This window comes from Acidovorax sp. FG60, assembly GCF_057808995.1.
The window spans coordinates 1-56,085 of the sequence record NZ_JBMDJC010000027.1 but is presented as its reverse complement, the minus strand read 5'-3'; the positions used below and the strand labels follow the sequence as shown (position 1 = coordinate 56,085).

The 56,085-nt window shown below is 61.5% G+C and carries 58 protein-coding genes and 3 pseudogenes (1 of these 61 only partly in view); 41 read left to right on the top strand and 20 right to left on the bottom strand.

What is annotated here, in order from left to right; all coding sequences use genetic code 11:
• Positions 1–128 carry the 3' portion of a DUF305 domain-containing protein gene (locus tag ACODS0_RS25475; RefSeq protein ID WP_015012977.1) on the top strand. It extends 286 nt beyond the left edge of the window, so 128 of the gene's 414 nt are visible here — the last part of the coding sequence; the start codon falls outside the window, past its left edge; it ends in the stop codon at positions 126–128.
• Between the two features lie 201 nt (positions 129–329).
• Positions 330–1,304 (top strand): annotated as a pseudogene (locus ACODS0_RS25470) (IS5 family transposase).
• Positions 1,305–1,564: 260 nt separating this feature from the next.
• On the opposite strand, the gene ACODS0_RS25465 reads toward ACODS0_RS25470, so the two are convergent.
• Positions 1,565–1,987: a MerR family transcriptional regulator gene (locus ACODS0_RS25465; protein WP_003090234.1), complete on the bottom strand. Its 423-nt coding sequence runs from the start codon at positions 1,985–1,987 to the stop codon at positions 1,565–1,567.
• A gap of 143 nt (positions 1,988–2,130) precedes the next feature.
• On the opposite strand from ACODS0_RS25465, the gene ACODS0_RS25460 reads away from it, so the two are divergent.
• The 21 genes from ACODS0_RS25460 (at position 2,131) to ACODS0_RS25360 (ending at position 21,633) form a co-directional block, all read left to right on the top strand.
• Positions 2,131–2,565 (top strand): hypothetical protein, encoded by a 435-nt coding sequence (locus ACODS0_RS25460; protein WP_079279895.1) that lies wholly within the window; start codon positions 2,131–2,133, stop codon positions 2,563–2,565.
• Positions 2,566–2,719: 154 nt separating this feature from the next.
• Positions 2,720–3,121, top strand: a complete 402-nt coding sequence (locus ACODS0_RS25455) for a hypothetical protein (protein ID WP_003090236.1) — start codon at positions 2,720–2,722, stop codon at positions 3,119–3,121.
• An 11-nt stretch (positions 3,122–3,132) separates the two neighbouring features.
• Positions 3,133–3,372 (top strand): DUF2933 domain-containing protein, encoded by a 240-nt coding sequence (locus ACODS0_RS25450; RefSeq protein ID WP_009516014.1) that lies wholly within the window; start codon positions 3,133–3,135, stop codon positions 3,370–3,372.
• Complete coding sequence (locus ACODS0_RS25445; protein ID WP_003090238.1) at positions 3,369–4,019, top strand: methyltransferase family protein; 651 nt, start codon at positions 3,369–3,371, stop codon at positions 4,017–4,019. The genes ACODS0_RS25450 and ACODS0_RS25445 overlap by 4 nt, the downstream gene beginning before the upstream one ends.
• Before the next feature lies 1 nt (position 4,020).
• Positions 4,021–4,179 (top strand): hypothetical protein, encoded by a 159-nt coding sequence (locus tag ACODS0_RS25440; RefSeq protein WP_009516017.1) that lies wholly within the window; start codon positions 4,021–4,023, stop codon positions 4,177–4,179.
• A gap of 10 nt (positions 4,180–4,189) precedes the next feature.
• The gene (ppk2, locus tag ACODS0_RS25435) at positions 4,190–5,053 is read left to right on the top strand and encodes a polyphosphate kinase 2 (RefSeq protein ID WP_003090242.1); all 864 of its coding nucleotides are present in this window, start codon (positions 4,190–4,192) and stop codon (positions 5,051–5,053) included.
• A 32-nt stretch (positions 5,054–5,085) separates the two neighbouring features.
• Positions 5,086–7,551 carry a heavy metal translocating P-type ATPase gene (locus tag ACODS0_RS25430; protein ID WP_006226038.1) on the top strand — a complete coding sequence of 822 codons (2,466 nt, stop codon included), beginning with the start codon at positions 5,086–5,088 and terminating at the stop codon, positions 7,549–7,551.
• Positions 7,552–7,564: 13 nt separating this feature from the next.
• Positions 7,565–8,890 (top strand): MFS transporter, encoded by a 1,326-nt coding sequence (locus tag ACODS0_RS25425; RefSeq protein ID WP_009516022.1) that lies wholly within the window; start codon positions 7,565–7,567, stop codon positions 8,888–8,890.
• A complete protein-coding gene (locus ACODS0_RS25420) occupies positions 8,887–9,498 on the top strand; it encodes a LemA family protein (RefSeq protein ID WP_009516025.1) in 612 nt (203 codons plus the stop codon). The genes ACODS0_RS25425 and ACODS0_RS25420 overlap by 4 nt, the downstream gene beginning before the upstream one ends.
• Position 9,499: 1 nt before the next feature.
• The gene (locus ACODS0_RS25415) at positions 9,500–10,384 is read left to right on the top strand and encodes a TPM domain-containing protein (protein WP_009516027.1); all 885 of its coding nucleotides are present in this window, start codon (positions 9,500–9,502) and stop codon (positions 10,382–10,384) included.
• 1 nt (position 10,385) lies between these two features.
• Positions 10,386–10,883: a TPM domain-containing protein gene (locus ACODS0_RS25410; RefSeq protein ID WP_003121538.1), complete on the top strand. Its 498-nt coding sequence runs from the start codon at positions 10,386–10,388 to the stop codon at positions 10,881–10,883.
• 25 nt (positions 10,884–10,908) lie between these two features.
• A complete protein-coding gene (locus tag ACODS0_RS25405) occupies positions 10,909–12,270 on the top strand; it encodes an MBL fold metallo-hydrolase (RefSeq protein WP_003090261.1) in 1,362 nt (453 codons plus the stop codon).
• Entirely contained in the window at positions 12,267–13,820 is a 1,554-nt protein-coding gene (locus tag ACODS0_RS25400; RefSeq protein WP_113639718.1) for a thymidine phosphorylase family protein, read from the top strand. Before ACODS0_RS25405 ends, ACODS0_RS25400 begins: the two co-directional genes overlap by 4 nt.
• Positions 13,817–14,716: a ribose-phosphate pyrophosphokinase gene (locus ACODS0_RS25395; RefSeq protein ID WP_015012972.1), complete on the top strand. Its 900-nt coding sequence runs from the start codon at positions 13,817–13,819 to the stop codon at positions 14,714–14,716. Before ACODS0_RS25400 ends, ACODS0_RS25395 begins: the two co-directional genes overlap by 4 nt.
• Before the next feature lie 53 nt (positions 14,717–14,769).
• Positions 14,770–15,414 carry a DUF6629 family protein gene (locus ACODS0_RS25390; protein WP_003121541.1) on the top strand — a complete coding sequence of 215 codons (645 nt, stop codon included), beginning with the start codon at positions 14,770–14,772 and terminating at the stop codon, positions 15,412–15,414.
• Positions 15,411–15,665 (top strand): hypothetical protein, encoded by a 255-nt coding sequence (locus ACODS0_RS25385; protein WP_009516033.1) that lies wholly within the window; start codon positions 15,411–15,413, stop codon positions 15,663–15,665. The genes ACODS0_RS25390 and ACODS0_RS25385 overlap by 4 nt, the downstream gene beginning before the upstream one ends.
• Positions 15,662–16,693, top strand: a complete 1,032-nt coding sequence (locus tag ACODS0_RS25380) for a hydroxyacid dehydrogenase (RefSeq protein ID WP_003121543.1) — start codon at positions 15,662–15,664, stop codon at positions 16,691–16,693. The genes ACODS0_RS25385 and ACODS0_RS25380 overlap by 4 nt, the downstream gene beginning before the upstream one ends.
• Positions 16,694–16,779: 86 nt before the next feature.
• On the top strand, positions 16,780–18,312 hold the full coding sequence (locus tag ACODS0_RS25375) for an ABC1 kinase family protein (RefSeq protein WP_170962203.1): 1,533 nt from the start codon (positions 16,780–16,782) through the stop codon (positions 18,310–18,312).
• A gap of 27 nt (positions 18,313–18,339) precedes the next feature.
• Positions 18,340–19,395: a type II glyceraldehyde-3-phosphate dehydrogenase gene (locus ACODS0_RS25370; protein ID WP_003121545.1), complete on the top strand. Its 1,056-nt coding sequence runs from the start codon at positions 18,340–18,342 to the stop codon at positions 19,393–19,395.
• The gene (locus tag ACODS0_RS25365; RefSeq protein WP_003121546.1) at positions 19,392–20,654 is read left to right on the top strand and encodes an MgtC/SapB family protein; all 1,263 of its coding nucleotides are present in this window, start codon (positions 19,392–19,394) and stop codon (positions 20,652–20,654) included. The genes ACODS0_RS25370 and ACODS0_RS25365 overlap by 4 nt, the downstream gene beginning before the upstream one ends.
• Positions 20,655–20,919: 265 nt before the next feature.
• On the top strand, positions 20,920–21,633 hold the full coding sequence (locus ACODS0_RS25360; RefSeq protein WP_158603293.1) for a DUF4158 domain-containing protein: 714 nt from the start codon (positions 20,920–20,922) through the stop codon (positions 21,631–21,633).
• Positions 21,634–21,764: 131 nt separating this feature from the next.
• On the opposite strand, the gene ACODS0_RS25355 is transcribed toward ACODS0_RS25360, so the two are convergent.
• A complete protein-coding gene (locus tag ACODS0_RS25355; RefSeq protein WP_121508966.1) occupies positions 21,765–24,173 on the bottom strand; it encodes a heavy metal translocating P-type ATPase in 2,409 nt (802 codons plus the stop codon).
• Positions 24,174–24,355: 182 nt separating this feature from the next.
• On the opposite strand from ACODS0_RS25355, the gene ACODS0_RS25350 reads away from it, so the two are divergent.
• Both ACODS0_RS25350 and cueR read left to right on the top strand, forming a co-directional pair.
• Complete coding sequence (locus tag ACODS0_RS25350) at positions 24,356–24,547, top strand: heavy-metal-associated domain-containing protein (protein WP_056419638.1); 192 nt, start codon at positions 24,356–24,358, stop codon at positions 24,545–24,547.
• A 101-nt stretch (positions 24,548–24,648) separates the two neighbouring features.
• Positions 24,649–25,209 (top strand): Cu(I)-responsive transcriptional regulator, encoded by a 561-nt coding sequence (cueR, locus tag ACODS0_RS25345; protein WP_369882074.1) that lies wholly within the window; start codon positions 24,649–24,651, stop codon positions 25,207–25,209.
• Between the two features lie 97 nt (positions 25,210–25,306).
• On the opposite strand, the gene ACODS0_RS25340 is transcribed toward cueR, so the two are convergent.
• The 6 genes from ACODS0_RS25340 to ACODS0_RS25315 all read right to left on the bottom strand — a co-directional run bounded on the left by ACODS0_RS25340 (position 25,307) and on the right by ACODS0_RS25315 (position 29,673).
• Positions 25,307–25,600 carry a hypothetical protein gene (locus tag ACODS0_RS25340; protein WP_015012914.1) on the bottom strand — a complete coding sequence of 98 codons (294 nt, stop codon included), beginning with the start codon at positions 25,598–25,600 and terminating at the stop codon, positions 25,307–25,309.
• 78 nt (positions 25,601–25,678) lie between these two features.
• On the bottom strand, positions 25,679–26,020 hold the full coding sequence (locus tag ACODS0_RS25335; protein ID WP_121508525.1) for a copper-binding protein: 342 nt from the start codon (positions 26,018–26,020) through the stop codon (positions 25,679–25,681).
• A 38-nt stretch (positions 26,021–26,058) separates the two neighbouring features.
• Positions 26,059–26,562: a cupredoxin domain-containing protein gene (locus ACODS0_RS25330; RefSeq protein ID WP_055394787.1), complete on the bottom strand. Its 504-nt coding sequence runs from the start codon at positions 26,560–26,562 to the stop codon at positions 26,059–26,061.
• Positions 26,563–26,600: 38 nt separating this feature from the next.
• A complete protein-coding gene (locus ACODS0_RS25325; protein ID WP_100409526.1) occupies positions 26,601–28,013 on the bottom strand; it encodes a multicopper oxidase family protein in 1,413 nt (470 codons plus the stop codon).
• Positions 28,014–28,033: 20 nt separating this feature from the next.
• A complete protein-coding gene (locus ACODS0_RS25320; protein ID WP_121508526.1) occupies positions 28,034–29,467 on the bottom strand; it encodes a TolC family protein in 1,434 nt (477 codons plus the stop codon).
• Positions 29,464–29,673 carry a hypothetical protein gene (locus ACODS0_RS25315; RefSeq protein WP_233559558.1) on the bottom strand — a complete coding sequence of 70 codons (210 nt, stop codon included), beginning with the start codon at positions 29,671–29,673 and terminating at the stop codon, positions 29,464–29,466. Before ACODS0_RS25315 ends, ACODS0_RS25320 begins: the two co-directional genes overlap by 4 nt.
• Before the next feature lie 253 nt (positions 29,674–29,926).
• On the opposite strand from ACODS0_RS25315, the gene ACODS0_RS25310 reads away from it, so the two are divergent.
• From ACODS0_RS25310 to fliE, 4 genes are all read left to right on the top strand, one after another.
• Positions 29,927–30,613 (top strand): heavy metal response regulator transcription factor, encoded by a 687-nt coding sequence (locus ACODS0_RS25310; RefSeq protein WP_121508527.1) that lies wholly within the window; start codon positions 29,927–29,929, stop codon positions 30,611–30,613.
• Positions 30,610–32,016 carry a heavy metal sensor histidine kinase gene (locus tag ACODS0_RS25305; protein WP_063459332.1) on the top strand — a complete coding sequence of 469 codons (1,407 nt, stop codon included), beginning with the start codon at positions 30,610–30,612 and terminating at the stop codon, positions 32,014–32,016. The genes ACODS0_RS25310 and ACODS0_RS25305 overlap by 4 nt, the downstream gene beginning before the upstream one ends.
• Positions 32,009–33,271 carry a hypothetical protein gene (locus ACODS0_RS25300; RefSeq protein WP_063459333.1) on the top strand — a complete coding sequence of 421 codons (1,263 nt, stop codon included), beginning with the start codon at positions 32,009–32,011 and terminating at the stop codon, positions 33,269–33,271. The genes ACODS0_RS25305 and ACODS0_RS25300 overlap by 8 nt, the downstream gene beginning before the upstream one ends.
• A gap of 240 nt (positions 33,272–33,511) precedes the next feature.
• Positions 33,512–33,820 carry a flagellar hook-basal body complex protein FliE gene (gene fliE, locus ACODS0_RS25295; protein WP_055401387.1) on the top strand — a complete coding sequence of 103 codons (309 nt, stop codon included), beginning with the start codon at positions 33,512–33,514 and terminating at the stop codon, positions 33,818–33,820.
• 132 nt (positions 33,821–33,952) lie between these two features.
• On the opposite strand, the gene ACODS0_RS25290 is transcribed toward fliE, so the two are convergent.
• Entirely contained in the window at positions 33,953–34,480 is a 528-nt protein-coding gene (locus ACODS0_RS25290; RefSeq protein WP_055401389.1) for a DUF4148 domain-containing protein, read from the bottom strand.
• A gap of 90 nt (positions 34,481–34,570) precedes the next feature.
• The gene (locus ACODS0_RS25285) at positions 34,571–34,942 is read right to left on the bottom strand and encodes a hypothetical protein (RefSeq protein ID WP_082836304.1); all 372 of its coding nucleotides are present in this window, start codon (positions 34,940–34,942) and stop codon (positions 34,571–34,573) included.
• A 371-nt stretch (positions 34,943–35,313) separates the two neighbouring features.
• Here ACODS0_RS25285 and ACODS0_RS25280 point away from each other — a divergent pair, with 371 nt between their 5' ends.
• The 11 genes from ACODS0_RS25280 to ACODS0_RS25230 all read left to right on the top strand — a co-directional run bounded on the left by ACODS0_RS25280 (position 35,314) and on the right by ACODS0_RS25230 (position 48,069).
• Positions 35,314–35,586 (top strand): hypothetical protein, encoded by a 273-nt coding sequence (locus ACODS0_RS25280; protein ID WP_131798409.1) that lies wholly within the window; start codon positions 35,314–35,316, stop codon positions 35,584–35,586.
• 342 nt (positions 35,587–35,928) lie between these two features.
• Complete coding sequence (locus ACODS0_RS25275; protein ID WP_055401394.1) at positions 35,929–36,270, top strand: four-helix bundle copper-binding protein; 342 nt, start codon at positions 35,929–35,931, stop codon at positions 36,268–36,270.
• A 20-nt stretch (positions 36,271–36,290) separates the two neighbouring features.
• Entirely contained in the window at positions 36,291–36,707 is a 417-nt protein-coding gene (locus ACODS0_RS25270; RefSeq protein ID WP_063459418.1) for a DUF305 domain-containing protein, read from the top strand.
• 264 nt (positions 36,708–36,971) lie between these two features.
• Complete coding sequence (locus ACODS0_RS25265) at positions 36,972–37,163, top strand: DUF2933 domain-containing protein (protein WP_055402945.1); 192 nt, start codon at positions 36,972–36,974, stop codon at positions 37,161–37,163.
• 34 nt (positions 37,164–37,197) lie between these two features.
• Positions 37,198–39,567: a heavy metal translocating P-type ATPase gene (locus ACODS0_RS25260; RefSeq protein WP_121508528.1), complete on the top strand. Its 2,370-nt coding sequence runs from the start codon at positions 37,198–37,200 to the stop codon at positions 39,565–39,567.
• A 69-nt stretch (positions 39,568–39,636) separates the two neighbouring features.
• The gene (locus ACODS0_RS25255; RefSeq protein ID WP_121508529.1) at positions 39,637–40,092 is read left to right on the top strand and encodes a hypothetical protein; all 456 of its coding nucleotides are present in this window, start codon (positions 39,637–39,639) and stop codon (positions 40,090–40,092) included.
• Positions 40,093–40,167: 75 nt separating this feature from the next.
• Positions 40,168–41,493, top strand: coding sequence for a TolC family protein (locus tag ACODS0_RS25250; protein ID WP_199727069.1), 1,326 nt, complete (start codon positions 40,168–40,170; stop codon positions 41,491–41,493).
• A 12-nt stretch (positions 41,494–41,505) separates the two neighbouring features.
• A complete protein-coding gene (locus tag ACODS0_RS25245; protein ID WP_121508530.1) occupies positions 41,506–43,023 on the top strand; it encodes an efflux RND transporter periplasmic adaptor subunit in 1,518 nt (505 codons plus the stop codon).
• Positions 43,020–46,166: an efflux RND transporter permease subunit gene (locus ACODS0_RS25240; RefSeq protein WP_121508531.1), complete on the top strand. Its 3,147-nt coding sequence runs from the start codon at positions 43,020–43,022 to the stop codon at positions 46,164–46,166. Before ACODS0_RS25245 ends, ACODS0_RS25240 begins: the two co-directional genes overlap by 4 nt.
• Before the next feature lie 139 nt (positions 46,167–46,305).
• Entirely contained in the window at positions 46,306–47,118 is an 813-nt protein-coding gene (locus tag ACODS0_RS25235; RefSeq protein ID WP_055400391.1) for an alpha/beta fold hydrolase, read from the top strand.
• 21 nt (positions 47,119–47,139) lie between these two features.
• Entirely contained in the window at positions 47,140–48,069 is a 930-nt protein-coding gene (locus tag ACODS0_RS25230; RefSeq protein ID WP_121508533.1) for a sensor domain-containing diguanylate cyclase, read from the top strand.
• Between the two features lie 76 nt (positions 48,070–48,145).
• Here ACODS0_RS25230 and ACODS0_RS25225 read toward each other — a convergent pair whose 3' ends face one another.
• From ACODS0_RS25225 to ACODS0_RS25210, 4 genes are all read right to left on the bottom strand, one after another.
• Positions 48,146–48,649, bottom strand: a complete 504-nt coding sequence (locus ACODS0_RS25225) for a hypothetical protein (RefSeq protein ID WP_055400387.1) — start codon at positions 48,647–48,649, stop codon at positions 48,146–48,148.
• Positions 48,650–48,667: 18 nt separating this feature from the next.
• A complete protein-coding gene (locus tag ACODS0_RS25220; RefSeq protein ID WP_082437546.1) occupies positions 48,668–48,991 on the bottom strand; it encodes a heavy-metal-associated domain-containing protein in 324 nt (107 codons plus the stop codon).
• A gap of 240 nt (positions 48,992–49,231) precedes the next feature.
• A complete protein-coding gene (locus ACODS0_RS25215) occupies positions 49,232–49,684 on the bottom strand; it encodes a PaaI family thioesterase (protein ID WP_055400385.1) in 453 nt (150 codons plus the stop codon).
• A 225-nt stretch (positions 49,685–49,909) separates the two neighbouring features.
• Positions 49,910–50,302: an HAD domain-containing protein gene (locus ACODS0_RS25210; protein ID WP_225584681.1), complete on the bottom strand. Its 393-nt coding sequence runs from the start codon at positions 50,300–50,302 to the stop codon at positions 49,910–49,912.
• A 36-nt stretch (positions 50,303–50,338) separates the two neighbouring features.
• On the opposite strand from ACODS0_RS25210, the gene ACODS0_RS25205 reads away from it, so the two are divergent.
• Entirely contained in the window at positions 50,339–50,668 is a 330-nt protein-coding gene (locus ACODS0_RS25205) for an HAD domain-containing protein (RefSeq protein ID WP_233559560.1), read from the top strand.
• On the opposite strand, the gene tnpB is transcribed toward ACODS0_RS25205, so the two are convergent.
• The 6 genes and pseudogenes from tnpB to ACODS0_RS25175 all read right to left on the bottom strand — a co-directional run bounded on the left by tnpB (position 50,653) and on the right by ACODS0_RS25175 (position 56,029).
• A complete protein-coding gene (tnpB, locus tag ACODS0_RS25200; RefSeq protein WP_199727070.1) occupies positions 50,653–50,961 on the bottom strand; it encodes an IS66 family insertion sequence element accessory protein TnpB in 309 nt (102 codons plus the stop codon). The two genes, ACODS0_RS25205 and tnpB, sit on opposite strands and share 16 nt — an antisense overlap.
• Entirely contained in the window at positions 50,949–51,344 is a 396-nt protein-coding gene (gene tnpA, locus ACODS0_RS25195; protein WP_121508535.1) for an IS66-like element accessory protein TnpA, read from the bottom strand. Before tnpA ends, tnpB begins: the two co-directional genes overlap by 13 nt.
• Positions 51,345–51,394: 50 nt before the next feature.
• Positions 51,395–51,739, bottom strand: a pseudogene (locus ACODS0_RS25190) (transposase); the annotation flags it as partial.
• 555 nt (positions 51,740–52,294) lie between these two features.
• The gene (locus ACODS0_RS25185; RefSeq protein ID WP_233559561.1) at positions 52,295–53,584 is read right to left on the bottom strand and encodes a hypothetical protein; all 1,290 of its coding nucleotides are present in this window, start codon (positions 53,582–53,584) and stop codon (positions 52,295–52,297) included.
• Positions 53,585–53,668: 84 nt separating this feature from the next.
• Positions 53,669–54,127: pseudogene (locus tag ACODS0_RS25180) on the bottom strand (TniQ family protein); the annotation flags it as partial.
• A 36-nt stretch (positions 54,128–54,163) separates the two neighbouring features.
• Positions 54,164–56,029 (bottom strand): TnsD family Tn7-like transposition protein, encoded by a 1,866-nt coding sequence (locus tag ACODS0_RS25175; RefSeq protein ID WP_121508537.1) that lies wholly within the window; start codon positions 56,027–56,029, stop codon positions 54,164–54,166.
• Between the last annotated feature and the right edge of the window lie 56 nt (positions 56,030–56,085).

Below are 56,085 nucleotides of genomic sequence, written 5' to 3'. Positions count from 1 at the left end.
GGGATGGCAAGGACCCGAAAATGCTCAAGATGGCCAAGGACATCGTTGCCGCTCAGAAAAAGGAAATCGCTGAACTGGATGCATTTTTGGCCCGCAGTGGCAAGACACCTGCCGCTCCTACCAAATAGTCCTGAGTCCGATGTCGCTGCCCTGGCTCTTGGATCGTCGAAATCCAGGGCAGTGCCGTTTGGGAAGGGATCGGATGCCTGTTGCAGTCCAGGCCCTTGATTGAGGTCAAAGGTGGCGAAGGTTCTTGCTTGACACTCCCACCGTGTTAAGGCAACGCTGATTAAGGTCCACCATTGAGAGGGGTCAAACGTTATCCGCAGATGAAGCAGCAGACCTTGGCAATGGCCGCAGATCAAGACAACGGATTCGAGCATTCGCGCAAACCCACCCGACGCGAAGAGTTCTTGCGGACCATGGAGACAATAGTGCCATGGGCCGCTCTGTGCCAGGTGATAGAGCCGCACTACCCCAAAGCAGGCAACGGCCGCCCGCCCATTGGCCTTGAGCGCATGCTGCGCATCCATTTTCTTCAGCACTGGTTCAACCTGGCCGATCTGGCGTGCGAGGAGGCTCTGTATGACAGTGCCAGTCTGCGCCGCTTTGTGGGGATTGACCTGGGCCGCGAACGCGTGCCCGACGCCACCACGCTGCTGAAGTTTCGCAAACTGCTCAATGAGCAAAAACTGGGTGAAGCCCTGTTTGCCTAGGTAGGCCAGCAATTGCAGGAGCGCGGCTTCAAGGTCAACACCGGCACCATCGTGGATGCCACCATCATCGCCGCGCCCAGTTCTACCAAGAACGCCGACAAGGCGCGCGATCCCGATATGCACCAGACCCGCAAAGGCCAGCAGTGGTATTTCGGCATGAAGCTGCACATTGGCGTGGACAGCCAAAGCGGGCTGGCGCACAGCGCCGTGGTGACGGCGGCCAACGTGCATGACAAACACCCGCTGCCCGATCTGCTGCATGGCAACGAGCAGCGCGTGTACGGCGACTCGGCCTACGCCAGCCAGAAGGCTCTGATCCGGGGCAAGGCGCCCCAAGCCAAAGACTTCACCAACCAGCGCACCCGCCGTGCAGGCGAGGTGGACGAAGTTCAGCGGGCCAAGAACCGCAACAAGTCACGCATCCGCGCTCGGGTAGAGCATGTGTTCGGGGTGGTCAAGCGCCTGTGGGGATTCACCAAGGTGCGCTACCGCGGGCTGCAGAAGAACGCCACACGCGCATTCACGGCCTTGGCGCTGGCCAACATTTTCCTTGCCCGAGGGCGACTGCAGGGACAGGTGCGCCCGTAAGGGTGGAAATCGGGCCTCAAGGCCCTGCGAACGGCCCAAATGGGCGGCGCAAGAGGCCACAAAATCCAAAAAATGGCGTCTTCCGCGTTCGCGCGGGAAATTTCGAGGGCTTGTTCAGCGTAGCCCTAAGTCGGCCGTGAGATTGCTGAAAATTCATTCGGCATTTTTGTGCAGCGAACAGTCCGCACGACCATTACCAACGAAGTGCGACAGGCCTCGTTCGCTTTCCTTGGGTCTCGTCTGTTCCTCACAGCGCGCAATCATTCGGACGTATTCAAAGGCCCCATGAGCGCAGCAATGATAGGGCAAGGAAGCGCCTCTCCCGTGTCTTCGCACCTCTCCAGCATGTCTCTCAGAGCGCCTCGCATGCGCTGAAGGTCGCCAACCTTCTCATCGATCTGGTCAAGGCGCCGCCGTGTCACCGTCTGAATAGCCCGGCGATTCCGCCCATCCTCCAGATCCAAGAGCGACTTCACCTCGTCCAGCGAGAACCCAAGGCTCTGAGCGCGCTTGATGAAGCCGATCCGCTGGATCATCGAAGCGGGGTAGCGCCGGAAGCTGCCGGCGTTCTTCGGGATCGGCAACAGGCCGCGTCCCTGGTAGTAGCGGATTGTCTCCACGCCGACGCCAGCGACCTTCGCCAGCCTGCCAACCGTCATCCAATCACCCAAACCTTCGTTCATCGAGCGATCCACTGTCTATTCACGAGCAACACAGAATAACGCAGTACCGCGTAGTTGACCCTTGCCTCCATTTGATCCAAATCAATTTCCCGCAGCTCAGTTGGGAATAGGATCACAGGTGTCAATGGGTCAATAGGCCGCACATGCGCACACTTCTCAACCACCGCAGGATTCGCGCCATCGCGTGGATGGTGCTCGGGGTATGGCTGTTTGCGCTCGGGGCCGGGGTGGCCAATGCCTGCCTTCTGGAGTCTCCGCAGCAACATCGGCATGCTGTCGGGTATGAGCATGTCCCATCGTCCGGGCATGGAAATCATGAAGGCCTCCATGGTGAGCACGAAGAAGGTTCCCACGACCCGTCGAAGGCCCCGTGCCTGAAGCTCTGCGGCGACGTCAACCAGTCCGCCATTCAGAAAGCACCAACCTTCGCGTTCGACCTCGTCGGTTTGGCGCCTCCCGCCTATGGAGACCAGCTGCTGGCTCCGACGTTGGCTCTGCGAGCCATCCCATCGAGGGGTCACCAGCGACCACCTCCCAAGCGGCCGTCGTGGCTGCTGTTCGAGCGTCTCGCGCTGTAGCGCCTCCTTTGAGTTGCCGTGTCGGTCACACCCGGCGCACAACTCATAAGCCTTGACTCTGTACCCGACTACGGAGTTTTCATAGGGCTTTGTCCGCTTGCGGCGACATCGGTTTCGCCCCAATGGCAGGCACCCGCGGCTAAAGGAGAGAGAAATGAAATTCACGCATTCGATCGCGGCCATCGTGGGCGCCGCACTGGTCACCTTGTCTGCGTTCGCGCAGGACAACCATCAGGCCCATCACCCCGCAGGTGCGAGTCCGACCGCGGCCGAGACGCCAAGGGCGCCGACCACCGAGGGCATGGATGCGCAACTGAAGTCGATGCAGGCCATGCACGAACGGATGGTGGCTGCGAAGACGCCTGCGCAGCGCAAGGCGCTCATGGCCGAACACATGCAGGCCATGCGGGCTGGCATGGCGATGATGGGCGCAATGAAGGATGGAGCCGAGTCGGCGCCGACAGCTGAGCGGCAGCAAATGCTCGAAATGCGCATGGACATGTGCCAGTCCATGATGCAGATGATGATGGACCGGATGCCTGAGCCGGCGAAGTGAGGAGGACGACCATGACAACTTCTCACCGCACCGGTCCAAGGTTTTCGCGCTCGCGATGGTTCCTGGGCTTTCTGGTCTTCCTGGCCGTGAGCATCTACATGCTGCTGACGGAACACCGCGGGCACTACCTGGCCGCGCTGCCACTGGTCCTCCTAGCGACTTGCGTCATCGCTCATGTGCTGATGCATCGCCATGCCGTACCAGGCGACGGTAGCAAGGCGAATCCACCGTGCCCGGGAGAGCGCAAATGAACCACGATGCGCCCGCTTATGGGCTTTGGCTGCTCGTCCTCGTGAACTCGGCGGTCTTCATCATGTTCGCCTTCAGCTTCTTCAAACCGCAGACCTCGCGCGACTGGAGAACCTTCGGGACATTCGCAGCGTTCATTGTTGCCTTGTTCGTCGAGATGTACGGCTTTCCGCTGACGCTGTACGTGCTGTCCGGCTGGCTTCAGACCAAGTATCCCAGTCTGGACTTGCTGTCGCACAACAGCGGCCATCTCTGGTCGACCCTGCTGGGCGAGAGCGGCGACCCTCACTTCAGCCCGCTTCATATCGCAAGCTACATCTTCATCGGGGGCGGCTTCTGGCTTCTGTCGAGCGCCTGGACGGTGCTCTACCACGCGCAACGGCACGCCCAACTTGCCGTGAGCGGCCCATACGCCAGGATTCGGCACCCGCAGTATGTGGCCTTCGTGGCGATCCTTTTCGGCTTTCTGCTGCAGTGGCCGACGCTGTTGACGCTGCTGATGTTCCCCTTCCTCGTCGTGATGTATTCGAGGCTGGCAGTCAACGAGGAGAAGGACATGCGCAAGCAGTTCGGCGCCGAGTTCGACGCCTATGCCGCGCGCACGCCGCGCTTCCTTCCCTCCCTCTCGGACACGCGCCAGCGAGGCTGACATGAAGAAGACCCGCTGGCGTCAGCGCATCAATCGACCGTACCTGGCTGCAGCCTACGGACAAGGCGATGGCTGCGGCTCCAGCTCGGATGCGGACATGAGCGCCGCGCCCCGCCGGGCGTCGACACACGCAATGCTGATCGCCTGCGACCAGACCTAACGGAGAACCCATGGCAAAGAACAAGAAGGGCGCCAAAGGCGCCAAGCACAAGGCCGATGTGGACGGCACCGGCACTGCCCACGGCTCAGCGCGCGACGAGACAGCGACACGCTCGATCGGCCGCGAGGACTACGAAGCACAGTTGCACATGCTGCAGATCGAACTGGTGAAACTGCAGCGGCATTTCATCAAATGCAACGACCGTATCCTGATCCTCTTGGAGGGAAGGGACGGCGCAGGCAAGGACGGCAGCATCAAGCGGCTGGTCGAACACCTGAGTCCTCGGGAAACACGGGTCGTCGCGCTAGGAAAGCCCTCCGACCGGGATCGCACGGGCTGGTACTTCCAGCGCTACGTCCCGCACCTGCCAGTTGGCGAAGAGCTCGTGGTGTTCAACCGCAGTTGGTACAACCGTGCGGGCGTGGAACCGGTGATGGGCTTCTGTACCGCCGAGGAGCACGAGGAATTCATGAACTCAGTGCCCAAGTTCGAGGAGATGCTGGTCAACTCCGGTATCAAGCTGCTGAAGTATTACCTCGACATCGGCAAGAAGGAGCAGAGCCGCCGGCTCGGGGAACGCCGCCGTGATCCCCTCAAACAGTGGAAGTCGAGCCCGGTGGATGCCGTCGCGCTTAAGCACTGGGACGGCTATACACGGGCGCGCGACGAGATGTTCATGCGCACCCATACGGCCGCGGCGCCCTGGTCTGTCGTGCACGCCGACAACAAACGGTTGGCGAGGCTCAACCTGATCAGAGACATCCTCTCCCGGCTGCACTACGCCGGCAAGAAGCACAAGGTCATCGCTCCCGACCGGGAGATCGTCTTCGAGTTCTCGCAGGACTGCCTGGACTCGGGCCGACTCGCTCGTTGAGACCACGAACACAGCGAACAGGAAGAACAGCCATGAAGTCGATCAACGTTGAAGTCGGAGGGCTCGTATCGAGCCTGAGCGCGGAGGGAGTACGCCGCAAGCTGCTGCAGCTTCCCGGCGTCCATCATGCAGATGTCAACTATGTTGCGGGAAGCGCAACGGTCCATCTCGATGAGGGACAACTCAGTGTCGAGGATCTGCGCCAGCGCATCGCCGAATGCGGCTATCACTGCCGTGGCGAGCAGACGCCCAAGCACGTGTGCGCGCCCGCCGCTGGCGTCTCTGCCGACCCCAGCCATGCGGTGCACGGCCATCACGGCGCACCCGCACGTCAGGCGCAAGAGATGGGGCATGAGGGGCACCACGCGCATGCCCCCGCCACGGCCGCACGCGCGAAGGCTGCGGCCACGACGCCCGCCGCCCATGCTGCGCACCAGGCCCACGCAGGCGACCCTGCGATGGACGACATGATGCACGACATGGGCCACGGGTCGGGCTCGATGCAGGACATGGCTCGGGACATGCGCAATCGCTTCTTCGTGGCCCTGGTCTTCGCCATTCCCGTGTTCTTCTATTCCCCGATGGGGAAGATGTTCGGCGACTTCCAGACGCCGTTCGGGCTGGACGACAAGCTCTTTCTTTTCTTCCTCGCAAGTGCCGCGATCATCTATCCAGGTTGGCCTTTCTACGTGGCGGCGTGGCGCGCGCTGCGCAACGGCGTCGCCAACATGGCCACGTTGGTCGTGCTGTCGGTGGGCACCGGCTACCTGTTCAGCATCGGCGCGACCTTCTTCTACGAGGGTGAGGTGTTCTATGAAGCGGCATCGGTGCTGCTGGTCTTCATCCTGCTGGGGCACTGGCTGGAGATGCGCGCGCGCGCGGGCGCATCCGACGCGATTCGCGCGTTGATGGATCTCGCCCCACCCATGGCCACGGTCGTGCGCAACGGGGTGGAGACCAAGGTACCGACCGCCGAGGTTGCAGCCGGGGAACTGGTCGTGATCAAGCCCGGCGACAAGATCCCGGTGGATGGCGAGATCGTCGAGGGCGCGTCGCAAGTGGACGAGTCGATGCTGACGGGCGAGTCCATGCCGGTCAAGAAGGGCGTGGGCAGCACCGTCGTAGGCGCCAGCATCAACAAGAGCGGGAGCTTTCGCTACAAGGCCACGAAGGTCGGCGCGGACACGGCCTTGGCGCAGATTGTCAAGCTGGTCCAGGAGGCCCAGAACTCGAAGGCCCCCGGCCAGCTGCTGGCCGACCACGCATCCCAGTGGCTGGTGCTGGCGGCGATCGTGATTGGCCTGCTGACCTTCAGCGTCTGGTACTGGGTGATGGGACAGACATTACTGTTCGCACTCACCTTGACCATCACCGTGTTCGTGATCGCATGCCCTGATGCGCTGGGGCTGGCCACCCCGATGGCCATCATGGTCGGGACCGGGCTGGGCGCAATGAACGGCATTCTCTTCAAGAATGCGGCCGCATTGGAGAACGCCACCAAGTTGACGGTCGTGGTGTTCGACAAGACCGGCACCTTGACACTGGGGCAGCCCGATGTCGTCGAGATGGTGGCCGCGCCCGGTGTCGAGGAGACGCGGCTTCTGGCGACGGCCGCCGCGGTGGAGAAGTTCTCCGAGCACCCCCTCGCGCTCGCAGTGCTCAAGCGTGCGGGAGACATGCCGACGGAGGTCACCGAGAACTTCACCAACATCGATGGGCAAGGCGCACGGGCCACTATCGGGGGCGAGACGGTGCTCCTGGGCAACCGGCTGCTGATGCAGTCGGAACAGGTGGATCTGGCCCCCCTTGCCAGCGAGGCGGCGCGGCTGCAAGGCGGGGGGCGCACTGTGGTCCACGTCGCGCGCGGTGGCCGGCTGATCGGCCTCATCGCGATCGCCGATGCCGTGCGGCCGACCTCGCGCGAGACGATCGCCAAGCTGCAGGCACGCGGCGTGAAGGTCGCGATGCTGACCGGCGACAACCAGGCGACCGCCGAGCGCATCGGCAAGGAACTGGGTATCGACATCGTGCTTGCGGATGTGTTGCCCGGGCAGAAGGCCTCCAAGATCAAGGAACTGCAGCAGCAGGGTCACAAGGTCGGCATGGTCGGCGACGGCATCAACGACGCTCCGGCGCTGACGCAGGCCGACGTGGGCTTTGCGATTGGCGCGGGGACGGACGTTGCGATGGAAAGCGCCCAGGTGGTGTTGATGAAGAGTGACCCCTACGACGTGGTCGGGGCCATCGAACTGTCCCGGGCGACGCTGCGCAAGATGCACCAGAACCTCTGGTGGGCCGTGGCCTACAACGTGATCGCCTTCCCGCTGGCGGCCGGGGTGCTGTATCCGTTCACCTTGTCGCCCGAGGTCGCTGCATTGTCCATGTCGGGCAGTTCCGCGATCGTCGCGATCAATGCGCTGATGCTCAAGCGCACGCGCCTGCCGGGGATCAAGCGCGTGACGTCGCGTGCCAGTGTCCCAGCGGCCGCGTCAGCCTGAGCGGCGGGCCACCATGGTAGAGAGCCGCGCCATGCGATCACCGCGCGAATCCGGGCCCACCCGCCAGCAAGACCTCGGCGTCGCGCAGCTGGGTTGGCTCGCTGCGGCCGTATTCGTCGTCTCGGCCGGATATGGGGCACTGATGCCCTTGATCCCCGACTGGCTGCGGCCCTTGATGGGCGACGCGGATCCTGCGGCGCTTGCGCGCCATGTCGGCTACCTCAGCGGCATCTACACGGCGGGCATCCTGCTGGGTGCGCCCCTGTGGGGCATGCTGGCGGACAGGCTGGGGCGTGCCCGCGTGTTGCTGGTGGGCCTGATCGGCTACGTGGCCAGCCTGCTCCCGCTGCTGCGCCCCGAGTCCCTGGGCGTGGTCGGCATCTATGCGCTGCGCGGCGCGACGGGCTTTTTTGTGGCCGCGGTCGTGCCGGTGGTGCCGGCGCTCGTCGCGCAGTACACCCCAGAATCGATTCGCGCCAGGCGCTTTGCATGGCTGGGTGCGATGTCGCTGCTCGGGTTCCTGTTCGGCCCCGGCCTGAACGCCGCTGCAGAACGGCTTGTCGGCCTGGGCTTCTTGAGCGTGCTGGTACAGGGCTCATCGACCACGCTCGTAATCGCACTCTCGGCCGCGCTCGGCGCGCTGATGATGCTGGGCCTGGCCGCAACGCTTCCCGCACCTTCCTCCCTTGGAGAGGCGGACGCAGCCGATCACGACGGAGCACCCCGGAGCCGCTCCCTGGCGCTCTGGATTCTCAACGGTGTGGTCATGTTCGTGCTTGCCGGCTTTGAACTCGGCATCGTGCTGCAGGGCCAGCGCCACCCCGATCTCTCCTCCCGAGAGGTGTCGTTGATGTTCGCCGAGTGCAGTCTGGTGATGCTGGGCGTCAACGCGGTGCTGTTCTTCACCGGCCTGCTGGAGCGCGCCGACCCACGCCGCGTACTGGCCTGCGGCATGGTCCTGGGCATCGCCGGGCTCCTGATGCTGGCCCGCCATGGCAGCGAGATGTGGCTGTACGTCGGCGTGAGTTTCACGGCTGCGGGCACGGGTCTCGTGCTCCCCACCCTGGCCTACCTCGCTGCCGGCACCTCGGCGCGGCGGCTCGGTATCGCGATGGGAGGGCTCGCCGCGGCAGCCGGCCTCGGACAAACACTGGGATCGGCCGCCACCGGATGGCTATTCGGCGCTGTGATGCAGAGCACCTTTGCGTGGCTGTCGATTCCACTGGCCGCCACCCTCGCGCTGCTGCTCATTCCGCGGCGTTGGTGGCCAGCCAACCCCGTCCTGGTGAGCGCTTCACCGTCCCGCACTTTTCTCACTTCCACGGAAACCGAACCATGAGACTGATCCTGATGTCCCTGCTCGCAGCGCTTGCCCTGTCGCTGAGCGGATGCGGCTACAACGACTTCCAGCGGCTGGACGAGCAGACCAAGTCCGCCTGGTCCGAGGTGCTGAACCAGTACCAGCGGCGCGCCGACCTGATCCCCAACATCGTCGCGACCGTCAAGGGCGAGACCAACTTCGAGCAGGAGACGCTGACCCGGGTGGTCGAGGCCCGCGCGAAGGCGACCTCGATCCAGGCCACGCCGGAACTCGTCAACAACCCCGAGGCGTTCCAGAAGTTCCAGGCGGCACAGGGCGAACTGTCCGGCGCGCTGAGCCGGCTGCTGGTGGTGAGCGAGAACTACCCGCAACTCAAGGCGAACCAGGCTTTTCAAGACCTGCGTGCCCAACTTGAGGGCACGGAGAACCGCATCACCGTGGCGCGTGGGCGCTACGTGAAGGCGGTGCAGGATTACAACGTGCTCACGCGCAGCTTCCCGACCAACATCACGGCCAAGCTGTTCAGCTACGTCGTCAAGCCCAATTTCTCGGTCGCCGACGAGAAGGCCATGGCGGCGCCGCCACAGGTCGATTTCGGCGCCTCGGCGCCGGCGGCGCGCCCCTGACATGAGAACGCCCAGAACAGCGGTGCTCTCTCCGGCGGCCCCTCTTCGGCTGGCCCACGCTCTGGCCTGGCTGCTGCTGAGCCTGTTCCTTTCGGTCGCGTCCGCGCAGGAGTTGGTCGCCGTTCCCCCGCTGCAGGCGCGCGTCACCGATCTCACGGGAACGCTCGCCGCCGATCGTGTCGCCGCGCTGGATGCGCAGCTTCGGGCCTTCGAGCAACGCAAGGGCGTGCAGATCGCCGTGCTGATGGTCCGCTCGACGCGGCCCGAACCCGTCGAGCAGTACACCCTGCGGGTGGTAGAGCAATGGAAGCTCGGCCGTCGCAAGGTGGACGACGGCGCGTTGCTCCTGGTGGCCAAGGACGACCGCACCGTGCGCATCGAAGTCGGATACGGCATCGAGGGTGCGCTGAGCGACGTGGTATCGCGGCGCATCATCGACGAGGTGATCACGCCGCGCCTGCGCCAGGGCGATTTCGACGGCGGCATCGCCGCAGGCGCCGAACAGATCATGCGGGTGATCGATGGCGAGGCCCTGCCTGCGGCGGACCCACGGCGGCAGGGGCAGACCAACGACATCGGGCAGGCCTGGCCCTTCCTGTTCGTCGCGGCCCTGATGCTGGGCGGAGTGCTGCGCAACGCCCTCGGCCGCCTTCCAGGCTCCCTGGTCACGGCTGGCGTGCTGGGTGCCGCTGCGTGGCTGTTGGTGGGCACCTTCGCGGTGGCCGCGGTGGCTGGACTGGCGGGATTCCTCGTCACGCTGCTGGGCATCGGCATGGGTGGCCACGGCGGCCTGCACGGGCGCCACCGGGGAGGCGGCTGGCCGGGCGGAGGATTCCGCGGCGGCGGCGGCGGCTTCGGTGGCGGCGGCGCGTCAGGACGGTGGTGAGATGAACATGCAACGACTTCTTCGCCACCTTGCGACCACGGATCGCGCAGTCCGCCGCGCCTTCCCCCCGCGTGCCCTGGATGCGATCGAGCAGGCCATCCGCACGGGAGAGTTCCAGCATGGGGGCCAACTGCGCTTCGTGGTCGAGGGTGCGCTGGACGGATCGCCACTGTGGCGCAACCAATCGCCGGGCGAGCGGGCGCTGGACCTGTTCGCACGCCTGGGTGTGTGGGATACGGCGCACAACAGCGGCGTCCTGATCTACGTGCTGCTGGCCGACCGGGCCGTGGAGATCGTGGCCGATCGCGGCATCCATGCCTGTTGCGGTGCCGAAAGGTGGTCGGCTGTGTGCCAGCGCATGGAAGCCCAGTTTGCGCAGGGACGCTTCGAGGCCGGAGCCCTGGAAGGCATCGTGGCCGTCAGCCACCTGCTGGTGCAGCACTTTCCGCGGGGCGCGGACCACGGCAACGAGTTGCCGGATCGGCCGGTCCTTCTTTGAACGACAACATCCTTGGAGACCTACCATGCAACTTCAGTTTCTGGGTGCCACCGGCACCGTGACCGGTTCCAAATACCTGCTGCGCCATGGCGACGCGACCATTCTGGTGGACTGCGGCCTGTTCCAGGGATTCAAGCAGCTGCGCCTGCGCAACTGGGAGCCGCTGCCGGTCGCGCCCAAGACCGTCGACGCGGTCGTGCTCACCCACGCCCACATCGACCACAGCGGCTACCTGCCACTGCTGGCGCGACAAGGCTTTCGCGGCCGGGTTTACTGCACGTCCGCGACGCACGAGCTGTGCAAGATCCTGCTCACCGACAGCGGCCATCTGCAGGAGGAAGAGGCGAAGTTCGCCAACCGGCACGGTTTCTCCAAACACCAGCCCGCGCTGCCGCTGTACACCCGTGAGGACGCCGAGCGCTGCCTGAAGCTGTTCGCGCCACGTCCGTTCTCTCAGGACTTCGAGGCGCTGCCCGGACTCACCGCGCGGTTGACGCCTTCCGGGCACATGCTCGGCTCGGCCTTCGTGCACCTCAACGACGGCCGGCGATCCGTGCTCTTCTCCGGCGACATCGGCCGGCCCAACGACCCGGTGCTGCGCCCGCCGGTGCAGGTCCCCGGCGCCGACTACCTGCTGGTGGAATCCACCTACGGCAACCGCAAGCATGAAGCGTCCGACGCACTGGCGCAGCTGGAGACTGTCATCAACAAGACGGCCGCCCGTGGAGGGGTCGTGGTCATCCCAGCGTTCGCTGTCGGCCGAGCGCAGAGCCTGATGTACGGCATCTACCAGCTCAAGAAGCAAGGGCGCATCCACCAGCACCTGCCCGTGTACCTGGACAGCCCGATGGCCATCGATGCCACACGGCTGTACCACGCCCATCGCGACGAGCACCGGCTCTCGCCCGAGGAATGCGAGGGCATGTGCCATGCCGCGAAGATCGTCAACAAGGTCGAGGAGTCCAAGGCGCTCAGCGCCGGTCGTGGACCGATGGTCATCATCTCCGCCAGTGGCATGGCCACTGGAGGACGCGTGGTGCACCACCTCAAGTCATTCGCGCCCGACCATCGCAACACCATCCTGTTCGCCGGCTACCAGGCGGGCGGCACCCGTGGCGCCGCGATCGTGCACGGCGCGTCCACCGTCCGCATCCATGGCCAGGACGTGCCGATCCGCGCCGAGGTGGCCTCGCTCGACAACCTTTCCGCCCACGCCGATGCCGACGAGATCCTCGCGTGGATGCGCGGCTTCACGCAAACACCGCGCCGAACCTTCGTGACCCACGGCGAGCCGGAGGCGGCCGATGCGCTGCGCGCGCGGATCGACCATGAACTGGGCTGGTCGGTTGCCGTGCCCGAGTACCTGCAGACGGTGGATCTGGTATGACGGCGCACCTGCACGAGACCGGCACCGGCACCGGCACCGGAGAGGATGGCGTGAACACGCTGCAGGCGTGGCGCACCGGCATCGACACCCATCAGGAGCCGGTGGTCTACATGCGGCGCGACTGCCCTGTCTGCCGGTCGGAGGGTTTCACGACCCAGGCGCGCGTGCAGCTGACGGCCGGCCGCCGCAGCATCGTGGCGACGCTCAGCGTCGTCGATGGGGATTGGCTGGCCGAGAACGTCGCTGGCCTGTCCGAATCGGCATGGGCGTCGCTGGGGGCGCAGCCGGGCCAGCTGGTCACGGTGACCCATGCACCGCCGCTGGATTCGCTCAGCCATGTCCGGGCCAAGGTCTACGGCAATGCCCTGGGCGATGCCGAGTTCAGCGCCATCATCTCCGACGTCGCGGCGGGCCATTACTCTGACCTGCATCTGGCCACCTTCATCACCGCCTGCGCCGGCGATCGCCTGGACCTCGCGGAGACCGTCTCGCTCACGAAAGCCATGATTGGCGTCGGTGACCGCATCGATTGGGGGCGCCCGCTGGTGGTGGACAAGCATTGCGTCGGCGGCCTGCCCGGCAACCGCACGACCCTGCTCGTGGTGCCCATCGTGGCCGCCTGCGGCCTCACGATGCCCAAGACCTCCTCGCGCGCCATCACCTCGCCGGCCGGGACGGCCGACACAATGGAGGTGCTGGCGCCGGTGAACCTGGATGTGCGAAGCATGCGGCGCGTGGTCGAACGCACGGGCGGCTGCATCGTCTGGGGCGGCTCGGTACGGCTCAGCCCCGCCGACGACATCCTCATCCGCGTCGAGCGGCCGCTGGACCTGGACAGCGAGGGCCAGCTCGTCGCCTCGGTCCTGTCCAAGAAGGCCGCTGCGGGCTCGACCCATGTGCTGATCGACCTGCCCGTGGGTGCCACCGCCAAAGTGCGCAGCGCGCAGGCCGCGGCGGCGCTCGGTCGGCGCCTGCAGGAGGTGGGCAGCGCCATCGGCCTGCACGTGGCCTTGCGCGTCACCGATGGTGAGCAGCCGGTCGGCCGCGGGATCGGCCCGGCACTGGAGGCCCGCGACGTGCTGGCCGTCCTACAAGGGACGCCCGAGGCCCCGGCCGACCTGCGGGAGCGAGCGTTGCGGCTGGCGGCGGACATCCTCGAAATGGGCGGTGCAGCGCCCGCCGGCGGCGGCCTGACGCTCGCCACGCAGGTGCTGGCCGACGGCCGCGCCTGGGCCACGTTCGAGGCGATCTGCGCTGAGCAGGGCGGCCTGCGCAGCATCCCGGTGGCAACGCATCGGCACACCGTCGCATCGCCGTCCACGGGACGGGTCTCCCGAATCGACAACCGGTTGCTCGCGCGGGCGGCCAAGCTCGCCGGAGCACCGACCGCCGCTGCCGCCGGCATCGACGTGCATGCGCGCCTGGGCGACCAGGTCGAAGCGGGACAGCCGCTCTTCACGCTGCACGCCCAGGCGCCGGGCGAGCTGGCCTATGCGCTGCAGTTCGTCCGCTCGCGCCCACCGATCTTCCAGATTTCGGAGAACCTATGAAACCTCTCGTTTTTCACCTGCCGGGCGACGAAGACTTCGCCGATGGACTGATCCGGGCGTTGGGCGCGCAGCGGGCTGCCCTGCAACTGCACCGGTTCCCGGACGGCGAGTCGCTGGTGCGGCTGGACGCCGACGTCACCGGCCGCACCGTCGTGATCGTGGCCAGCCTGGCACAGCCGGACGCCAAGGCGCTGCCCTTGTTGTTCGCCGCGGACGCAGCGCGCGACCTCGGCGCCACCCGCGTGTTGCTGGCTGCCCCGTACCTGGCGTACCTGCGTCAGGACCGGCGCTTCAACACGGGCGAAGCCATCACGTCCCGCACGTTCGCTGCGCTGGTGTCGACGGTGTTCGACGGTATCGTCACCGTCGATCCCCATCTGCACCGCTACCGCTCGCTCGGCGAGGTCTACCGGGTGCCGACCCGTGTGGTCGAGTCCGCGCCCGCCATCGCGGCCTGGGTCGCAGCCCATGTGGACCGTCCCGTGTTGATCGGACCCGATGCGGAAAGCGAGCAATGGGTCCAGGAAGTCGCGCGCTTGGCTGGCGCGCCGTTCACGGTGTTGCAGAAGATCCGCCGGGGCGACAAGGACGTGGAGGTCAGCCTTCCCGACACCGCGGCCCTGGCAGACCGCCAGCCCGTGCTCATCGATGACATCGTGTCCAGCGCGCGCACGATGATCCAGGCAATCGCCAGTGTGCGCAGCGTGGGATTGCCGCCACCGGTGTGCATCGGGGTGCACGCCCTGTTCGCCGCCGACGCGTACCACGCACTTCTTGCGGCAGGGCCCCAGCGGGTGGTGACCTGCGACACCGTGCCGCATGTCTCTAACGGCATCAGCGTGGTGGCACCGCTGGCGACAGCGGTGCAGGAACTGATGGAAGCCGGCGCGCCATGAGCCGCTGCGCCGCGCTCGCCATGACGCTCACGATCGAGGGGAGATGACTGCCCATGTGCTTTTCCGCACCCGCCAGTTTCACGGCCGCAGCGGTTCTGCTGGGCCTGGGGACCGTCACCATGCGCCGGGCCCGCTCACGGCGCGAACTGCCGTATGCCGCCATCCCGCTGCTGTTCGGGGTCCAGCAACTGCTCGAAGGCATGCTGTGGCTGACGTTCCCCGACCGCGCGCCCTTGCTGAACGTGGCGCTGACGCATCTCTACTCGTTCTTCTCGCACGTCCTGTGGCCGATCTACGTCCCGCTGGCTGCGCTGGCGCTGGAGAGCGTCCGTTGGCGCCGTCGGGTTCTGGTGGCCATTGCAGTCGCGGGCGCGCTCGTCGGTCTGTACCTGCTGGCGATGCTGGTGAAGCTGCCCATCACGGCCCGCGTGGTCGGCCAGCACATCCTCTACGACTCTCCGCACTTCTACGTGATGACCACGATGGCCCTGTATCTGATCGGCACCTGCGCAAGCCTGATGGTTTCTAGCCACCGGCGCGTGGCGGCTTTTGGGGTGGCCGCCTTTGTCTCCGCAATCGCCGCCTACATGTTCTATGCAACCTGGTTCATCTCGGTGTGGTGCTTCTTTGCCGCTGTGCTCAGCTTCATCGTGCTGTGGCAGTTCCGTGAGCCCCGAGCGAGGCTGGCCGTGCCATGACGAATCCTCCGGCCAGATTCAAGCCCGCACTGGCCTACGCGGACTGCGGCCGCACGCAGGGCCCGATGCGCCGCGCGGCGTTCTTCACGGTTCAGTTGCTCGACGGATTCGAGACCATGCGCGATGCGGTCGCCGGCCGGCTGCCGACGGTATTCGCGCAAGCGGAACTCGCGCAAGGCACCAAGACCGGGCACTTCATCGCCGCGTTCTGCATCCTGTCCCTGCACCGGGTAATCGAGGAGGGCTCATGACCGCACAAAACCGTCTGTCCGTTCTGTTCTCCGACATCGCACCGGCGGACCAGGCCGCGCTGCAGCAACGGCTTCCGACCCACTGGCACGCGCACTTCGTCCAGAACGAACGCCTGGTGGTATCCGATGTCGGCGATGAAGACACCGAGGTGCTGTGCGTCTTCGTGCGCACGCGCGTTGACGAATCGGTGCTCCGGTTGCTGCCGCGCGTGCGGCTCGTGGCAACGCGCTCCGCGGGCTTCGATCACATCGACCTGCAGGCTTGCCGCCGACGCGGCATTGCCGTGTGCAACGTGCCGGACTATGGGTCCGCCAGCGTCGCCGAACATGCCTTCGCGCTGCTGCTGGGCGTGGCTCGCCATCTGACACAAGCCCACGAGCGGGCGCGCCAAGGTTCTTTCGCTTACCGCGGCCTCACCGGCTTCGAGCTGGAAGGAAAGACGCTGGGCATCGTCGGGCTGGGCCGGATCGGGCGCCACGTGGCCCGTATCGCCCTGGGCTTCGGCATGGAAGTTCTCGCGTACGACCCGGCCCTCGCCCCATCGCTCGACATCACGGCAGCACCCATCGCCGGCGTCCGCGTGGTGACGTGGGAGCAGATCCTGCAAAGCAGCGATGTTCTGAGCCTTCATGTTCCGGCCACGCAGGCCACGCACCACCTTCTCGATGGCCAGGCCTTCGCGCGCATGAAACCGGGCATGGTACTGATCAACACGGCACGGGGTGCGCTCATCGACGACGCCGCCCTGCTGCACGCACTGGAGGCAGGTACCGTCGCCGCAGCAGGACTGGACGTGCTGGAACAGGAAGGGGATCTGTCTCCCGAAGTGCCCACGGGCTGCGGCGGACTGGGTTGCGATACCGGCTGGTCGGCATCCAGCCCACTGCTGACGCATCCGCGTGTGCTCGTGACACCGCATGTCGGGTTCAATACGTCGGAGGCGATCGCGCGCATCCTCGACGAGACCATCTCGAACATCGCAGCCTGGCATGCGGGCCGCCTGCGCAACAGGTTGGATGAGCCATGACGCGACCGAACCGCCCCGTTTCCACCGTGCGTCTTGCGGGCCGCCCAACGCAACGCTCGGCGCTGCGCCGGGCCACGCAGATCGCTATGGCCCTGAGCGGGTTCCTGCTCTGGGTGGCCTGGCACCGGGGCCTGATGCGCTGCGATACCCACCGGGCGGCCGACCGCTTCGCCGAAGTGCTGCAGCGATTGGGCACGACCTTCGTGAAGCTGGGCCAGCATCTCAGCCTGCGGGCCGACATTCTGGCGCCCGATGCGCAAGAGGCTCTGGCCAGCCTGCAGGCCAATGTGGCGCCGTTTCCTCCCGAGCAGGCGGTCCAGGAGGTCGAGGCGGCGCTCGGCCGCCCATGGCAGCAGCTCTTCGCACGCTTCGACATGCACGCGCTCGCCGCGGCCTCGATCGCCCAGATTCATCGTGCAGCCCTGCCGGACGGGACGGAAGTGGTGGTGAAGATCCGCCGCCCTGGCGCGGCCGAGCAGGCCGAGACCGACATGCGCATCCTGCGCCGCATCGTCCTGGTCATGCAGGGGCTCGTGCCCTCGCTGCGTCGCTGGGGGCTGGCAGCCATCGTGGACGAGGTTGCGGCCAACTTCCGCTACGAGATGGATTTGTCGCGCGAGGCAGCTTCCGTGCGACGTTTCGCCGACGCCTGGCGCGGCTCTGCCGACATCGTGATCCCCGACGTGGTGGACGGCCTGTGCACGCCGACCGTCATGGTCCAGCAGTTCAGCCACGGAGCTCACCTGCACGGTCTGCCTTCGTCCACCGCGGTGGCGGCCGCGGGCAAACTCGTGGACAGCTACGTCGCCCAGATCTTCCGCGATGGCTTCTTCCACGGCGACCCCCATCCCGGCAACGTCTTCGTGATGGACGATGGCCGCATATGCCTGCACGACTTCGGCATCGTGGGCCGGGTCGACGGCAACATGCGGCGGGCGCTGGTGGCGTTCGCCCTGGCCTTCGTCGAGCAGGATGCCGAATGGGTGGTCGATGCCTGGCTCGACCTGGGCCTGCTCGGCGACGGCACCGATCGGGCCGTGTTCGTGCCTGTCGTGCGTGCCCTGGTCGCAGACTGCGCACAGAGGCCGCTGAAGGACTGGTCGCTCTCAGGTGCTCTCGCGCAGCTCGTGGCGGCGGGCCGGACCCAGGAAGTCCGGCTGCCCAGGGACCTCCTCGTGCTCACGCGTACCCTGTTGTTGCTCGAAGGGACGGTGCGCCTGCTGGCACCCGAGTTTTCCATCATCGAAGCCATCTCTCGCCACACGACCACGGGCGTCTTCGACGAGCCCAAGTCTGCGGCATCGCAGCGTCTGCCATATGAACTGGGGAACGCGGCCCACGCCCTGCCCTCCCTGATGGCGCGGCGTCTGCACAGCGTCTTGCGGCAGGGTGACCTGCTGCAACTGTCGATCAAGCCGGATGCCAGGATGCTGAGCGGGATCGACCGCCTCGGCCGTCGCGTCGCGCTGGCGCTCGTGACGCTCGGCCTGTACATCGCATCGAGCTTGTTGATGCAGCACGGCGTGGGCCCGCGCTGGGGCGACATGCCGGTACTCGCGCTGCTGGGCTATGCGCTGGCGATCCGGTTCACGTTTTCCATCGCGCGCAGCCGCGGCTGAGGCGCCTCATCAAGCAAGGAGTCAGGCATGAACAAGGTCAGAGTGGCGGTGAACGGATACGGTGTGATCGGCAAGCGGGTGGCGGATGCGGTCGCACTCCAGGAGGACATGGCGCTAGCCGGCGTCGCGGATGTGGTGCACGACTATCGCCTGCAGGTGGCCGCGCAGCGCGCTTTCCCGATTTACGCGGCGACCGCTGAAGCCGCACAATCGATGCGTGCTGCGGGGCTTCCTGTCGCGGGCGATCTGGCCGACCTGCTCGCCAACGCGGACGTCGTGGTCGATTGCACACCCAAGAAAGTCGCCGCGGTCAACAAGAGGGCGTACGACGCTGCCGGTGTGAAGTCCATCTTCCATGGCGGCGAGTCCCACGCGTTGACCGGTCATTCGTTCGTCGCGCAGGAGAACTACGCAACCGCGATCGGCCGCACCTCCACCCGGGTGGTGTCCTGCAACACGACGTCGATCGTGCGCACCCTGGGGGCGCTTCGGACAGCGGGCCTGCTCAAGCGAGCCCGCGGGACGCTGATCCGCCGGGCTTCCGACCCGTGGGAGGCGCATGCGGAGGGCATCATCAACACGCTCGTGCCGGAGAAGACGATCCCCAGCCATCAGGGACCGGACGCGCGCACTGTGATCCCGGACCTGGACGTCGTCACGATCGCGGTCAAGGCGCCGCACAACAGCAGCCACCTGCACACCTGGTGGGTCGAACTGACGAGGCCGGCCACGCGCGACGAGGTGCTGGCGGCCTTTCGCGCTGCGCCACGGATCGCGTTCGTGCGATCCTCGGATGGTCTCGTGGCCCTCAACAGCACGGTGGAACTGATGGCCGATCTCGGCCGCCCGCGCGGCGACCTGTGGGAGGTCGCGTTGTGGGAGGACGTGCTTTCGGTCGATGGCGATCAGGCGTACTACACCTACCAGGTCTTCAACCAGGCGATCGTAATCCCCGAGACCATCGATGCCATTCGCGCCTTGAGCGGCATCGAGACCGATCCCCAGGTGTCGATGGCGCGCACCGATGCTTCGCTGGGACTGCAGCGTGATTTCATCCGTGACCGCGTCCAGGTTCGACGATGAGTGAATTCGATGATCCCGCGCTGGTCGGGCTCGGGCTGGCACTCGCTTCGGGACTTCTGATCGGCCTGGAACGGGGATGGCAGCAACGCGAGCGGCCCGAGGGACATCGCGTCGCGGGCGTTCGCACCTTTGCGCTGATCGGCCTGCTCGGCGGCCTTGGCGGGCTGCTGGCCCAGCGCTGGGGAGCCGGCATGCTCATCGCGCTGCTCGTACTCGTCGGGGTGTATCTGGTGGTGGGCTACCTGGTGACGGCGCATATGCATGCCGTGATGGGACTGACCACGTCCGTCGCCGCCCTTGCGACTTTCGCCATCGGGGCGCTGGCGACCAGTGGCGCTTGGCGCGTTTCGGCGGTCGCCGCCGTGGTCGTGCTGGCGCTGCTGCGTTTCAAGCAGCTCTTGCACGCCGGCGTCGGCAAGCTGTCCGAGGCGGAGATCAGCAGCGGCACGCAGTTGCTGTTGATCAGCGTGGTCGTACTGCCCGTACTCCCTGATCGTGGCTTTGGCCCCTATGAGGCGTTGAATCCCTATCGCCTTTGGTGGGCCGTTGTCCTGCTGGCAGTGCTGTCGTTCGCTGGGTTCGTCCTGATGCGCTCGCTCGGCAGGAAACGAGGGCTGGTATTCACAGCGCTGCTCGGCGGGATCGTGTCGAGCACCGCCACCACGGCCACGTTGGCGCGCTGGGCCGGGCAGACGCCAGGCTGGCATCCACTGGCAGCGGCGGGGGCGGCGCTCGCCTGCGCAGCCATGTTTGCGCGCATGGCGGCTCTCGTCGCCATCGCAGCCCCCGGCATCGGCTGGGACCCGGTGGTCATCTTCGTGGCCATGGCCGTGGCTGGCGGTGTTCTGGGGACGTTCCTGGCGGCGCGGTCGCCCGCCGACGACTTGCCCGAACTTCAGCTTGGCAACCCATTGCAGCTGCGCTCCGCGCTCCAGTTCGCAGCCTTCCTGGCCGCGGTGATGCTGGCAGGCCGCTTTCTTGCCGATCGCTTCGGGGATGCTGGCGTCATGCTGACCGCCGCTGCCTCGGGTCTGGTGGACGTCGATGCGATCACGCTCTCGATTGGCCGCCTGGTGACCGAGGGCGCCGTCACCGCCGCTTCGGCCACCCTGGCCTTGTTCATCGCCGCATCCGTCAATCAGGTCACCAAACTTGTCCTGTTGATGTCGCTGGGCGGTAGGGCGCTCGCATGGAGAGTGCTCCCGTCGTACGCGGCCATGGCTGCTGCTGGCTTTGCCGTCGCCCTGGGCTTGACCTGAAACAGCGATCAGCTATCGAAGGCCACCGATCGCGCCAGACTCTCCTGCGCTTCAAGGGCAGACAGCCTGCCCTTGAGCGCCGCCTGGATGACGCCGAAGGCGTCACCGCCCAGCGCCACCCGAAGCGGGGTGATCTCACTTTCCGTGCAGAAAACCCGGTTAAGAGCTACGGGTTAACCCGCAATTTTTTATTGTCTGGAATTATCAGTAGCGAATACGTAGACTGCAGCAGGCTTGCGACCACGCCAGCCACGGGAGGACCAGCTTGTCTAGCTACTACCTATGTTTCGTTGGCGCCGATACCCTGCCAAAATCGCTATCTAAGCGGGAAGTCGAAGAGTGCTTTGGGCTGAGCATTGAAGACATCCAGGAGCTGCGCCCGCCCCGGTTCAGAGGGACTGCACGCCTTGGCGCTGCAGTCCAACTGGTCATGCTGCGCGCCACCGGGCGGCACCCCGATGCCTTTTCAGGCCTCCCCTCCGTTTTGCTGCGGTACCTGACCTCAGCGCTTGGTATGCATGCGACGGATATCGCTTCGGTGACCTCGCTGTACAAGGACAAGGACACGCGATACGAGCACCAGCTCTGGGCTCGGGAACGTGTCGGCTTCGCGGTAGTAGATGACACCACCAAACCGCTCCTGGCAGATGCTTTGGGGGAGTTTTCCGCCTCAGCGGTATCAGTCGATGACCTGATCCAACAGTCAGAACACTGGCTTTTTGATCGACGGCTCGTCCTGCCTGGTGACCGGACACTGCGCGACATGGCGCGCACGGCATTTGCTGAACAGGAGAATGCAGCAATCGCAGCGGTCCGCACCTGTGCGCCACCCAAACAGGTTCAGGCGGCTCTCTCGCACGCATTCTCAAAGCGATCAGGGCCCGGCGGTCACACAGTGCTGGAGTGGCTGCGCACACCCCCAGGGAAGCACGGGCAGCTCACGCTGAGCGAGGTCACCAAGAAAATCGAGTGCCTATGACCCACGCTCACCCCCACGCACCAGATGTGCACCATCAGCACGTTCACAGAACCTCTTGAGTTCGACCGGATAGCGATGGACATACGCGGTCTACATCTGACAGGATCCGTTGTCGGATCTGGCGCTAGTCCTTACCTCTTCCAAGAACGCAGCAGCAACGCATTGGTCACCACACTCACGCTGCTGAGGGCCATAGCTGCTCCCGCCACCATGGGATTCAACAAGCCAAATGCAGCCAAGGGGATCCCGACCACGTTGTACGCGAATGCCCAGAAAAGGTTCTGACGGATCTTTGCGTACGTGCGCCGGGAGATGTCGATGGCATCTGCGATCAACGCGGGGTCACCACGCATCAGCGTGATCCCCGCAGCATGCATGGCCACGTCGGTGCCCGTGGACATGGCAATTCCCACATTCGCCGCAGCCAGAGCGGGCGCGTCGTTGATGCCGTCACCCACCATCGCAACGTGCCTGCCACCTGACTTGAGCTGCGCCACGATATCCGCCTTGCCTTCCGGCAGCACATCAGCACGAACCTGATCGATGCCCAACGCGCGGGCTACTGCGCTTGCGCTTCCCTTGTTGTCCCCGGTGACCAGGACGGTCTGGATGCCCAGAGCATGCAGTTGGGCAATGGCTTTTTGTGAGCTGGGCTTCACGGTGTCTCCAAATGCCAATAGTCCCATCACTTCTGGCGCATCGGTCACGTCAGCCAACCAGGATACCGTGCGGCCCTCTTGCTGCATCTGTGCTGCAGCCCCGGTCAGACTGGCCATGTTGACACCCAACTCCTCCATGTAACGTGTACTCCCGAGGCGGATCTGGCGTCCTTTGATGACAGCAGACATGCCTCTGCCAGCTACCGCTGTGACCTCAGTGGCACGAGGAACGGTCACACCCTGGGTGCGTGCAGCGTCCATCACGGCCTTGGCCAGTGGATGCTCGCTGCCGTTCTGAATGGCCGCAGCAAACGGCAGTAACTGATCCTGGAGGCCTTCGGCAGGCATCGCAGCCGTCAAAGTGGGCTTCCCCTCGGTCAGGGTGCCGGTCTTGTCGAACGCCACGGTGTCGATGTGGTGGGCAACCTCCAGTGCTTCTGCATCCTTGATCAGAATACCGTGGCGTGCTGCAACGCCGGTGCCCGCCATGATCGCGGTGGGAGTAGCCAAACCCAGCGCACAAGGGCACGCAATGACAAGTACCGCGACAGCATTGAGGATCGCCTGTTCCCAGTTGCCAGTGGCAAAGCCCCAGCCCATCAGTGTGATGGCAGCAAGGCCGAGCACCACGGGCACAAAGACCGCACTCACTTCATCCACAATCCGCTGGATGGGAGCCTTCTTCGCCTGCGCCGACTCAACCATCCGCACGATGCGCGACAGAGTTGACTCTGCGCCTATCGCAGTCGTCCGTACCAACAACAAGCCCTCCGCGTTCACGGAGCCTCCCGTCACCTTGTCACCGACGTGCTTCGCCACAGGCAGGCTCTCCCCGGTGATCAATGACTCATCCACCTGGCTTGCGCCTTCGATCACCGAGCCGTCTACCGGGACTCTCTCCCCTGGGCGGACAACCACCGTATCACCTACTTTCACGCGTGAGAGTGGTAGATCAATGTCACCGGCATCAGTGCGCACACGTGCAATTTCTGGGCGCAGCGCATGCAGCGCCCGGATCGCTTCGGTGGTTTGTCGCTTGGCTCGGGCTTCCAGCCACTTCCCGAGAAGGACAAGCGTGACGATCACAGCAGAGGCTTCAAAGTACAGATGGGGCGTGCCGTGTTCAGCGTGCTTGAACAGCAGGTACAGGCTCAAGCCGTACCCGGCCGACGTACCCAATGCGACCAGCAGATCCATGTTGCCTGCGCCTGCACGAAGAGCCTTCCAGCCAGCGCGGTAGAACCTCGCGCCCAGCCAGAACTGCACAGGGGTGGCCAGGGCCAGTTGAATCCAGCCGTTGAGTGTCCAGTCTTGACCGAACAGCATGCCAAGCATGGGCAATACCAGGGGGAAGGACAGACCAGCGGCTAGAGCGACAGGCCACCAGGGCGCCGACGGCTTGTCGTGTTCAGTGGAAGTGCTCGTATCCGCAACCTGTGCCTCATAGCCCGCCTTAACAACGGCGGCTACCAGGCGTTCGGGAGGCAATCCTGCATCGAAACGAACCTGCGCACGCTCCGTGGCTAGATTGACTTCCGCGTGCTTGACGCCTGGTACACCCTTCAGCGCTTTTTCGACACGTCCCACGCACGACGCGCAGGTCATCCCACCGATCAACAGCTCCACGGACTCTTCCGCTATTGCGTATCCAGCCTTTTCGACAGCCGCAGCCAAGGCCGGGACCGGCACCGTGGAGGCGGCAACCACGGAGGCGCGCTCAGTAGCAATATTCACGGTCACCTCACGGACCCCAGGGACGGCTTTGAGGGCCTTTTCAACCCGTCCAACGCAAGAGCCGCAGGTCATGCCAAGTATCGGAAGATTCAGGTGTGCGATCGATAGTGAGGCGGACGGCCCCGCTTCATGGGCAGAGGTATTCATAGCAATCTCCATGTGGTGTTCAACTCCGGCGTTAACCGGCAGAGTTCGAACTTTCAGGGTTGACACGATGGGAGACGCAAGCGAGTCGGCGCTCCTTGTTTGGATATCTATCTGGCCACTTGACCTTGCCCCAGTGGCAAACCGGAGACTGAAAGCCTCTTAACTTTTCCAAGAGGTGAAAAATGCATGAATTCCAACTCCCCGACATGACCTGCGGACACTGCGCTGGTATGGTGAGCCAGACGCTTCAGATGACAGACCCTGAATGCAAAGTGCAGGTGGATATGTCCAAACGCATGGTCACTGTGCAAAGCGCGGAAGATCGCAAGACACTGGTCGAGGCGCTGACCGAGGCTGGATATCCGCCCGCCTGATCTAGGCTTTACAAAACGTAGTATTCGGAGCGCTTGACATTGACACGGTGGTAAGGGCCAAAGTCCTTGCTACCGTGTTATTCCATTGCACAGGAGCATCCATGACCACACTCATGAACATCGGCGAAGCGGCCAAAGCGGCAGGTGTATCGGCCAAGATGATCCGCCACTACGAGCAAACAGGTTTGTTGCCAGAAGCTGAGCGCAGTGAGTCTGGCTATCGAAAATACGGTGAGCGCGAAGTTTCGGTACTGCGTTTCATCCGCCAGTCGCGCCGCCTCGGGTTCTCAATGCCCCAGATTGCGGAGTTGATCGGCCAATGGGGTGACACGCACCGCACCAGTCGGCAGGTAAAGGCGATTGCGGAGCGCCATCTGGCGGATCTGGAGGAGAAGCTGCGGGAGATTATCGAGATGAAATCAGCCTTGGAGCAGTTGGTTTCTGTGTGCGCTGGCGACGACCACTCGAACTGCGCAATTCTTGACAACCTGGCGGCGGACAGCCCCTCGAAGCCCAACCACAACGCAAGTTTCGTCAAACCGACTCGGCGCGGAGCCAAGGTTTCCAGAGCGCACTCTGGTGTGACCGACACGCCAACGAACAGCCATCTAGACCTCATGACGTGGATGCGCGGAGTCCACGCACATCGGAGCGGGCACTGAACTAGGCCCTGAGGGGGCTTGCGAAGCCATCACCTTGCACCACGATTGCGGCCCGCCCGTACTTGGGTGGGCCACGCTTGTGGCCCACCCGTTTGCATTACTTAGGCGTGGAGCCCGGAGTGGCTTCCTTGTGCGGCATGGCTTCACGCGCATTGGCCTTTTCCTGACCACGGGCTTCGGCCTTGCTGGTGTCCGCAAGGCCAGAGCCTTCACCTCGCGCTGTACCGCCATCCTTGATCTGCTTCACACCGGTTGCAGGACGGGCTTTCTTGTGGTCTTCGCCATGCGCTTGCGCCTTGGAGTTGGTATAGGGCGTGGCTTCCTGGGTGTCGCCAGCGGCGAATGCGGACGATGCTGCTGTCATGGCGAGGGCAATAAGGAGCGTTTTCATGATTTTTCCTTGGTGGGTTGACGTGCGAACAGAAGAACGCCCCCTTTTCTTGAGGGCGTAGCGAGACACTTTTTGCGCTTACTTGGCAGGCTCGATGGCAGTGACGACCATCTTTCCGCCCTCGTTGATCACCATGAAGCGGATCTTGTCGCCGGCCTGCGCCTTGTCGAGCAGGGCCTTGTCCTTGGCTGTGAACACCATGGTCATCCCCGGCATCTCCAAGTGCTTGATGTCGCCATGCTTGATGGTGATTTTTCCGGCGTCCTTGTCGATCTTGCGCACCTCTCCATCGGTCATGGAGGCTGCGGCCGTGGTTGCGGCTCTTCCGGCGTCTCCAGAGGCTTGCGCCGTGGCCGACAGCGGCAAGAGGGTGGTCAGCGACAACACGGCGCCGATCAAAAGACTGTTTGCGTTTTTCATGTGAACTCCTTGTTCAATGGCGTGGAGGACTTTTCCGCTTACTTCTTCACCACCGTGACCTGCCCCTTCATGCCAGCGTCGTAATGGCCTGGGTACAGGCAGGCAAACTTGACTTCACCAGCCTTTGTGAACTGCCAGATGATTTCGCCTTGCTTGCCTGGGGCCAGCGACACCTTGCTGGGTTCGTCATGCTCCATATCCGGGAACTTCTTCATGGTCTCGTAGTGTTCCTTGAGTTCGGCATCGGTGCCCATGCTGAACTCGTGTTTGACCTGGCCACTGTTCTTGATCACGAACTTGACCGTTTCCCCCTGTTTGACGGAAATCGCGGCGGGCGTGAAGCGCATGGTGTCAGCCATGTCCACGTTGATTGTGCGGGTCACCTTCGCGGCCTTGCCGGGCTGACCAATTGCTGATTCAGCGCTGCCATGGCCGTGGGCGCCACCGCCGTCATGGCCGCCGCCGTGATTGCCGCCTGCAATGCTGTTGAAGGACAGGGCCACCAGGGTGGAGGCCGCGATCAGGGAAAGAGTGCGTTTCATAGTTGCCTTGGGTTGTGGATGCGATGTGAACGTGGTGATCAGTGGCCGCTGTGCGAAGACGGCTTTTTGACCTTGACGACAGTGTCCGAGCTGGACTTCTCTTTGCGAGGCATGGACTGCCCGCCCTCGGCCTTGAAGCGGGCCGGTTCAGCCATCGGACCGGTGTACTCGTAGGCCACCGTGCCCTCCGGGTTTTTGTACCAACCCGGGTTTTTGTAGTCGCCCGGCTTCTGGTCGCGGCGTACTTTGAGGACGCTGAACATTCCGCCCATTTCGACCGAGCCGAACGGGCCTTCTCCGGTCATCATCGGGATGGTGTTGTCCGGAATGGGCATTTCCATTTCCGTCATGTCTGCCATGCCGCGCTCGCCCATGACCATGTAGTCGGGGATCAGGTTGTTGATCTTCTTGGCAACGCCGCGGTGGTCCACGCCAATCATGGTGGGAATGTCGTGACCCATTGCATTCATGGTGTGGTGGCTCTTGTGGCAGTGGAACGCCCAGTCGCCTTCTTCGTCCGCGAGGAACTCAATCTGGCGCATCTGGCCCACTGCCACGTCGGTTGTCACTTCATAGAGACGGGTGCTCTTGGGCGTGGGACCGCCGTCCGTGCCCGTTACCAGAAACTCGTGTCCGTGCAAATGCATCGGGTGGTTGGTCATGGTGAGGTTGCCGATGCGGATGCGCACCTTGTCGTTGAGCCGAACGTTCAAGGAATCGATGCCAGGAAAGATGCGGCTGTTCCACGTCCACAGATTGAAGTTCAGCATTTCCGCGACCTTGGGCGTAGCGGCGCCGGGCTCAATGTCATAGGCACTGAGCAGGAAGCAAAAGTCTCGATTCACTTCATCAATCAGCGGATGCTTGGTCTTTGGATGCGTGATCCAAAAGCCCATCATGCCCATGGCCATCTGGGTCATCTCATCGGCGTGCGGGTGGTACATGAAGGTGCCTGGACGGCGAGCCACGAATTCGTAGACAAAGGTCTTCCCTGACTGGATCGCTGGCTGGTTCAAGCCCGCCACGCCGTCCATGCCGTTGGGCAAACGCTGTCCATGCCAGTGGATGCTGGTGTGCTCGGGCAGCTTGTTGGTCACAAAAATGCGGACGCGATCGCCTTCCACGACTTCAATGGTGGGACCGGGACTCTGGCCGTTGTATCCCCACAGGTGGGCCTTGAAGCCAGGAGCCATTTCGCGCACGACGGGTTCTGCTACCAAGTGGAACTCTTTGACCCCCTGGTTCATGCGCCAAGGCAGCGTCCAGCCGTTGAGCGTGACCACCGGGTTGTAAGGACGCCCGGAGTTGGGTACGAGCGGCGCCATGGTGTCTGGACTTGTCTGGTACACGGGTTCCGGCAGTGCTGCCATCGCCACTCGGCTCACACTCGCTGCGGCCACGGCCCCTCCGGCGATGCCCGCAAATCGGAAAAAATCTCTTCTTGAATTCATGTTTGGTTTCCTTGAGGGGATCAGTGGCCTGCGCCAGCTTCGGCAGCGGCTGCGCCACCGCCCGAGACGCCAGTGCTGGTTGGCTTGCCAATGAGGGAGGCCTGGAGGGCCGCGTCCGCTAGCCAGAACTGTTGTTCAGCGTTCAGAGCCGCCATTACCGAGTTCACCTGGTCGCGGGAGTCGGCAAGTAGTTCAAAGACGCTGATCAGCATCCCGTTGTAGCGAAGCTGGTTTTCTTCAGAGATGCTCTTACGCAGCGGGATCACTTCGTCGCGGTGGTGGCGCGCGATGTCGTATGCCGTGCGATAGGCTGAGTAGCTTTCGCGCAGGTTGGATCCCGCCGCGCGGGCGGTAGCTTCCAGGCGGTTGGCCGCAGCCAGGGTCTGCGCGCTCATGGCGTCGCGCCGCATACCTCCCCAATCAAAAATGGGCAACTGCAGGCTGATCTCAAAGCCTCGTCGCGTTGAGTGGGTGTTCTCGGCCGCATCGAAGACAGAGTCGCGCCGTACTCCCAGTTCAATGTCCGTGAAGGTCGTGATCGTGTTCCAGCCTTGCGCGCGTGCGGCTGCGTCGTAATCGGCCTTCGCGATCTGCAGATCCAGCCGACCCTTCGAAGCCTGACGGCCAGCGTCCGATGGAGACAGCGGCTCCTTGGGAAGTGTGGGAAGGCGTTCAGGCAACTTGAGCTGTTGGGCTTGGCTATCGTCCAGGCCTAGCAGCCGCACCAGCTCCTCACGGGCTGCCGTGACCTGGTGCTGCGCACTGGCCAGCTGGGTCGCAGTGTCGGCGTAGAACGCTTGCTGGCGCACACGATCGAGCTTGTTGAAATTGCCCACCGACTGCATGCGTTTGGCCAGTTCGGCGCTGGCCTGGGCGCTGGCGACGACCTGTTGGGTGTAAGTCAGGGTCTGTTGCGCGGCGACAGCCCGGACCCAGGCCTGACGTACCTGCGTGACTTGGTCCACTACGTCGCTGCTCAGGCGCAACTGGGTCTGCTTGATGCGCTGCTCGGCGATGCCTTTGCGTGTTGGCAAGGTCAGCAGGTCCAGCAGGCCGAAGGACAGGATGCGGCCGATCTCCGTCTCGCTACCCAGGCGAACCCGCTCCAGGCTCAGAATGGGGTTGGCGATGCGTCCGGACTGGGCTGCAGTGGAAGAGTCCGCCCAGTTTTGGGCCACGATGGCCTGCAGGGACGGGCTATTGACCAGAGCGAGTTGAACGGCATCCTGTTGACTGAGCGGTTTGGCCAACAAGTCCGAGGCACGCCGGCGCAAGGCCTCTTGCTCATTCTTGGCTCGGGCCAAGGTGAGTTTGCCGTCCGTGAAACTGCTGGTTGCTGCGTTGGCGCTGGAGATGTTTTGCTCCAGGTTCACGCTGGCACAGCCAGACAAAACCGCAACTGCGGCAACAGCGATCACGAGTTTGGCGCGGGGCATACGCAGGGGGCGGCTCATTGTTTGCCCCCGTGGTGTGCGTCATGGCCTTGGGCTGGTTGGTCCTGACCCGCTGCGGGTGCGGATTGGCGCATTTCCTTGGCATAGGCCCGCCATCCTCCGATTTCACCCACCTTGTCGTTGGCGGCCTTCCACGGCTGGACTGATTGCTCCTTGTAGACCTCATAGCCCGCGAGAGCTGATCGGTACGAAAGTTGGTAGTCCACCTTTGGGGGGGCATCGTCCGGCATCTGAGCAAGTGCCAGCGAAGGTGCCAGCAATGCTGCGGCCAGCCAAGGGATTGAGTTAAGTCGTGAAAGCCAAGAATTTCTCATAGATTCACCATGCGTTTTGATGCAACGCATTGTGTGAGTTATTAGCTTCCAAAGACATAACGGATTGATTACATATTTGTCATGTTCAAGAAAGGCATAAATCTCCGGGCACACTGGCGACCTCTTGTAGCGCCAAGGAGGTCTCGTGAAGATACTGATCGTTGAGGACGAAACCAAAACCGGGGAGTACCTGCGCCAAGGCTTGCGGGAAGCGGGATTCAACGCTGATCTAGTCCACAACGGTGTCGATGGTCTGCGTATGGTTCAAGAGGAAGACTACGATCTGGTAATCCTGGATGTGATGCTTCCTCGGATGGACGGCTGGCAGGTCCTCACCAATATGCGTCGCCGTGGCCTTGAGATGCCCGTGCTATTTCTCACGGCCAAGGATCAGGTGCAAGACCGGATCAAGGGGCTGGAATTAGGCGCAGACGACTATCTGGTCAAGCCGTTTTCTTTTGCTGAATTGCTGGCAAGGGCCCGTACCATACTGCGGCGCGGCCGTAGTGGCGCCGAGGTGACCATTCTGCAGGTGGCCGATCTTGAACTGGATCTTCTGCGGCGGAGAGTCAGCAGGTCCGGCAAACGCATCGACCTCACGCCCAAGGAATTCGGTCTGCTGGAACTGCTGATGCGTCGCCAAGGAGAGGTTTTGCCTCGCTCTCTGATCGCGTCGCAGGTGTGGGATATGAATTTCGACAGCGACTCCAACGTGGTCGAGGTGGCAATGCGCAGGCTTCGGGCCAAAATTGACGATGCCTATGACGCCAAACTGATCCAGACGGTGCGAGGCATGGGGTATGTGCTTGAAGCGCCACAGGAGATTCCGTGAAAGCCCGGCACTCGCTGACGACACGGCTGACGGCCTTTTTTACGCTGGCTTCTGGGCTTGTGCTCGTTGGCTTGGGGACCATCGTCGCCATTTCTATCGATCGCCATTTTGTGGAACTGGATCGCGATGCCCTGCGCGACAAGATCCACCTCACACGTGAGGTGATAGGAAAATCCACGTCACCTGAAGACCTCAAAATGCGTCTGGACGACGTCTTGCACAGCCATGAGGGCCTTTTTGTCAGCGTTTTCCGTGACAGGGCCACGCTTTACGCGACCACGGATTTCCAGTTTCCAGATGATCTCCATGCCCTGGCCCAGAGGGCCCGCCTGGGGGTTGCCTCCTGGAAAACGAAGGGGCGGGAATACCGAGGGATGTCGGCACTCGTGACGTTGCCGGGTTCCGCCGAGCCGCCGCTGCAGGTCTGGGTAGCTGTAGACATTGCCCACCACAAGCACTTCATGTACGAATTGATTTGGGTGCTTGTGGGCTATGTGGCGTTGGCCACTCTAGTGGCCGGGGTCCTGGGCTGGTGGGCCGCAAAGAATGGCTTGGCCCCCCTTCGGGCCATGAGATCTCGCGCCATGGCCATCACGGCACAGCGACTGGACGAGCGGATGCCAACCCAGGAGTTTCCAGTGGAAATGGCAGACTTGGCGACCACTCTCAACGAGATGCTCCGGCGGCTCAAGGAGGAGTTCGACCGGCTGTCCGAGTTTTCTTCGGACCTGGCTCACGAGCTGCGAACGCCCATCAACAATCTGATGACGCAGACCCAGGTCACGCTTAGCCAAGCTCGCTCCTCCGAGGAGTACCAGGACATACTGGCCTCCAACGCCGAGGAGTACCAGCGTTTGGCCCGCATGGTGGCTGACATGTTGTTCCTGGCCAAGGCTGACCACGGGCTTATTCTTCCCAGCACGGAGAGAATCGCAGTTCATGATGAAGCACAGGCCTTGTTTGATTTCTACGAGGCCCTTGCCGAAGAAAAGCGGGTCCGGCTGCAACTGATCGGAACGGCGGAGATCACTGGCGACCGGTTGATGCTTCGCCGGGCGCTGAGCAATCTCCTGTCCAACGCCGTTCGCTACACCCCCCCTGGAGAACAGGTGGTCGTTGACATTCAAGGGGACGTTCACGGAACCACCGTGGATGTAGTCAACACTGGACCTTCTATCGATGCGCAGATGATCCCCCGCCTGTTTGACCGTTTCTTTCGGGCAGACAAGTCGCGCAAGCAACTGGATTCCGACGGTGCAGGCTTGGGCTTGTCCATCACCCAGGCGATTGTTCATGCACACCGGGGCCGCATCTCAGTGAGTTCGGCCGATGGCAGGACCTGTTTTTCGATGTATTTCCCCAGTGCACAGACCATTGGCAAGCACTTCACGACAAATGCATGACCCCTTTGCAACCCTTATTGACTGCTGGAAGGCGGATCCGAGCAGCACCTACAACAGCTGGTTCCTGTGGGATCAGAGGATCAAGAACTTCCGCTCCATACGCAGAGGCATGGCACAGGTGGTGGAGGACATCCGGGGAGGAACGTTTGGCAACGCCTACCGAGGCTCCTCGCTGGAGACGATCGTGGGTTCCGTGGCAGAGCAGCGCCAAATTTTCAAAGGTGCGGACCACGCGTTCCTCTGGAAACCCAAGCTGAGGATTCCGGACATCTACGAAAACACGAGTAACCAGCTCGCCTTCGCAGATCTCCTTCACACCTGCGATCACTGCGATTGCGCAGAAGACGTCGTTGCCGCCATACAGCGCATCGATGCAATCGGCATCAAAGGCTTGGGCCCAGCAGTCGCCAACTTGCTGTATTTCATCCACCCAACGCTGCTCTCTCCCTTTAACACTGCCATTGTCAATGGTTTCAACGCAGTGACTGGCGGGCGCGTGAAGCTCGGACGTTGGGACCACTATCTCTCTATGCGGGAGGGCTTGCTGCGCTTGAACGCGCAGTACCGGCTGAAACTATCGAATGATCTCGGTGCGATTGCGGGACTCATGTTTGACATTGGCAGTGGCCGATATGCAGCGCCGCCACAAGCAATGGATGCGGCGACGGCGACACTCTGGCAAGAAGACCTTGAACGTGTGCGGCTGGAATCCACCGCATCGCAACGGGAGATGTCCCAGGCGACCGAAAGCGATGCGACCCACACGGGTATTCAGGCTTCATTGCGCGATCTGGGCAAGTCTCTCGGGTTTGATGTCTGGATAGCGTCCAACGACCGGGGTCGCTCCTACGGCAGCGGCCTTTTGGGAGACGGATGTCTGGCGCAGTTGCCTGCCAGCGTGGACAGGGGACTGGAGTCGATTCGACTCATTGATGTCGTATGGATTGATACTCAGACATCGCAGGTCGCGGCCGCATTTGAAGTCGAGCACACCACGTCCATCTATTCGGGGATCGTGCGAATGCTCGACCTGGCCTTGGGCACGTCGGTTGCAGTCAACTGTGCATTGTTTCTTGTGGCTCCAGACAATCGCAGAGACAAGGTCGCTGAACAACTTCAAAGGCCTGCATTCTCCCGCGTTTCGGAGTTGGGAATCCGGTACCTGCCGTATAGCCAACTGGAGCAGAACCACGCTTTGATGAGCCGTTTTGGTTCCAGTATCAAGCCGCTGCTGGAGATTTCGCAGCGGCTGTGAGACCCGGTTCTTTGGCATGGTGCGGTTCGCCTGGGTCTGGCTCCTTCGGCCTCGGGTTCGATTCACGGCGATGTCGGCAAGATGAAGCGCCTGTTATCCCGAACGGGGGGACTAGCTGGTAATAACTTGCGCTGCGAAAGCTACAGGTCTGGCGCCAGAAACTACGATGGACCATCACCTTGGTAGAGATCTCCAAGGCGGCACTTCGCAAATTCTTCGTCCAACCATGAGGTCCTCGACATGAACGTCACTACCAAGCCATTGGATGCTCTGTCGCCAGTCGGTTTGTTGGGAAACTCTGTGTCCACAGCACCGAGCATCCAAGGGGGCGGTTTTCTAGACGCCATGAAGCAGGCGCTGACAATCACAAGCCAATTGCAAGGTGAATCGGGTCGGCTGAGTCGAGAGGTCACACTTGGCAACCCCACGGTCAGCTTGGAAGGGACCATGCTCGCTGGAGTCAAGTCGAATATTGCGTTCCAGGCGACCTTGCAAAGCCGCAATCGAATTGTCCAGGCCTACACCGATGTGATGAACATGCAGGTCTGATCCTGAGCGAGTTGTAAGACAACGGTCGTGCGCACCTGCTGTCGGGGCCGTGGGCATGCTTTGCATTCAAGCTGGAGGCGGCCCTTTTTTGGCAAGGCTCCTCCAGCTCAGCCGCTGACCCCCTGGGAAAACTCACTGCAACCGTGGCGCCTTGGAGGATTCGTCCGAGGTGGTGGCCATGGCCGCATGCTGCGCTGCGTGATAGCGGTCCGGATAGATTTCGTTGAGCTTGCGGCCGTCTTCGCCCACAGCGACGACTTCGCCTTCGCGGATGGCGCGTGCCAGCTCGCTCTTTACCTGGTCACGTGTCTTCAGCGATTTGCCTGTCACGATGGGATAGCGGCCTGACATCAGTTCATTGCGTTTGACGCCGAATTCACCGGCCACCATGATGTCGCCTGTACGGATAGCCTGCTCCAGCTCGTCCCGCACTTGCTCTCGGGATTTGCCGACCTGAGTCGAAGTAGCCACGGGATAGGCGCCAGGATTGATCTGCTTGAGCGTAAGACCCGATTCGCCAAAGGCGAGCATGTCGCCGCTCTGCTGAGCCTGCGCCAATTCAGCACGGACTTGCTCGCGCGTCTTACTGACCACTTGGTCCGAAGCAAATGCAGGGGCTGCGATAAGAGAGAGGACGATGAGGGTGGACTTGAGTTTCATGATGGGATTTCCTTCTTGATAAATGGAGATGGTTTGAGTGCAGCTGCAGGCCGGTCTTGGAGATTCGCGGTAGTGGGGATGGTTCGGGGTTCAGGGCAGTTGGCTGGCGTTGACCCAACCTGCCTCGCCTCCGAGATCGCGCATGCCATCGCTGGTCACGGGATTGCGCTTGGCGGCCTGCAACTCATCCAAGACTTGCTGGCGGGTCTTTGTCAGCTTGGGGCCAGGGACGAGCGGATAAGTAGCCGGGTAACCACGGCTGATCCAGTACAGAGAACCGTCCTTTTGCGCGGCCAGTACGGTGCTTTCGACAGCTTGACGGCTGACTGCGTTGCCCAGGTGGTCGGGGGCCAGACTCACGCCTTCTTCCTGACTTGGGCTTGCGTGGTAGACCGAAGTAGCGAAGGACGCTGTAGCGAATGCAGCGAGACTGGCGACGAGGATGGCAGTACGAATTTTCATGATGGTCTCCTGTGGCGCCGGATGCCCGATATGGTCCATCCAGGTGGCGTTTTTCTGCGCCACGGAGAGAAGTCTAGAACCCGCACCCCTACGAAGCGGTGACCTCCCGATTACGCTTTTGACAGGTTTGGGGCGAGGTGAAAAGTGCAGAGGGATCTGGTTCGAGATACGGTCTATGCCTCCTCACCGGGATGAAGCACCCGATGAACATTGCATGTTCCGTATATTTCGAAAACGTCATCCGCACTACAGCTTCTCGTTCGTCCCCGTAGCCCAAAATCCTCTTCCACACGCCGCCCATTGATGTCTTGTATCCGCGTGTAGCCGTCGGCCCAGCTGACGTTTTAATGACTGATGAGGAAAGTAAGACCATGTACAAAAAGATGATTGTGTCTATGTTGGTCGCAGCAGCGTCGCTGGCGTCTGCGACCACGTTTGCCGCACCTACCGACAACGAGGTGCGCGTTGAAGCGTCGGCCACCAGAGTTGCGACGGAGGATGGAAAAACGCGCTACTGGAGCCATCCAAGATTGGGCATGATCAAAGTCGATGCCGCAGGCCGCATGCTCGCTGCGCGATCAAACACTGGGGAAGCCGAACCATCTGGCGTTCTTTCTGGCATCCGATCGTCGCGTGTGCGCTGACGCCTTGTGGCGTAAGAGGTACCACAGCTGGGCCCGTAGTGCACTGCATGGTGGTTACGTCAGCTTTGAAGGGCTGTGATTGGACGGCAGCCGTGCGAATAGGCGTAACAAACAGCCTTGGCGAAGACTACTTGGTCGAATATGACATCTAGATTACGACCCTGAAACCTCTTCGTCATCTTGCACCGAAATTGCGGCAAATTGCTCGAAGGCTGAGTCAATCGTCGGCGCGAGCCTACAGAACCGAATGCTTCTCGCGGCGGAAGATGGATGCTCCTTGCAGCCCGCTGCGTAGGATCAAGTTCAACTTTTTGAGCCATCCAAACCTATCAGGAGATCCAGATGAATCACACCCCGAACCCCTACATGTCTTGCATCAATGCTTGCCGGTCGTGCGCGACGGCTTGCCATCAGTGTTTCGCAGAGTGCCTCAAGGAGGAGGACGTCAAGATGATGGCCCGCTGCATTGCGCTGGACGCGGACTGTGCGGCCGCTTGCAGCTTAGCTGCCGATGTGATGGCGCGCCGAAGCGAATACGCCGAGGCGATTTGTGCGCTGTGCGCGCAGATCTGCAAGGCCTGCGGCGATGAGTGCGCTAGGCACGAAGCCGAGCATTGCAAGGCATGTGCCGCCGCTTGCCACAAATGCGCTCAAGAATGTGCCGCCATGGCCCACGCAGATTGACGCTGTTCAAGGAGCCCACCATGAGATTTCTGCACCCACCCTCGAAAACCGTCTCGGCAACCGCCTTTCTTGCATGCGCGTTGGTGGTTCCCTTGTCGTTGCACGCCCAGTCTGCCCCACACGCTGGCATGAAAGGCGCTGCCATGGATCAGACGATGCCTGCAGGCAAGATGGACATGAAGTCCATGATGAAAGAGAACAACGACAAGATGGCGTCCGTGAAGACGTCAGGCAATCCCGATGTGGATTTCGCGCAAATGATGCGCATCCACCATCAAGGTGCCATCGACATGGCGCAGAGCCAATTGCGCGATGGAAAAGATCCCCAACTACTCAGCATGGCCCAGGACATTATTTCCGCGCAAAAAAAGGAAATCGCTGTGCTGGATGCGTTTCTCGTTCGCAATGGCAAGCAACCCACAGCACCCACGAAATAGTTCTCTGTACTCAGCGATCGCTGCCCTGACCCTTGGACCGCTGTCGGGGAATCAGGGCAGCGTTACTCAGACGCCGTTTGCAGTGCGCATGGGGGCTGAGCAGGCACATGATCCACGTCAAGAGGACTTGTCATCAGTTTGACATTGCCACCGTGTTAAGCCTTATTGTTTCCATACGGCTCGTCACTGTCTCGACGACCTCATATGGAGAAAACCATGAACCACGATCACAGTACAGGACAATCGGATAAGGCCAGCGCTTCAATGGGCAGAAAGAGACTGATTGGCGCAGTCGTCATGCTCGCTTTCATTGGCATGTTTTTTCTTCTCAAAGAGCACTGGTCGCATGTCGCGGGCTACTGGCCGTATCTGCTCTTGCTGGCTTGCCCCCTGATGCACCTTTTCCACGGACACGGGGGGCACGGCTCCCACAACGTCGATTCGAGCAAGAAGTAATCTTGCACGGCCAAAACACCCAGGGAGGCTATCCATGTCGAATGCGCAACCGCACGAACACGTCCATCATGACCACCAGCATCATGAAGGGCATCACACGCATGTGTCGTTGCCCACGACGGGACTAAAGGATCCTGTCTGCGGTATGGATGTGACGGAACAATCGCATCACTCGACAGAGCACGAAGGGCGTCCTTACTACTTTTGCAGCGCCAAATGCAAAGCACGCTTCATGGAAGCGCCGCAAAAGTTTCTCTCGACTCCCATCAGCGAGCGCGCGCCTCAGCCTGAGCCCGAAGCGGCGCAACCGGGCACAACCTATACCTGCCCCATGCACCCTGAGGTGCAACAGGACCATCCTGGAAATTGCCCCAAGTGCGGCATGACACTGGAGCCCATGCTGCCCACGCTGGATGAGGGAGAAAACGCCGAGCTCGTGGATTTCCGACATCGCTTCTGGTGGACGCTGCCTCTCACTGTGGTGGTTACCGTCCTGGCCATGCTTGGGCACCGGTTGCAGTGGTTCGAGATGGTCACACAGAGCTGGATTGAACTGGTGCTGACGGTACCCATCGTCCTGTGGGCGGGCTGGCCCTTCTTCTTGCGCGGTGCGCAGTCGGTCGTGAACCGCAGTCCCAACATGTGGACGCTGATTGGTCTGGGAACGGGCGCAGCATTTGTCTATAGCGTGGTCGCGACCGTTGCGCCGGGGGTGTTTCCCGCCTCGTTCCAGGCCATGGGGCGCGTGGCGGTGTATTTCGAAGCTGCAGCGGTCATCATCTCGCTCACGCTGCTAGGCCAGATGCTGGAGCTCAAGGCACGCTCGCAGACCTCGGCCGCCATCAAATCGTTGCTGGGCCTGGCGCCCAAGACAGCGCGGCGCATCGACGCCACCGGCCAGGAGAGCGATGTCCCGTTGTCCCACGTCCATGTGGGTGATCTGCTGCGCGTGCGGCCCGGCGAGAAGGTCCCCGTGGACGGTGTGGTGGTCGAGGGCAGCAGTGCCGTGGACGAAGCCATGCTCACTGGGGAGCCGGTGCCCATCGTCAAAGGGCCTGGTGATGCCGTCATCGGTGCCACGCTCAATACCAACGGGGCACTGGTGATCCGGTCCGAGCGGGTGGGCTCCGCCACCATGCTGTCGCAGATCGTTCAAATGGTTGCGCAGGCACAGCGCTCACGGGCCCCCATGCAGCGCATGGCCGACCAGGTGGCGGGCTACTTCGTGATGGCTGTGGTGGGTATCGCGTTGCTCACACTCTTCGCGTGGGGCCTGTTCGGTCCGGAGCCACGCTGGGTCTACGGCCTGGTCAATGCAGTTGCGGTGCTGATCATCGCGTGCCCTTGTGCGTTGGGCCTGGCAACGCCCATGTCCATCATGGTGGCCACAGGCCGGGGGGCGACCAGCGGCGTGCTGTTCAGGGACGCGGCAGCCATCGAGAACCTGCGCAAGGTGGACACGCTGATCGTGGACAAAACAGGCACGCTCACCGAAGGCAAGCCCTCCTTCGAACGTGTAGTGGCCATGCCCGGTCTGTCCGAGGATGAGGTTCTGCGCCTGGCGGCCAGTCTGGACCAAGGCAGCGAGCATCCGCTGGCCGATGCCATTGTCCAGGCAGCTCGCGCCAAGGGGCTCGCCCTGGACAAGCCCGAGGACTTTGAGTCCGGCTCGGGCATCGGCGTACGCGGACGGGTAGCCGGGCGCCAGCTCGCCCTGGGAAACACGGTCCTCATGGAGCAGGTGGGCGTTTCTGCGGATCCGCTGCTTGCACAGGCAGAGGCCTTGCGCGCCACAGGGGCGAGCGTGATGTACCTGGCGGCCGACGGCCAGCTTCAAGGGCTGCTGGCAGTTTCGGACGCCATCAAGGCCAGCACGCCGGAAGCCTTGGCAACGTTGCACGCGGCGGGACTGCGCATCGTCATGGCCACGGGCGACGGCATGACCACCGCCAAGGCGGTGGGGGCCAAACTGGGGATTGATGAGGTCCATGGCGAAGTCAAGCCTGCGGACAAGCTGGCCCTGGTGTCGCGGCTGCAGGCCGAAGGCCGTGTTGTCGCCATGGCGGGGGACGGGATCAACGACGCGCCCGCCCTTGCCAAGGCGGATGTGGGGATCGCGATGGGCACCGGCACCGACGTGGCGATGAACAGCGCACAGGTCACCCTGGTCAAGGGCGATCTGCGAGGGATTTCCACTGCGCGGGAATTGTCGGAGGCGACGGTGGGCAATATGAAGCAGAACCTGATGTTTGCCTTCCTCTACAACGCGCTGGGCATCCCGATCGCCGCAGGGCTGCTGTATCCCTTCACCGGATGGCTGCTATCGCCAATGATCGCGGCCTTGGCGATGAGCCTGAGTTCGGCGTCCGTGATCGCAAACGCCCTGCGGCTTCGCAAGGGCTGAATCGACTTGGCTCGCTCAGATTTGATCTAGGTTAAGTTCGCGGCCACCGCTGGGAATACCATTCGTACCATGATCTTCGCCAGAAGCACGATATCGCGCCAAGCCCGCTGGATAACCAGCGCTCTGGTGGCGGCGTTGCTTCTGATGCAGTTCGCGTTGGCGGCCTATGCCTGTCCCAAGCTGGACTCCGCAGCCCATGCGGCATCGATGCAAAAAGCGGGCATGGCCATGGAAGACTCAGTCGGCATGCCCTCCATGCCCGATTGCCACGCTATGGCGGGAACCATGGATGAGCAAGATCCTCAGCTGTGTCGAGCCCATTGTGATGGCGACAGCTTGTCCTCCCCCTCGCTACAAGGTCTCGATCTGCAGGCGCTCGCGGCTCACGCCATCTGGGTTGCTTATGTGCTGCCCGTGATCCTGGACTCAGAACGCCATATTGACCCTCGGGCTGTCTACGCAGAGCTGGACAGTCGAGCGGGCTCTCCCCCCATCTATCTGACCCATCAGGTCTTTCGGAATTGAACGTGCACGGCGTGTGCGCTGCCTTGCAGCGTGCGCGCAGGTCTGACTTCGTGCCCCTTCATTTCGAGGACCATCATGCCCAACATCTCCTTCGGCGCTCCCTGCGAGCGCCTGCCTGCGCAACTGCGCATTCATCCTCTCTCGCCGCGCATCCGTGTGCGCAACCTCCACCATCTGCGCCTGGGCGCTCTCGGGGTCCTGTTGTCCAGCATTGGATTGGCTGGCAACCAGGCACACGCCCTGGGCTTTTCCGAAGCGTTGGACCTGGCCGAGCAGCACAGCCCTCGCATCACGGCCCAGCGGCTGCAGATTGACGCGGCCAGCAGTTCCCAGAAGTCGGCAGGAACCCTGCCGGACCCCAAGCTCTCAGTCGGGATCGAGAACTTTCCCGTCAGCGGCATGGACCGCTTCAGCCTCACGCGCGAATCCATGACCATGCAGCGCCTGGCGCTGATGCAGGAGGTGCCCAACCGCGCCAAACGAGATGCCCAGATTGCCGGCGCCGAGGCCAAGGTGGAACGCGAACGCGCCGCCCTGGGCGTCCAGCGCCTGCAGATCCGCCAGGAGCTGAGCCAAGCGTGGATCATGGCCCAGGCTATCGAGCAACGTGATCAGGTACTCACCGGTCTACTGAGTGAGAACCAGCGCCTGCAGGACAGCCTGACTGCCCGCATCGCGGGGGGGACGGCCCAAGCGGGCGATCTCCTGATGGCCAGGCAGGAGGCGCTTGCGCTGTCGGACCGCAGGGACGATCTGCAGCGGGACCGGTCCAAGGCCAGGGCGATGTTGCGGCGCTGGGTTGGCGCTCGCGCCGACGAGGCGCTTCAGGGAACTCCTGGGCCGCTGAGCCGCCCCCTGGACCAGTTGCGCGCAGAGGTACACCGCCATGCCGAACTGGCGCAGTACCCCGCCATGCAGGCCATGGCCTTGGCGGAAACGCGCGAAGCCCAGGCAGAAACCAAGGGTGATTGGTCCTGGGAAGTCGCCTACAGCCGCCGCGACCGACGCTGGGGCGACATGGTGTCCTTCCAGGTGACCTTTGATCTTCCCTGGCAACAGGAGCGGCGCCAGGGACCCCAGATCAAGGCCAAGCAGCTGGAGCTGCAGCGCCTGGAAGCCGAGCAGGAAGACGTGACCCGCAGGCACCTGCAGGAGCTGGAGGACAGCGCCTCAGAGCTGGCGGCACTGAACAGTCAGATCGAACGGCTGCAATCGGCTGGCATGGGCTTGGCACAGGGGCGTGCCGAACTCGCGCTGGCCAACTACCAGTCCGCCAAAGGCGACTTGAGCGCCGTGCTGGCGGCTCGGGCCCAAGTGCGGGAGACGCACTGGCGGCTCATTGATCTGCAGGCACAGCGGGACACCGTGATTGCCCGCTTGAACAGCCTGATCGCCGACTGAAGGGAGAACCACATGACCAATAACGTTTTCAAGAAGACCGCTGTGGCCGTAGCACTGGTGGCTGCAGGCATCGCCCTCGGCTGGACCGTCTCCCAATGGCGCACCGCGAACAACCACGCACTGGGAGCCAGTCCCGCATCGACAGAAGCAGCAAAAGCCGACCGCAAGGTGCTGTACTGGTACGACCCGATGTCGCCGACGCAGAAGTTCGATAAGCCAGGCAAGTCCCCCTACATGGACATGGCCTTGGTACCCAAGTATGCGGATGAGGACACTCCGGAAAGCTCCGGCCTGAGCGTCTCCGCCCAGGCCGTGCAAGCCCTCGGCCTGCGCACCGCCCTGGTAGAGCAGCGAGACATTGGGTCCGATGTGGACGTGCTGGGCACGGTCCAGCTCAATGACCGGGATGTGAGCATCGTCCAGGCCCGCTCGGGCGGCTTCGTGGAACGCGTCTATGCCCGGGCCCCGGGCGACGTGGTGGCCGCAGGCGCGCCATTGGCCGATCTACTGCTGCCAGAGTGGGTGGCTGCGCAGCGCGAGTTTCTCGCGGTCCGGGCGCTCAAGGACGAGTCGCTGACGACAGCAGCGCGCCAGCGGCTGTCGCTGCTGGGCATGCCTGCCTCGCTCGTGGCCCAGGTGGAGCGCACGGGCGAACCTCAGGGCCGCTACACGGTGACCTTCCCGCAGGCCGGCATGGTGGCTGAACTGATGGTGCGCCAGGGCATGACGGTCTCTTCGGGGGGCAGTCTGGTGCGCGTAAACGGCCTGGCCAGCGTCTGGATCGAAGCGGCCGTTCCCGAAGCGCAAAGCGGTCCCTTGCAACTGGGGCAGGACGCCCAGGTGCGCCTGGCCGCGTTTCCGGGCGAAACCCTCAAAGCCCGTGTCGTGAGCATCCTCCCAGAGGCCAACCGGGACACCCGCACGGTGCGCGTGCGCCTGGAGCTTCCCAACCCCACCCAGCGCCTGAAGGCGGGCATGTCCGGGCAGATTGCCCTGGCCGGACGTATGCAACCAGCGCTGCTGGTGCCCAGCGAAGCGGTGATCCGAACCGGTAAGCGGGCACTGGTTTACGTGGTGGACGGCCCCGGCAAGTACCACCCCGTCCAGGTACAACTTGGCGCGGAAATCGATGACCGACTCGTCATTCAAAGCGGACTCACCGCAGGGCAGCAGGTGGTCGCCTCGGCGCAGTTCCTGATCGACTCGGAAGCCAGCCTGCGAGGCATCATGCCCGCTCAACCTCCCGGCAGCAGCGCACAACCCATCGCTGAACAGGGTTCCTCGGCCTCTGCGGCTCCGGCGTCCAAGAGCTTTACGGTGCGAGGGGTGGTCGATGAGGTCACGCCAACCGAGCTGACCCTTACCCACGAGGCCGTGCCTGAACTGAAGTGGCCCGGCATGACCATGCCATTCAAGCTGGCAAACCCAGAGCTGGCCAAGGCCCTGAAACCGGAGCAGCAGGTCAAGTTCACCTTCCAGCAGCAAGGCAAGGACTTCGTGATCACTGCCGTGGAAAGGATCAAGCCATGATCGCGCGTCTGATCCGCTGGTCGGTGGCGAACCGACTCCTGGTTCTGCTGGCGACCGTGATGCTTACGGCCTGGGGCGTGTGGGGTGTGCGCAGCACCCCCGTGGACGCTCTTCCCGATTTGTCGGATGTCCAGGTCATCATTCGCACTTCCTATCCCGGCCAAGCACCGCAGATAGTGGAGAACCAGGTCACATACCCGCTGTCCACCACCATGCTGTCCGTCCCGGGCGCCAAGACGGTGCGAGGTTTCTCGTTCTTTGGCGACTCATTCGTCTACATCCTGTTCGAGGATGGCACGGACCTGTACTGGGCGCGCTCGCGGGTGCTGGAGTACATGAACCAGGTGCAGGGACGACTACCCGCTACGGCCAAGTCGTCGTTGGGCCCAGATGCCACCGGGGTGGGCTGGATCTTCCAGTACGCCCTGGTAGATCGCACCGGCAAAAACGACCTGGCCCAGCTTCGCGCCTTGCAGGACTGGTTCCTGAAGTTCGAACTCAAGAGCTTACCCAACGTGGCCGAGGTGGCATCGGTCGGTGGCATGGTCAAGCAGTACCAGGTCGTGCTCGACCCCATCAAGCTTGCGTCCCAAGGCCTCACTCAGGGGCAGGTGCGCGAGGCCATCATGAATGCCAACCAGGAAACGGGGGGATCGGTGCTGGAACTGTCCGGCGCCGAGTACATGGTGCGCGCCAGCGGCTATCTCAAGACGCTGGACGACTTCCGCGCCATCCCGTTGGTGTCGCGCGCAGGGGTGCCTGTGCGCCTGGGGGATGTCGCCACCGTTCAGATCGGGCCGGAAATGCGGCGCGGCATCGCTGAACTCGACGGCGAGGGGGAAGTGGCTGGAGGCGTGGTCGTGCTGCGATCTGGCAAGAACGCCCAGGAAACGATCCAGGCCGTAAAGGCCAAACTCAGCGAGCTGCAAAGCAGCCTGCCCCAGGGCGTGGAGATCGTCACCACCTACGACCGCAGCGCACTCATCGAGCGGGCGATCCAGAACCTCAGCACCAAACTCGTAGAGGAGTTCATTGTGGTGGCGGTGGTCTGTGTCTTGTTCCTCTGGCACCTGCGTTCTGCGCTGGTCGCCATCATTTCTCTGCCGCTGGGGATCATGGCGGCGTTTCTGGTGATGCGCTACCAGGGCATCAACGCCAACATCATGTCCCTGGGCGGGATTGCAATCGCCGTGGGCGCCATGGTCGATGCAGCTGTGGTGATGATCGAGAACGCCCACAAGAAGCTGGAGGCCTGGCAGCACAAGCATCCCGACCGCCAACTGGTGGGGGAAGAACGCTGGAAAGTGATCACCGAAGCTGCCGAGGAGGTGGGCCCCGCGCTGTTCTTCTCGCTGCTTATCATCACGTTGTCCTTTGTGCCCGTTTTTACGCTGGAAGCACAGGAAGGCCGCTTGTTTGGACCGCTGGCGTTCACGAAGACCTACGCGATGGCCGCAGCTGCGGCACTCTCGGTCACGCTGATCCCGGTCCTCATGGGCTACTGGATCCGGGGGCGTATCCCTGACGAGCAGAAAAACCCCATCACCCGCGCGCTGATTGCCGTGTACCGACCTTGCCTTGAGTGGGTCTTGCATCGTCCCAAATCCACCCTGGTCATCGCCGTGCTGGCGCTGACGACCACGATCTGGCCCCTGTCGCGGTTGGGGGGCGAGTTCCTGCCCAGGCTGGATGAAGGCGATCTGCTGTACATGCCGTCAGCCCTGCCGGGCCTGTCGGCACAGCGAGCCACGGAGCTTCTGCAATTGAGCAACCGGATGATCAAGACGGTGCCCGAGGTCGAGCGCGTCTTCGGCAAGGCGGGCCGCGCAGAGACCGCCACCGATCCGGCCCCGCTGGAAATGTTCGAGACCACGGTGAAGCTCAAGCCCAGAGACCAATGGCGTCCAGGAATGACGCCCGAGGGCCTGATCGAAGAGTTGGACAAGGCCGTCAAGATCCCCGGCCTGTCCAACATCTGGATTCCACCCATTCGCAACCGAATCGACATGCTGGCAACCGGCATCAAGAGCCCCATCGGTGTCAAGGTGACGGGCAACGACCTGCAGGTGATCGATGGGATCGCGGCACAGGTCGAGCAGGTCGCCAAAGGCATTCCGGGAGTGGCCTCGTCACTGGCCGAGCGCCTGACAGGGGGCCGCTACGTCGATGTCCGCATCGATCGCACGGCCGCGGGGCGCTACGGGCTGAATGTGTCCGATATCCAGGCCGTGGTCTCCGGGGCCATCGGTGGAGAAAACGTCTCGGAAACGGTCGAGGGCCTGGCGCGCTTCCCCATCAACCTGCGCTACCCGCGTGAGTGGAGAGACTCGCCCGAACGGCTGGCCCAGTTGCCCATCTCCACCCCCATGGGGCAGCAAATCACGCTGGCAACGGTGGCCAGCATCTCCATCACCGATGGGCCGCCCATGCTCAAGAGTGAGAACGCCCGTCCATCGGGCTGGGTGTATGTTGATGTGCGGGGACGAGATCTGGCATCGGTGGCCAATGACCTGCGCGACGCGGTGAGCCGACAGATCAAGCTGCAGCCAGGAGTCAGCATCACGTACTCTGGCCAGTTCGAGTACCTAGAGCGGGCCAATGCTCGCCTCAAGGTGGTGGTACCAGCCACCTTGCTGATCATTTTCGTGCTTTTGTACTTGACCTTCTCGCGCATGGGTGAGGCGGGACTGATCATGGCGACGTTGCCATTCGCGTTGACCGGGGGCATCTGGTTCCTCTACCTGATGAACTACAACCTGTCCATCGCCACCGGTGTGGGCTTCATCGCCCTGGCGGGGGTCGCGGCAGAGTTCGGGGTGGTCATGCTCATCTACCTCAAGCAGGCACTCGCAGAGAGATGTCCAGACGGCAGGCAGCCCACACTGGAAGAGCTGCTGGACGCGATTCGGGAAGGTGCCGTGCTGCGCGTGCGACCCAAGGCAATGACCGTGGCTGTCATCCTGGCGGGCCTGGTGCCCATCGTGTGGAGCAGCGGGACAGGCTCGGAGGTCATGAGCCGCATCGCGGCACCCATGCTGGGCGGTATGGTGACGGCGCCGCTGCTGTCCTTGTTCGTGATTCCTGCGGCCTATGTGCTGATGCGTAAGCCAAGGAGAGTGAAAGCAGAGGCATCCGGAGGCTGAACGCTGCGTTGCGCAACCAAGTGCTCCCAATAAACCTGTCGTTTCGCGCTCGCAATCGTGCACGCTTGCATACATTTCACACGCGGTGCAAGCGTCGGGCGTGCAAAATCTGCGGGCAGACCGCCCAGAAAGAACAACAGTGGAAATTCGTAAGCGCAACAACGTTCATATGATCGACCCAATTCGCCCGGACGCCCCTTTGCTCGTCTATGCGCACGGCTTTGGGTGTAGCCAGCATATGTGGCGACATATCACTCCGGCCTTTGAAGGTAAGTGCCGCCAGGTCTTGTTCGACTACGTCGGCTGCGGCCAATCAGACTTGGCCGCCTTTGACCCCGTGAAGTACGCAAGTCTGAAAGGCTACGTGCAAGATCTGCTGGATGTATGCGACGCATTGGGCATCGAGCGCGGAGTGCATTTTGTTGGACATTCGGTCAGCGCCAGCATCGGCCTGCTGGCCTCCATCGAGCGACCTACACTTTTTGACCGCCTGATTCTGGTTGGCCCGTCGCCTTGCTACCTCAATCACGCTCCGGACTACCTTGGAGGGTTCGAGCGCCAGGATTTGGAGGGCCTATTGGACCTCATGGACCAGAACTTCATGGGCTGGTCCAGCTACCTCGCACCCATTGTGGCGGGAGCGCCGCAGGCAGACAGTCTGGGCGGAGAGTTGTCTGAGAGTTTCTGCTCAACCGATCCTACGATGGCTCGTATCTTTGCGCAGGCAACCTTCTTTGCGGATACCAGAGAGGAGCTGTCGCGCGTGACCCGGCCGAGTCTGATCCTGCAGCATGGCAACGATGCGTTGGCGCCCCATTCGGTGGGGCAATACATGCACAAGAAGCTCAGGGACAGCACGCTGGAAGTGCTGGACGTGACCGGACACTGCGCCCACATGAGTCATCCGCACCTGGTGACGGCCGCCATGCAGCGATATCTCTCCTTAGCGTGAGCGAAACCGAGAGGGCAGAACATGCTGGCGGTTGATGACATCCCTTGCGCGATGATGATCACGGACCCGGTGGGGCACATCGTGCGGATGAACGGGGAGTTCCTTGTCCTGATCGGGGGCACGGAGGCGTTTTGGCTCGGCCACTCCATGGATGAACTGTTGACACCAGCTTCTCGAATTTTCAGCCAGACCCACCTGTTTCCCACGCTGCATCACGCCAAGAGTGCGCGCGAAGTGTTCCTCCACCTGCGCGGTGTTGGCGGCGAGACTGTTCCTGTCATGGTCAATGCGGTCAGCAAGCGCCTGGACACGGGCGACCACATCGTATGGGCCTTTTTTGTGGCCCGCGAACGCAGCCGTTTCGAAGGCGAGTTGATCAAGGCCCGTGCAGAGGCCCAGGGTCTTGCCCAGCGCTTGGCCGCCAGCAATCAACAGGTTGAATTGCAGAATCGCCAGCTTTCGGAACTGAGTCTCTCTGATCCGCTTACGGGTCTTAAAAACCGCCGTGCGCTGGAATTGATCGTGCAGAAGTGGCAACGGACGGCCTCTCGACAGAGTTACGTGTCGTTGTTGATGGTGGACGTGGACTACTTCAAACGGATCAACGACGCGCATGGCCATCCCGAGGGCGACCGGGTGCTGGTGAACTTTGCTCGCCAGATACAGGCAGACGCACGTGGTTCGGACCTGGTGGTGCGATACGGTGGGGAAGAATTCGTCCTTTGGTTACCTGATGCGGACGCAGAAGCAGCTGCCAGAATTGCTGAGCGGGTGCACAAATGCGCCAGACGGGTGCGCTCATTGGCAGGGCCAGTAACGGTCAGTGTCGGGCTGGCGTGTGCAGTACACCAAACCGGAGCGGATTTCCTCGCCCGACTGCTAAAACGCTCTGATCAAGCTGTTTATAGGGCAAAGGCGCTCGGGCGCAACTGCACTGTGGTTAGTGACTGAGTCACCAAGCCTCGCGCAGCTCACCAGCGTTTGGAATAGTGATAGCTTGCCCCCGCAAAGAACGTTCGCGGTGAGACTACTTGGATGGCATGGCTGCTTGGCGGTCCACCATCATTTGCATCATCTGTTCCATCATGGCCATACGGCGCTCCATTTGAGCGTGCATGCCCATCATGCCTCCCATACCCGAGTTTCCAGAGGCTGCAGGCATGGCAGGTTTGGTCTGCGCCCCTTGCTGCATCATTCCCATCCCCATGCCACCAGAACTACCCGCGCCCATCATGGCCATGCCTGACTGCATGAGCTTCATGTGTTCCCCCATCAGCGCTGAACGTTCGGTGGGAGTCTTGGCCGCCTGCATTTTTTTGTGCATTTCCTGCATCGCCTTCATCTGACGATCAAAGGCGTCCGGTGTTGGCGGGGTGGTAGCTGCCGGGGCAGACTGGGTGGTTACGCCACCGCTCTGCGCATCACCGGGGTGGTGGCCTGCGTGTTCGTCCGCAGGTTTTGGAGATTGCGCGACGGCACAGCCCGCCACGAAAAGGGTTGTCAACAGCCCAGCGACGATATTCAGACGCATGATGGTCTCCTTGTAGGTTCAACTGCAGCATGACGACGTACGGTTCGCAGCGCCTTGATTCACATCAACAGAGGTTGTGGACCGAGACGCACAGCAGCAGCCACCGGTTGTTCGGCGAGATGCAGGACTCACCGCCGCGTCTGCTTTGTATCCAGCACGCTCAATCGCTGAGCGGACAAGCTCCACAGTGCTTTCTCCGGCTTGCGCCGGGATGCGTACCTGACGTGCAGCTGCGTCGATTTCTACTTCGATGCCCCCAGGCAGTTGGGCCTGAGCTATTGCACGACCAATGCGCTGGGCGCAAGTGCCGCACGTCATATCAGGAACATTGAAATGGACCATGTGAGCCTCCTTTGGTTGATTCACGTTTTGACTATGAACCTTGCCACGGTGTTAAGGTCAAGGTCTCACGGAATTCAATCGGCATAGAAGATCGGAAAGCAGCAAACGACCTCAGTGCTGGTGGTGTCTCTACGAGCTAGAACGCTCGCGCCTTGGGTGAACGACTGTCGAAAATCTCCATCTCAGCCGAGGGGAAGGAGACCTTTGGCGCCTTGCGCCTTGCGCCTTCCCGCCGCGTGCCTAGCGCGCAGGCGCCACCATAGCGGTGGCAATTGCCAAATGCTGGGCTGGTCCTGTACCTGCCTGAGAGAGAAAGCCCTCGGCGAACGAGAAGTTTTTAGCAGATCGAACGAGATGCGCTTGGAATGCAAGCGACTCGCTGACAAGTGCAAGGGACAAAAATTTGACCGACAACTCCAGGGTGACGACGACCTTGGAATCGTAGTGGCCCAAACCTGCAAGCACGAAGGCTGCATCAAAACCTGCGGCGATAACACCGCCATTGATTGCGGAGGTTCCTCCACCTCCCTGAAGGCCAGATTCGATTTTGGTGAAATTGATGATCGCCAAGCCTGGCTCTTTGAACGTCCCCCTAAACCCAAACCAAGCAATTTCTTTCCTGGCGTTGAATTGAGCCAATTGCTCTTCGCGCTGAGTGGAGACTAGGCGAAATGGGATGGTCGGACTATGCATGGGAAAGCAATGATGCGTTTACCGTCCAAATGTACATTGAAGGCTCGTCAAAATGTACATTCAGGATGCGTCTAACCTTGCATCCAAGACACTTGCGGCGGGGGTTTTCTCGAATGAAGATTCGATAGTTGGACCGTTGTTAAGTCCACTGTACCCCGCGAGCTGCTATGGGGTTCTGGCCGATAAGGCCACATGACAGCTGCGCAATTTTTCCCTCAGTTCGTGTTATACCTCGGGGTTGGATAAGCCCGTAGTTCCCTCGCATGCGACCAGGTTTTGCCGACAGGAGTCAGGCCAATCTTCCAGATCGTCATCGAGCGCTATCCACTGCTTGGGTTTTCTGCGCTGAGCGTCTTCTTGAACTTGCACGCCCCGGGGTGTGGTGCGGAACATGGACAGGTTCCATGGGTCCACGCCATGCACACGTCTGTGGTATGTCCCGCCAATAAACCGAGCACGCAAGGACGCTGGAAGGCGCTTAAGGGTTGCGCTGTACCCGGGGCGAATGCACCAGGTGCTACTCAGTACCAGGGCAACGGTTGGGTGGGGTTGGAGCACCGACTCCAGGATTGGAACCCATTCGAACAGCGAATGCCCTGCAGCCTCATACGGGCTCATGTAGATGCCCTTGCGTGGATGCCCGAGTGCCAGATCGTGATCACCAGCACCTGGCGCCTGGAACAGGCCTATGAGGATCTATTGGAAAGGTTCTCTCCGGACATTGCCGCCATGATCGAAGGTGTTACCCCCAGATATTGCGATCTAACGAACGTCCCGAATACGCTGGTGGGGTACGAGCGGGAGGCCGAGTGCCATGCCTGGCTTTGGGCCAACGATGTGCCACATCGCAGATGGGTGGCGGTGGATGATCGATCGTGGCTCTATCGGCCGTTCTGCAAGTCGTTGTTTTTGGTCGATGGGCGAACGGGACTCACGCAGGCCACCGGTTCACAACTGACAGCTCGTCTTCAAACCACACTTTGAAAAGACTGCCAGGAGTGCAGACCACCTAGCCTCAGAAAACACAAATCTAGGGTTAACCCGAGCATCCTAACCGGGTAATCTGCACCGAAAGTGAGATCACCCCAAACACCGATGCCGTCGTGCACCAGCACCTTCATGCGGTTGGCTCTTCTGTTGGCGAACAGGTAGGCGTGGTGCGGGCGCGCTGCGCCGAAGACCGACACCACACGCGCCAGCGCCGTTTCGGTGCCCGCTCGCATGTCCAGCGGTTCGGTGGCCAGCCATAGGGCATCGACCCGGATCATCTCAGCCATTCGCGCAGCCACGCTGCACACGACGCCGCATCTTCCAGTGGCCAGTTCACGGTGACCACCCCGGCACTGCGTCGAACCTCAACGTGGATCGAGCGCGCCACGGGCGGCGATCTGGTGTCAGCAGCAGGGCTAGGTTCAACTGGTAGTGGAAGATTCAATGCAACGAACTCATTCCGGGGCACTGGCAATAGGGAGTCCGCTTGCTCGCGCATCCAGCGATGAACGATGTTGGCGTTGACCCCGTGTGCGAGTGCCACGCCGGCCACGGACGCGCCGGAGACCTGGCATTCGGCCACGATCTGGGCTTTGAGTTCTGGGGAGTAATAGCGACGCTTGGGACGTTGGGCGATCGCTTCGTTCGCCATGATGTGCATGATCTTCATCGTGCACACGATGCCTCGGCGCTGGGTCTATCTCAAGATGGGATTGCCGGACGCTTACTCCAGCGCGTCAAGCTGGACGGGTCGATGGGCAACTCGGTCTGCAGGTAGGTCTCGCCACAGAAGAGCTGCCAGTACGGGTTCTCCACCCAGGTGTTGACCACGGCTTCGTCGGAGGCATCGAAGGTGTGCTGCAGGTACAGCAGCCCAGCCACCAGGCGCGGAGCCAAGGCTGGACGGCCACGACCGGAGGTGAACGACACCGCGAAGGTGCGCTCGATCTCGGCCCAGTCGATCAGCGCGGCCAGCCTGACCAGTGGGTGCTTCATGTTGAGCTGCTCGTCCAGCCGCGGACGGAACAGCTCGCCGGACTGCGGCTGCGAAGGCTTCGGACCCATCGTACTCCTCGGAGCGATTTGCAAGAAAACAGGTACTGGCAAAACCATACCTTGCAAATCCTGCACCCATCAATCAGCAGAACTACGTGTCAGATCAAGGGCTTGCAGATTGTTCAGGGCGGACCAAGTAGACACGGAACGCATGGTCACCTTGCAGTGTACTTTGTGGTCAAGTGCATCTAGCTTCCGCAGCAATATACCTCTGCCGTCACATGCCTCCTGTATGGCCACTAAGACAATTGCTTTTAAAACGGTTGGTCCTGTGGGTAATCGTCAATTTAGTCACTTTTGCTGCATCACTTAATTGATGTCTCACTTTTTAGGTTCAGCCGACGAGTGAATTACGCCCTGTCGTCATAATTTATGTGTTTGATGGTGCTGTAAATGCCGTCGTGGCCCCCTCGAAGTTCTAGGCGCTGAGAAGGTCGGGTTCGTCGGGGGTACGATATCAGCATCGGTGGCAAGCCGTCTCCGCAGAGCAGTTGAAGCATTTTATTCGGATAATTATTCGCGATATTTGACTAGAAGATGTTGCTTTTATTAATTCAGAGGTTTTTAATCGGCTCGGTTGAGGCGGTGTAATCTGGTTATCTGCTCTGGATCTGTGTTAAAAGATTCACGAATTGCTTGACGACTTAATCCACTTGAAAGCAATTCGATTGCAGAGCGCGCGTGTTCCCTGTTACGGGAAGTCGTGTTGAGCCCTGCCGCTAGCAGAACTGTTGTAGGCGTCATATTTACCCCTGCAAGAGCTAACGCTTGTGCTGCCCACAGTGCCAATCTACGATCTTTGTCGGCGTTGATTTTGCTTATCATCGTGTGCAGCCTACTGCCGGGTGGGGTTGCTCTGGTAATTGAAGAAACTCCTCTTGAGGATAGTTGAGAAAGTCTCGATCTGGTGATCTTATGAGGACGCCGTTCTATGCGAATCGCCTTCATTAATGCGAATGCGAGGTCTCTTTCAATATCATTTATTTTTGAATTTTTATGTTCTTTTTTTCTGTTGGTGGGAGTGCTCAAATTTTTGGAGTCAGGGGTTTTTCCTGATGTGAGTTTGGTGATCGGTTTGAGTGGGTGGTCTGTAAAATCTGATGGGCTTAATTTTGCAGTGCTTATCAGCCAGTCCTGGTCCCTTACAATTGCTCTAAAGAGCGGGCGCGATGCACTGGCGAATATTTTTTTAAAATCTCCATTTTTCTTTAATAGTCGGGCTAACTTCTCTCTGTCGCTATCAATGGGCGGCAGTGTTTTCAACTTTGGACACCATCTTTTAATCGAATCTGGATGATGGATCCTCAGGAGCCAGTAGAGTCGAGGGTGAGATCTCTGGAATTTCGTAGCCACCTCGCCTGGGTATGCTTTTGAAAAGTTGAGGAGGACTTCTTCGGCGTGCTTCAAACCGTAGACGTACTTCGGACTCCTTTGCTTGATGTGAATGCCGACAGTTCTTTTTTTTGAAATTAATAGTGCGGATTCGTCGAAGGTTAGTCCAGCGGCAGTGAAGAGGGATGCAAAGTCCTCAGCTTTAAACCTCCCCAAATCCAGATTGAGTCTGAGATGGCAGTCGCTGCTCGGCGGCGCGATAACGAATTTGTGAGGAGAAATGCTGATTGGCTTACCGTAAACTTTGATAAGAGATTTGATATATCCTGTGGAGAAGTCATGCGGCGATAGTCCAAGAGCTTCGCTGGCGGCGGACTTGACTTGAGCGTGCGACCACAGTGAATTTTTAGAAAAAATTGAATCCGCACAAAATTTACTCAATCGCTTGAAGGCACTGCTTACTGGCGATTTTCTGACCGGCAATGACCGTAGATCCGCGCCGCATTCGCAGACGATGGGCATAGGTCGAAGTACCATTCTGTTAATTGGCACAACAAGCATTTTGCACTTGGGGCATGAAATTCTTAACCATTCTTCATGAACTGTGCATGTCAATGCGGGCTGCATCTGATGAATTCGATGAAGATAGGGCTCACCGTATTTTTTGAAGTCCTCATCAAGACAGGATGGACAGAAACGCACAGCGGGTTGGTGATTGCAAGGAATGAATCCAAGGGACCGAAGTCTCCCACTTCGTGTTCCATACCCCGCTGTCTCTAGGTCCAGCGGTCTCTTGTGAGCCGTGTTGAATACTCGAAAGAATTGACTTGTAGTTAACCTATCGGTGACTTCATTTCCTGGTAGCCCCATTTGATCGGTGATGAATGCTACGACTGCAGGATGAGGCGGGCTTGCCTGATAAATTGAAAGATTGGGACTGAGGTGGGCTACAGAATTTGATATTTTTCGAAAAACACTCTCACCATTGTGAACTACAAATCTTGTGAGAACCGAGCACAGAACTTCGTCTGGGTAAGGGGTGGGAACGTATGGCAGGAATACCATGAAGGGGCTTAGAGTGTTAGTTGGTGCCCAAGACCTTTAGGTGTGCTCGTTGATTCGTCGTTGAGCGTACGCGATAAGGTCCGCAGGCCATATACGAAGGCCTGCAGCACGCTGAATTTTCCATAATTTAATGTCGGACTCTCGTTGCACTAAAGAATCGATTGCGAAGTTAACCCTCCGAATTCTGAACGACTCAGGTGTCTCCGAAAAACGTGATAAGAGCGCCTTAAAGTGGGGTAGTTTGTCGCGGCGCCATTGAGAGGATTGCCCCAGCCCTGAGCAAAGCCGAGCTACTGAGATTCGCATGGGTGGTTCAGCCCTTAATAGCAAGATCATCCTAGTGAGAACTTTCGAGCAGAGCTCCTGATCTCGGGCCGGCCAATTCACCGTACCACGCGTGCTCACCGATTTGCGATATTGCGCATTGGAAGTAAGTAGCCAACTGCGATCATGTCGATAGAGCCAAGCATAGTCAGAAAAGCCCAGAGACCTTGCTTTGGAGATTCCCTCAACGCCAGGCGTTTTTAACACTCCCATCCACCGGTCACGCCGAGACGTTCGTTGTGCCATGAAAAGTGAACGTTGGCGGTGCAGTTTGGTGCCCTTCTCGTACGCTAATTCCCGATATATAGTTTGCACGGAAACCCCATTACGAAGGGCAATAGACTGCAATTCCAAACCTGACAACAAGTCGTGCCCTATCGAAGTTCGAGTTTGGGCGCCGACGAATTTACGACGCTCTTTCACTTCGATTTTTCGCTGTCTACGATACTTGACGATGGTGCCGACACTCTTGCCCGTTTGTTGAGCTATCTGACGGCAGGACAATGACGGGTTGCGTAGGAGATGTTCTATTTCAAGGCCTGGTACTTGTAGGGATTTCTTTGTCTCACCACGAGGAATCGCGTGCGCACTTCCTCGTGTCGCTTCGCGTGAAGACCGCTCTGCGTCAACTGCCAAGCTGAACTCTGCTATGGAGCCAAATAAAAAATCAATCATCAGCAGGTGGCATATCGGATGCAATGAGCGGTCAGGACGCTCAACCAGATCTTCAATCCAGCGCAAAGGACTTCTGGCGGTCTGCAGCAGTCGTGATTGATGCTGAAAGTTAGCGAAGTCGGCAAAGTAGTGCCTCACCTCAGTTGCAACTAATTGGTAGTCGAGGCTTCGACGGCTCGACTGAAAGCCTTTTGCCGACAGGCGGTTTCGATATACGTTGGAGCGATCGGCATTGTTTATCGGCGGTAGTGCTGCCAGCAGGAGATCCGCTGATAGTTGCGCAAATCGGAATTGAAAACCACATTCAGGGGTTATGCATTCCTCGCCGCTAGGAAGGCCTGGATACATTAGGGGTTGGCCAAATAGGCCTTCCTTTGGGACACTTTGTTGTTGCAACTGCAGAGAATGGCGGACGCAGCAGTTCACTCCGGGTAGATGGTGCTGCCGATGCCAGTAGTGGCAGCCGTTCATCTCAATATCTTCGGCTACACATGCGGGGCAAAAGCGGTGTGGCGTGTTGATTCCGAACCGGTTTGCAACGAGACCAAGCCGCAGTTTCAAGTCAAGGGAGTTACTTGAGCGCGAGTCCTCCATTAGTTGTGCATAGCGCTCGTGATCCAAGAACGGCCTGTGATACGGTAGCAGCGTACTGACTTCCACAAGATCGGCGAAAGAGTCGTGTGGCAGCGCCCCCGCGCATCGCTCGTTCATGGCATCGAAGTGACTGGGAAGGGTAAGGCTGGGTGTAACCGTCCTGCCGCCAAAAATTTTCCTCACTGCGTCTCGGCCCGTTCCCCACGCATTCAAGATTGCTAACCTGCACAGCCATGAATACAGCAGTTCGTCATGGTGCAGCTCAGGCGTGTAGCAGATAGTTGTTGAAGCGAGGCGAGCGCGGTGCACGGTAAGCGTCTAGGGAAGTCATCTTGCGTCCCTCGGGGAAATCGCCAACACAGCCC

Coding starts and splice junctions, on each gene's coding strand:
- ACODS0_RS25465 (WP_003090234.1), bottom strand. CDS start 1,987: ATGAACGAAGGTTTGGGTGATTGGATGACGGTTGGCAGGCTGGCGAAG.
- ACODS0_RS25460 (WP_079279895.1), top strand. CDS start 2,131: ATGCGCACACTTCTCAACCACCGCAGGATTCGCGCCATCGCGTGGATG.
- ACODS0_RS25455 (WP_003090236.1), top strand. CDS start 2,720: ATGAAATTCACGCATTCGATCGCGGCCATCGTGGGCGCCGCACTGGTC.
- ACODS0_RS25450 (WP_009516014.1), top strand. CDS start 3,133: ATGACAACTTCTCACCGCACCGGTCCAAGGTTTTCGCGCTCGCGATGG.
- ACODS0_RS25445 (WP_003090238.1), top strand. CDS start 3,369: ATGAACCACGATGCGCCCGCTTATGGGCTTTGGCTGCTCGTCCTCGTG.
- ACODS0_RS25440 (WP_009516017.1), top strand. CDS start 4,021: ATGAAGAAGACCCGCTGGCGTCAGCGCATCAATCGACCGTACCTGGCT.
- ppk2 (WP_003090242.1), top strand. CDS start 4,190: ATGGCAAAGAACAAGAAGGGCGCCAAAGGCGCCAAGCACAAGGCCGAT.
- ACODS0_RS25430 (WP_006226038.1), top strand. CDS start 5,086: ATGAAGTCGATCAACGTTGAAGTCGGAGGGCTCGTATCGAGCCTGAGC.
- ACODS0_RS25425 (WP_009516022.1), top strand. CDS start 7,565: ATGGTAGAGAGCCGCGCCATGCGATCACCGCGCGAATCCGGGCCCACC.
- ACODS0_RS25420 (WP_009516025.1), top strand. CDS start 8,887: ATGAGACTGATCCTGATGTCCCTGCTCGCAGCGCTTGCCCTGTCGCTG.
- ACODS0_RS25415 (WP_009516027.1), top strand. CDS start 9,500: ATGAGAACGCCCAGAACAGCGGTGCTCTCTCCGGCGGCCCCTCTTCGG.
- ACODS0_RS25410 (WP_003121538.1), top strand. CDS start 10,386: ATGAACATGCAACGACTTCTTCGCCACCTTGCGACCACGGATCGCGCA.
- ACODS0_RS25405 (WP_003090261.1), top strand. CDS start 10,909: ATGCAACTTCAGTTTCTGGGTGCCACCGGCACCGTGACCGGTTCCAAA.
- ACODS0_RS25400 (WP_113639718.1), top strand. CDS start 12,267: ATGACGGCGCACCTGCACGAGACCGGCACCGGCACCGGCACCGGAGAG.
- ACODS0_RS25395 (WP_015012972.1), top strand. CDS start 13,817: ATGAAACCTCTCGTTTTTCACCTGCCGGGCGACGAAGACTTCGCCGAT.
- ACODS0_RS25390 (WP_003121541.1), top strand. CDS start 14,770: ATGTGCTTTTCCGCACCCGCCAGTTTCACGGCCGCAGCGGTTCTGCTG.
- ACODS0_RS25385 (WP_009516033.1), top strand. CDS start 15,411: ATGACGAATCCTCCGGCCAGATTCAAGCCCGCACTGGCCTACGCGGAC.
- ACODS0_RS25380 (WP_003121543.1), top strand. CDS start 15,662: ATGACCGCACAAAACCGTCTGTCCGTTCTGTTCTCCGACATCGCACCG.
- ACODS0_RS25375 (WP_170962203.1), top strand. CDS start 16,780: ATGGCCCTGAGCGGGTTCCTGCTCTGGGTGGCCTGGCACCGGGGCCTG.
- ACODS0_RS25370 (WP_003121545.1), top strand. CDS start 18,340: ATGAACAAGGTCAGAGTGGCGGTGAACGGATACGGTGTGATCGGCAAG.
- ACODS0_RS25365 (WP_003121546.1), top strand. CDS start 19,392: ATGAGTGAATTCGATGATCCCGCGCTGGTCGGGCTCGGGCTGGCACTC.
- ACODS0_RS25355 (WP_121508966.1), bottom strand. CDS start 24,173: ATGAATACCTCTGCCCATGAAGCGGGGCCGTCCGCCTCACTATCGATC.
- ACODS0_RS25350 (WP_056419638.1), top strand. CDS start 24,356: ATGCATGAATTCCAACTCCCCGACATGACCTGCGGACACTGCGCTGGT.
- cueR (WP_369882074.1), top strand. CDS start 24,649: ATGACCACACTCATGAACATCGGCGAAGCGGCCAAAGCGGCAGGTGTA.
- ACODS0_RS25340 (WP_015012914.1), bottom strand. CDS start 25,600: ATGAAAACGCTCCTTATTGCCCTCGCCATGACAGCAGCATCGTCCGCA.
- ACODS0_RS25335 (WP_121508525.1), bottom strand. CDS start 26,020: ATGAAAAACGCAAACAGTCTTTTGATCGGCGCCGTGTTGTCGCTGACC.
- ACODS0_RS25330 (WP_055394787.1), bottom strand. CDS start 26,562: ATGAAACGCACTCTTTCCCTGATCGCGGCCTCCACCCTGGTGGCCCTG.
- ACODS0_RS25325 (WP_100409526.1), bottom strand. CDS start 28,013: ATGAATTCAAGAAGAGATTTTTTCCGATTTGCGGGCATCGCCGGAGGG.
- ACODS0_RS25320 (WP_121508526.1), bottom strand. CDS start 29,467: ATGAGCCGCCCCCTGCGTATGCCCCGCGCCAAACTCGTGATCGCTGTT.
- ACODS0_RS25300 (WP_063459333.1), top strand. CDS start 32,009: ATGCATGACCCCTTTGCAACCCTTATTGACTGCTGGAAGGCGGATCCG.
- fliE (WP_055401387.1), top strand. CDS start 33,512: ATGAACGTCACTACCAAGCCATTGGATGCTCTGTCGCCAGTCGGTTTG.
- ACODS0_RS25290 (WP_055401389.1), bottom strand. CDS start 34,480: ATGAAACTCAAGTCCACCCTCATCGTCCTCTCTCTTATCGCAGCCCCT.
- ACODS0_RS25285 (WP_082836304.1), bottom strand. CDS start 34,942: ATGAAAATTCGTACTGCCATCCTCGTCGCCAGTCTCGCTGCATTCGCT.
- ACODS0_RS25280 (WP_131798409.1), top strand. CDS start 35,314: ATGTACAAAAAGATGATTGTGTCTATGTTGGTCGCAGCAGCGTCGCTG.
- ACODS0_RS25275 (WP_055401394.1), top strand. CDS start 35,929: ATGAATCACACCCCGAACCCCTACATGTCTTGCATCAATGCTTGCCGG.
- ACODS0_RS25270 (WP_063459418.1), top strand. CDS start 36,291: ATGAGATTTCTGCACCCACCCTCGAAAACCGTCTCGGCAACCGCCTTT.
- ACODS0_RS25265 (WP_055402945.1), top strand. CDS start 36,972: ATGGGCAGAAAGAGACTGATTGGCGCAGTCGTCATGCTCGCTTTCATT.
- ACODS0_RS25260 (WP_121508528.1), top strand. CDS start 37,198: ATGTCGAATGCGCAACCGCACGAACACGTCCATCATGACCACCAGCAT.
- ACODS0_RS25255 (WP_121508529.1), top strand. CDS start 39,637: ATGATCTTCGCCAGAAGCACGATATCGCGCCAAGCCCGCTGGATAACC.
- ACODS0_RS25250 (WP_199727069.1), top strand. CDS start 40,168: ATGCCCAACATCTCCTTCGGCGCTCCCTGCGAGCGCCTGCCTGCGCAA.
- ACODS0_RS25245 (WP_121508530.1), top strand. CDS start 41,506: ATGACCAATAACGTTTTCAAGAAGACCGCTGTGGCCGTAGCACTGGTG.
- ACODS0_RS25240 (WP_121508531.1), top strand. CDS start 43,020: ATGATCGCGCGTCTGATCCGCTGGTCGGTGGCGAACCGACTCCTGGTT.
- ACODS0_RS25230 (WP_121508533.1), top strand. CDS start 47,140: ATGCTGGCGGTTGATGACATCCCTTGCGCGATGATGATCACGGACCCG.
- ACODS0_RS25225 (WP_055400387.1), bottom strand. CDS start 48,649: ATGCGTCTGAATATCGTCGCTGGGCTGTTGACAACCCTTTTCGTGGCG.
- ACODS0_RS25220 (WP_082437546.1), bottom strand. CDS start 48,991: ATGGTCCATTTCAATGTTCCTGATATGACGTGCGGCACTTGCGCCCAG.
- ACODS0_RS25215 (WP_055400385.1), bottom strand. CDS start 49,684: ATGCATAGTCCGACCATCCCATTTCGCCTAGTCTCCACTCAGCGCGAA.
- ACODS0_RS25210 (WP_225584681.1), bottom strand. CDS start 50,302: ATGAGCCCGTATGAGGCTGCAGGGCATTCGCTGTTCGAATGGGTTCCA.
- tnpB (WP_199727070.1), bottom strand. CDS start 50,961: ATGGCTGAGATGATCCGGGTCGATGCCCTATGGCTGGCCACCGAACCG.
- tnpA (WP_121508535.1), bottom strand. CDS start 51,344: ATGAAGATCATGCACATCATGGCGAACGAAGCGATCGCCCAACGTCCC.
- ACODS0_RS25185 (WP_233559561.1), bottom strand. CDS start 53,584: ATGCCCATCGTCTGCGAATGCGGCGCGGATCTACGGTCATTGCCGGTC.